This is a genomic window from Xanthomonas sontii (genome assembly GCF_040529055.1).
GTDB lineage: Bacteria > Pseudomonadota > Gammaproteobacteria > Xanthomonadales > Xanthomonadaceae > Xanthomonas_A > Xanthomonas_A sontii.
Genome location: NZ_CP132342.1, coordinates 3,706,842 through 3,764,512, shown reverse-complemented (window position 1 = coordinate 3,764,512; position 57,671 = coordinate 3,706,842). Strand labels below are relative to the sequence as shown.

General features: G+C 68.6%; 46 protein-coding genes (2 of these 46 cut by a window edge). 30 read left to right on the top strand and 16 right to left on the bottom strand.

Annotated elements, in window-relative coordinates; translation table 11 throughout:
* The 3 genes from ccmC to ccmA form a co-directional block, all read right to left on the bottom strand.
* On the bottom strand, positions 1-461 hold the 5' portion of the coding sequence (gene ccmC, locus RAB70_RS15835) for a heme ABC transporter permease CcmC (protein WP_010343777.1). 289 nt of this gene lie to the left of the window's left edge; only the first 461 of its 750 coding nucleotides appear in the window; the start codon lies at positions 459-461; its stop codon lies off the left edge, out of view.
* Between the two features lie 128 nt (positions 462-589).
* Positions 590-1,285, bottom strand: a complete 696-nt coding sequence (ccmB, locus tag RAB70_RS15830) for a heme exporter protein CcmB (protein WP_017907306.1) — start codon at positions 1,283-1,285, stop codon at positions 590-592.
* Positions 1,282-1,929 (bottom strand): heme ABC exporter ATP-binding protein CcmA, encoded by a 648-nt coding sequence (ccmA, locus tag RAB70_RS15825; protein ID WP_017907305.1) that lies wholly within the window; start codon positions 1,927-1,929, stop codon positions 1,282-1,284. The genes ccmB and ccmA overlap by 4 nt, the downstream gene beginning before the upstream one ends.
* Positions 1,930-2,137: 208 nt before the next feature.
* On the opposite strand from ccmA, the gene RAB70_RS15820 reads away from it, so the two are divergent.
* From RAB70_RS15820 to RAB70_RS15810, 3 genes are all read left to right on the top strand, one after another.
* Positions 2,138-3,286 carry a pyridoxal phosphate-dependent aminotransferase gene (locus tag RAB70_RS15820; RefSeq protein ID WP_043095607.1) on the top strand — a complete coding sequence of 383 codons (1,149 nt, stop codon included), beginning with the start codon at positions 2,138-2,140 and terminating at the stop codon, positions 3,284-3,286.
* A gap of 106 nt (positions 3,287-3,392) precedes the next feature.
* Entirely contained in the window at positions 3,393-4,208 is an 816-nt protein-coding gene (locus tag RAB70_RS15815; RefSeq protein ID WP_148828634.1) for an amidohydrolase, read from the top strand.
* A 472-nt stretch (positions 4,209-4,680) separates the two neighbouring features.
* Entirely contained in the window at positions 4,681-5,118 is a 438-nt protein-coding gene (locus tag RAB70_RS15810; RefSeq protein WP_017914143.1) for a hypothetical protein, read from the top strand.
* A gap of 284 nt (positions 5,119-5,402) precedes the next feature.
* Here the strand turns inward: RAB70_RS15810 and RAB70_RS15805 are convergent, their stop codons facing one another.
* Complete coding sequence (locus RAB70_RS15805; protein WP_225851609.1) at positions 5,403-6,689, bottom strand: EAL domain-containing protein; 1,287 nt, start codon at positions 6,687-6,689, stop codon at positions 5,403-5,405.
* 240 nt (positions 6,690-6,929) lie between these two features.
* Between RAB70_RS15805 and RAB70_RS15800 the strand changes: the two genes are divergently transcribed.
* Positions 6,930-10,211: an ATP-binding protein gene (locus tag RAB70_RS15800; RefSeq protein ID WP_148828633.1), complete on the top strand. Its 3,282-nt coding sequence runs from the start codon at positions 6,930-6,932 to the stop codon at positions 10,209-10,211.
* Between the two features lie 52 nt (positions 10,212-10,263).
* Here RAB70_RS15800 and RAB70_RS15795 read toward each other — a convergent pair whose 3' ends face one another.
* A complete protein-coding gene (locus RAB70_RS15795; protein WP_230979388.1) occupies positions 10,264-10,875 on the bottom strand; it encodes a response regulator transcription factor in 612 nt (203 codons plus the stop codon).
* Positions 10,876-11,148: 273 nt separating this feature from the next.
* On the opposite strand from RAB70_RS15795, the gene RAB70_RS15790 reads away from it, so the two are divergent.
* Both RAB70_RS15790 and RAB70_RS15785 read left to right on the top strand, forming a co-directional pair.
* Positions 11,149-16,701 carry an ESPR-type extended signal peptide-containing protein gene (locus RAB70_RS15790; RefSeq protein ID WP_170268121.1) on the top strand — a complete coding sequence of 1,851 codons (5,553 nt, stop codon included), beginning with the start codon at positions 11,149-11,151 and terminating at the stop codon, positions 16,699-16,701.
* 132 nt (positions 16,702-16,833) lie between these two features.
* Positions 16,834-17,649 (top strand): CDP-diacylglycerol diphosphatase, encoded by an 816-nt coding sequence (locus RAB70_RS15785; RefSeq protein ID WP_225851592.1) that lies wholly within the window; start codon positions 16,834-16,836, stop codon positions 17,647-17,649.
* Positions 17,650-17,761: 112 nt separating this feature from the next.
* Here RAB70_RS15785 and RAB70_RS15780 read toward each other — a convergent pair whose 3' ends face one another.
* A complete protein-coding gene (locus tag RAB70_RS15780; protein WP_148828454.1) occupies positions 17,762-18,457 on the bottom strand; it encodes a hypothetical protein in 696 nt (231 codons plus the stop codon).
* A 263-nt stretch (positions 18,458-18,720) separates the two neighbouring features.
* Between RAB70_RS15780 and RAB70_RS15775 the strand changes: the two genes are divergently transcribed.
* Positions 18,721-19,167 carry a pesticin immunity protein gene (locus RAB70_RS15775; RefSeq protein WP_148828443.1) on the top strand — a complete coding sequence of 149 codons (447 nt, stop codon included), beginning with the start codon at positions 18,721-18,723 and terminating at the stop codon, positions 19,165-19,167.
* Between the two features lie 180 nt (positions 19,168-19,347).
* Here RAB70_RS15775 and RAB70_RS15770 read toward each other — a convergent pair whose 3' ends face one another.
* The 3 genes from RAB70_RS15770 to RAB70_RS15760 are packed head-to-tail and all read right to left on the bottom strand — an operon-like array spanning position 19,348 to position 22,820.
* Positions 19,348-20,895 (bottom strand): pseudouridine synthase, encoded by a 1,548-nt coding sequence (locus RAB70_RS15770; RefSeq protein ID WP_148828442.1) that lies wholly within the window; start codon positions 20,893-20,895, stop codon positions 19,348-19,350.
* On the bottom strand, positions 20,888-21,856 hold the full coding sequence (gene scpB, locus RAB70_RS15765) for an SMC-Scp complex subunit ScpB (protein WP_148828441.1): 969 nt from the start codon (positions 21,854-21,856) through the stop codon (positions 20,888-20,890). The genes RAB70_RS15770 and scpB overlap by 8 nt, the downstream gene beginning before the upstream one ends.
* Before the next feature lie 22 nt (positions 21,857-21,878).
* Positions 21,879-22,820, bottom strand: a complete 942-nt coding sequence (locus RAB70_RS15760) for a ScpA family protein (protein ID WP_017909690.1) — start codon at positions 22,818-22,820, stop codon at positions 21,879-21,881.
* Positions 22,821-23,193: 373 nt separating this feature from the next.
* On the opposite strand from RAB70_RS15760, the gene RAB70_RS15755 reads away from it, so the two are divergent.
* The 9 genes from RAB70_RS15755 (at position 23,194) to RAB70_RS15715 (ending at position 36,423) form a co-directional block, all read left to right on the top strand.
* Positions 23,194-23,493: a YciI family protein gene (locus tag RAB70_RS15755; protein WP_017909689.1), complete on the top strand. Its 300-nt coding sequence runs from the start codon at positions 23,194-23,196 to the stop codon at positions 23,491-23,493.
* Positions 23,490-23,774, top strand: a complete 285-nt coding sequence (locus RAB70_RS15750) for a BolA family transcriptional regulator (protein WP_017909688.1) — start codon at positions 23,490-23,492, stop codon at positions 23,772-23,774. The genes RAB70_RS15755 and RAB70_RS15750 overlap by 4 nt, the downstream gene beginning before the upstream one ends.
* 234 nt (positions 23,775-24,008) lie before the next feature.
* The gene (locus tag RAB70_RS15745) at positions 24,009-25,022 is read left to right on the top strand and encodes a LacI family DNA-binding transcriptional regulator (RefSeq protein WP_148828440.1); all 1,014 of its coding nucleotides are present in this window, start codon (positions 24,009-24,011) and stop codon (positions 25,020-25,022) included.
* Between the two features lie 105 nt (positions 25,023-25,127).
* A complete protein-coding gene (locus RAB70_RS15740; RefSeq protein WP_148828439.1) occupies positions 25,128-28,100 on the top strand; it encodes a TonB-dependent receptor in 2,973 nt (990 codons plus the stop codon).
* Between the two features lie 130 nt (positions 28,101-28,230).
* On the top strand, positions 28,231-29,817 hold the full coding sequence (locus tag RAB70_RS15735; protein WP_407136839.1) for a glucoamylase family protein: 1,587 nt from the start codon (positions 28,231-28,233) through the stop codon (positions 29,815-29,817).
* An 11-nt stretch (positions 29,818-29,828) separates the two neighbouring features.
* Positions 29,829-31,124, top strand: a complete 1,296-nt coding sequence (locus tag RAB70_RS15730) for a sugar ABC transporter substrate-binding protein (protein ID WP_017909684.1) — start codon at positions 29,829-29,831, stop codon at positions 31,122-31,124.
* The gene (locus RAB70_RS15725; RefSeq protein WP_010342668.1) at positions 31,121-32,002 is read left to right on the top strand and encodes a carbohydrate ABC transporter permease; all 882 of its coding nucleotides are present in this window, start codon (positions 31,121-31,123) and stop codon (positions 32,000-32,002) included. The genes RAB70_RS15730 and RAB70_RS15725 overlap by 4 nt, the downstream gene beginning before the upstream one ends.
* Complete coding sequence (locus tag RAB70_RS15720) at positions 31,999-32,835, top strand: carbohydrate ABC transporter permease (RefSeq protein WP_017909683.1); 837 nt, start codon at positions 31,999-32,001, stop codon at positions 32,833-32,835. The genes RAB70_RS15725 and RAB70_RS15720 overlap by 4 nt, the downstream gene beginning before the upstream one ends.
* 471 nt (positions 32,836-33,306) lie before the next feature.
* A complete protein-coding gene (locus RAB70_RS15715; RefSeq protein WP_192578920.1) occupies positions 33,307-36,423 on the top strand; it encodes a discoidin domain-containing protein in 3,117 nt (1,038 codons plus the stop codon).
* Between the two features lie 156 nt (positions 36,424-36,579).
* Here RAB70_RS15715 and RAB70_RS15710 read toward each other — a convergent pair whose 3' ends face one another.
* From RAB70_RS15710 to zwf, 5 genes are all read right to left on the bottom strand, one after another.
* Positions 36,580-37,233, bottom strand: coding sequence for a bifunctional 4-hydroxy-2-oxoglutarate aldolase/2-dehydro-3-deoxy-phosphogluconate aldolase (locus RAB70_RS15710; RefSeq protein ID WP_148828438.1), 654 nt, complete (start codon positions 37,231-37,233; stop codon positions 36,580-36,582).
* A 76-nt stretch (positions 37,234-37,309) separates the two neighbouring features.
* Positions 37,310-39,226, bottom strand: coding sequence for a phosphogluconate dehydratase (gene edd, locus RAB70_RS15705; RefSeq protein ID WP_148828437.1), 1,917 nt, complete (start codon positions 39,224-39,226; stop codon positions 37,310-37,312).
* A gap of 160 nt (positions 39,227-39,386) precedes the next feature.
* Complete coding sequence (gene pgl / locus RAB70_RS15700) at positions 39,387-40,106, bottom strand: 6-phosphogluconolactonase (protein ID WP_017917731.1); 720 nt, start codon at positions 40,104-40,106, stop codon at positions 39,387-39,389.
* A complete protein-coding gene (gene glk, locus RAB70_RS15695; RefSeq protein WP_017917730.1) occupies positions 40,103-41,110 on the bottom strand; it encodes a glucokinase in 1,008 nt (335 codons plus the stop codon). Before glk ends, pgl begins: the two co-directional genes overlap by 4 nt.
* A complete protein-coding gene (zwf, locus tag RAB70_RS15690) occupies positions 41,107-42,543 on the bottom strand; it encodes a glucose-6-phosphate dehydrogenase (RefSeq protein WP_173003415.1) in 1,437 nt (478 codons plus the stop codon). The genes glk and zwf overlap by 4 nt, the downstream gene beginning before the upstream one ends.
* 441 nt (positions 42,544-42,984) lie before the next feature.
* Here zwf and RAB70_RS15685 point away from each other — a divergent pair, with 441 nt between their 5' ends.
* Complete coding sequence (locus RAB70_RS15685; RefSeq protein WP_148828435.1) at positions 42,985-44,103, top strand: ABC transporter ATP-binding protein; 1,119 nt, start codon at positions 42,985-42,987, stop codon at positions 44,101-44,103.
* 30 nt (positions 44,104-44,133) lie between these two features.
* Here RAB70_RS15685 and RAB70_RS15680 read toward each other — a convergent pair whose 3' ends face one another.
* Positions 44,134-45,006: a folate-binding protein YgfZ gene (locus RAB70_RS15680; RefSeq protein ID WP_170268120.1), complete on the bottom strand. Its 873-nt coding sequence runs from the start codon at positions 45,004-45,006 to the stop codon at positions 44,134-44,136.
* Between RAB70_RS15680 and RAB70_RS15675 the strand changes: the two genes are divergently transcribed.
* The 9 genes from RAB70_RS15675 to lolD all read left to right on the top strand — a co-directional run bounded on the left by RAB70_RS15675 (position 44,908) and on the right by lolD (position 51,562).
* Positions 44,908-45,216 (top strand): DUF1674 domain-containing protein, encoded by a 309-nt coding sequence (locus RAB70_RS15675; protein WP_309252725.1) that lies wholly within the window; start codon positions 44,908-44,910, stop codon positions 45,214-45,216. The two genes, RAB70_RS15680 and RAB70_RS15675, sit on opposite strands and share 99 nt — an antisense overlap.
* Positions 45,217-45,276: 60 nt before the next feature.
* Positions 45,277-45,669, top strand: coding sequence for a succinate dehydrogenase, cytochrome b556 subunit (gene sdhC / locus RAB70_RS15670; protein WP_017912577.1), 393 nt, complete (start codon positions 45,277-45,279; stop codon positions 45,667-45,669).
* Positions 45,666-46,052 (top strand): succinate dehydrogenase, hydrophobic membrane anchor protein, encoded by a 387-nt coding sequence (gene sdhD, locus RAB70_RS15665; RefSeq protein ID WP_010342655.1) that lies wholly within the window; start codon positions 45,666-45,668, stop codon positions 46,050-46,052. Before sdhC ends, sdhD begins: the two co-directional genes overlap by 4 nt.
* 33 nt (positions 46,053-46,085) lie before the next feature.
* Positions 46,086-47,876, top strand: a complete 1,791-nt coding sequence (gene sdhA, locus RAB70_RS15660) for a succinate dehydrogenase flavoprotein subunit (protein WP_010342654.1) — start codon at positions 46,086-46,088, stop codon at positions 47,874-47,876.
* A gap of 111 nt (positions 47,877-47,987) precedes the next feature.
* A complete protein-coding gene (locus RAB70_RS15655; protein WP_010342653.1) occupies positions 47,988-48,770 on the top strand; it encodes a succinate dehydrogenase iron-sulfur subunit in 783 nt (260 codons plus the stop codon).
* A 127-nt stretch (positions 48,771-48,897) separates the two neighbouring features.
* A complete protein-coding gene (locus RAB70_RS15650; protein WP_017912578.1) occupies positions 48,898-49,146 on the top strand; it encodes a succinate dehydrogenase assembly factor 2 in 249 nt (82 codons plus the stop codon).
* A complete protein-coding gene (locus tag RAB70_RS15645; protein ID WP_148828433.1) occupies positions 49,097-49,549 on the top strand; it encodes a hypothetical protein in 453 nt (150 codons plus the stop codon). The genes RAB70_RS15650 and RAB70_RS15645 overlap by 50 nt, the downstream gene beginning before the upstream one ends.
* A gap of 23 nt (positions 49,550-49,572) precedes the next feature.
* Positions 49,573-50,817, top strand: coding sequence for a lipoprotein-releasing ABC transporter permease subunit (locus RAB70_RS15640; RefSeq protein ID WP_010342649.1), 1,245 nt, complete (start codon positions 49,573-49,575; stop codon positions 50,815-50,817).
* Entirely contained in the window at positions 50,810-51,562 is a 753-nt protein-coding gene (lolD, locus tag RAB70_RS15635) for a lipoprotein-releasing ABC transporter ATP-binding protein LolD (protein ID WP_408068842.1), read from the top strand. Before RAB70_RS15640 ends, lolD begins: the two co-directional genes overlap by 8 nt.
* A 403-nt stretch (positions 51,563-51,965) precedes the next feature.
* On the opposite strand, the gene RAB70_RS15630 is transcribed toward lolD, so the two are convergent.
* Positions 51,966-53,030: an SDR family oxidoreductase gene (locus tag RAB70_RS15630; protein WP_148828431.1), complete on the bottom strand. Its 1,065-nt coding sequence runs from the start codon at positions 53,028-53,030 to the stop codon at positions 51,966-51,968.
* A 258-nt stretch (positions 53,031-53,288) separates the two neighbouring features.
* On the opposite strand from RAB70_RS15630, the gene RAB70_RS15625 reads away from it, so the two are divergent.
* The 4 genes in view from RAB70_RS15625 to msbA are tightly spaced (at most 4 nt apart) and all read left to right on the top strand, a layout consistent with a single transcriptional unit that may run on beyond the window.
* Positions 53,289-55,853 (top strand): DNA internalization-related competence protein ComEC/Rec2, encoded by a 2,565-nt coding sequence (locus tag RAB70_RS15625; RefSeq protein WP_148828430.1) that lies wholly within the window; start codon positions 53,289-53,291, stop codon positions 55,851-55,853.
* Complete coding sequence (locus RAB70_RS15620) at positions 55,747-56,409, top strand: MotA/TolQ/ExbB proton channel family protein (protein ID WP_148828452.1); 663 nt, start codon at positions 55,747-55,749, stop codon at positions 56,407-56,409. The genes RAB70_RS15625 and RAB70_RS15620 overlap by 107 nt, the downstream gene beginning before the upstream one ends.
* A 4-nt stretch (positions 56,410-56,413) precedes the next feature.
* Positions 56,414-56,851 carry a biopolymer transporter ExbD gene (locus tag RAB70_RS15615; RefSeq protein ID WP_010342642.1) on the top strand — a complete coding sequence of 146 codons (438 nt, stop codon included), beginning with the start codon at positions 56,414-56,416 and terminating at the stop codon, positions 56,849-56,851.
* Positions 56,848-57,671, top strand: partial view of a lipid A export permease/ATP-binding protein MsbA gene (msbA, locus tag RAB70_RS15610; RefSeq protein ID WP_148828429.1) — the 5' end (the start) only. Its footprint extends 949 nt past the window's final position; only the first 824 of its 1,773 coding nucleotides appear in the window; it begins with the start codon at positions 56,848-56,850; its stop codon lies off the right edge, out of view. Before RAB70_RS15615 ends, msbA begins: the two co-directional genes overlap by 4 nt.

Below are 57,671 nucleotides of genomic sequence, written 5' to 3'. Positions count from 1 at the left end.
TCCTCGATGGCCAGGTACAGGCCCATCACGCCGATGTACAGGAACAGCAGGATCAGCTCGGTGGTCAGGCGCGGGTCCCAGTCCCACCAGGCGCCCCACATCGGCTTGCCCCAGATGCTGCCGGTCAGCAGGGTGATCAGGGTGAAGGCGGCGCCGATCGGCGCGCAGGCCATCGCCAGGATCTCGCACAGCTTGATCCGCCAGACCTGGGCGATGGCCGCGTACACGGCCATCAGGCCGAACACGAACAGGCTCATCCAGGCGCTGGGCACATGGATGTAGAGGATGCGGAAGGCGTCGCTCTGCAGGCGGTCGGCCGGGACCACGAACAGGGCCTGCCAGATGCCCACGCCGGCCAGCAGCAGCGCCGCCAGGTAGCACCACGGCGTCCAGCGCGCAGCGAAGCGATCGAAGGTCGGCGGCGAACCGAGTTGGTGGAACCAGCGGACGAGAGAGGCCATGCGGACGATTCTAGCTGGCGGAAGGCGGGCTTCGATGCGACAACATTCGATGCGACAACGACGGAACGGCGAGGGAACACTGCGCTTGCATGGTACGGCCGCCGCCGCGCCGGCGCTGCGCCAACGGCTCAGCTCAGCGAGATGCGGATCGCCGCGGCCGCCGCCAACGGCGCCAGCACCAGCCCCGCGACCAGACCCGCGGCCAGCAACAGCAGGCCGCCGGCCGGATCCAGGCCCTGCGCCGCCGCCGCCACGCTGCCGGCGCCGAACACCAGCACCGGCACGTACAGCGGCAGGGCCAGCAGCGCGACCAGGATGCCGGCGCGCTTCATGCCCACCGTCAGCGCCGCGACCACCGCGCCGAGCAGGCTCAGCAGCGGGGTCCCCAGCGCCAACGATGCCAGCAGCACCGGCATGCGGTCATGTGGCAGGTGCAGCAATTCGCCGAGCAGCGGGGCGGCCACGATCAGCGGCAAGGCGGTGGTGACCCAGTGCAGCAGCACCCGCACCAGCACCAGCCAGGCCAGCGGCACCGGCGCCAGCAGCCATTGCTCCAGCGAGCCGTCCTCGGCATCGCTGCGGAACAGACTGTCCAGCGCCAGCAGGCCGGCCAGCAGCACCGCCAGCCATAGCGCGGCGCCGGCCACCTCGCCGAGCAGGCGCGGCTGGTTGCCCAGCGCCAGCGCGAACAGGGCCACGATCAGCAGGGCGAACAGCGCCGGCTGCAGTGCGTCGCCGCGGCGCCGCCACAGCAGGCGCAGGTCGCGCAGCAGCAGCGCGCGGGTGGCCTGCCACAGCGAAGGAACGGGCGTGGCCAGGCTCATGCGGCGACTCCGCTCAAGGTCAGCATGCGCGTGCGCACGGGGGGGGCGGCATAGGCGCCATGGGTGGTGACCAGGGCCGCGCCGCCGCTGCGCAGGTGCGCGGCGATCATGCGGTTGACCAGGGTGATGCCGTCCAGGTCGAGGTTGGCGTAGGGCTCGTCGAGCAGCCACAGCGGCGCCGGCGACAGCCACATCCGCGCCAGCGCCAGGCGCTTCTTCTGCCCGGCCGACAGCTGCCTTACCAGGGTGTCCTCGTAGCCGGCCAGGCCGACGATGGCCAGCGCGCTGCCGGGCATCTGCTTGGCCCGGCGCCCCTGCAGGCCGCACAGGTAGTGCAGGTTCTCCAGGGTGCTCAGGTCGGCCTTCAGCGCGCCCAGGTGGCCCAGGTAGGCCATGAAGCGGGCGCGGTCGCCGCGCCGCACCGGGTGGCCATCGATCTCGATGCGCCCGGCCTCGGCGCGCAGCAGGCCGACCAGCACCCGCAGCAGGGTGGTCTTGCCGGCGCCGTTGTCGCCCTGCACCAGCAGCGCCTCGCCGGCATCCAGGTGGAAGTCCAGCGGACCGAACACCGCGGCGTCGTCGCGGGCGAACGTGAGCCCGTGCGCGGCCAGTAGCGGTGGGGCGGTGTACAGCGGATCGGTCATCGGCGAAGGCCGCGGCGGATGGCGCGGCGGCGGGCGGCAAGGGAAGGCGCGCATTGTATCGGCATGCGGGCGTCCGGCGGATGCCGGCGGCGGCCACACGCGGCGATGCGCATGCGCTGCGTCAGTGGAGCGGCGGCGTGTAGGGCGCATCGCCGGCAAGCGGCTTTGCGTACACTCGGCGTTTTCCCGCTGCCCGCAGATCCCCCGCATGCATCCGCAGACCAAGCTGCCCAAGGTGGGCACCACCATCTTCACCGTGATGTCGCAACTGGCCGCCGAGCACGGCGCGGTCAACCTGGGCCAGGGCTTTCCCGATTTCCCGGTGCCGCCGCGGCTGATCGAGGCGCTGGACCGGGCGATGCGCGACGGCCACAACCAGTACCCGCCGATGACCGGCGTGCCGGCGCTGCGCCAGGCGATCGCCGAGAAGGCGCTGCGCTGCTACGGCGCCCAGGTCGATGCCGACACCGAGGTCACCGTCACCAGCGGCGCCACCGAGGCGCTGTTCAACGCCATCCACGCCGTGGTGCGCCCGGGCGAGGAGGTGATCGTGCTGGACCCGGCCTACGACAGCTACGAGCCGGCGATCGACCTGGCCGGCGCGCGTGCGGTGCACGTGCCGCTGGATCCGCAGACGTTCGCGGTGGACTGGGAGCGCGTACGTGCGGCGATCACCCCGCGCACCCGCCTGCTGATGCTCAACAGCCCGCACAACCCGTCCGGGGCCATGTTCGGCGCCGATGACCTGCAGGCGGTGGCCGAGCTGCTGCGCGGCAGCGACATCTTCCTGATCTCCGACGAGGTCTACGAGCACATCGTGTTCGACGGCCGCCGCCACGAGTCGGTGCTGCGCTGGCCGGAACTGCGCGAGCGCGCCTTCGTCGTCTCCAGCTTCGGCAAGACCTATCACTGCACCGGCTGGAAGATCGGCTACGCGATCGCGCCGCCGGCGCTCAGCGCAGAGTTCCGCAAGGTCCACCAGTACAACACCTTCGCCAGCTTCGGCCCGGCCCAGCACGCCTTCGCCGCGATGATCCGCGAGGAGCCCGAGCACGACGAACAGCTCGGCGCGTTCTACCAGGCCAAGCGCGACCGCTTCCGCGAACAATTGCTGGGCACCCGGCTGAAGCCGCTGCCGGTGCCGGGCGGCTACTTCCAGCTGGTGGACTATTCGGCGGTCAGCGACCTGCCCGACACCGAGTTCGTGAAGTGGCTGACCATCGAGAAGGGCGTGGCGGCGATCCCGCTGTCGCCGTTCTACCAGGACCCGCCGCCCGCCCAGCGCCTTGCGCGGCTGTGCTTTGCCAAGAACGAGGCGACGCTGGATGCGGCGATCGAGCGCTTGCGCGCGCTGTAGCGCGCGTAAGCGCCGGGATTGGGGATTCGGGAATGGGGAATGGTGAAAACTCGCCGATGCGCTTAGCCTTTACCCATTCCCTATTCCCCTTTCCCGATTCCCTGCTATGAACGATCTGAGGATCTCGCTGGTCCAGGGCGACACCCGCTGGCACGATCCGGCCGGCAACCGCGCGCATTACGCCGAGCTGCTGGCGCCGCTGACCGGCGTCACCGACTTGGTGATCCTGCCAGAGACCTTCACCAGCGGCTTCTCCAACGACGCGCTGGCGCAGGCCGAGGACATGGACGGGCCGACCGTGGCGTGGATCCGCGAGCAGGTCGCGCGGCTGGGCGCGGCGGTGACCGGCAGCGTGCAGTTGCGCGTGCCCGGCGCCGATGGCGAGGCCAAGGTGTTCAACCGCCTGCTGTGGGCCACGCCGGACGGCGCGTTGCAGCATTACGACAAGCGTCATCTGTTCCGCTACGGCAACGAACACCTGCGCTACGCCGCCGGGCACGAACGCCTGTGCGTGGAGTGGAAGGGCTGGCGGATCAATCCGCAGGTCTGCTACGACCTGCGCTTCCCGGTGTTCTGCCGCAACCGCTACGACGTCGAGCGCCCGGGACAGCTGGATTTCGACCTGCAGTTGTTCGTCGCCAACTGGCCGTCGGCGCGCGCCTACGCCTGGCGTACGCTGCTGCGCGCGCGCGCGATCGAGAACCTGTGCTTCGTGGCCGCGGTCAACCGCGTCGGCGTGGACGGCAACGACCTGCACTATGCCGGCGACAGCGCGGTGATCGATTTCCTCGGCCAGCCGCAACTGGAGATCCGCGAGCGCGAACAGGTCGCCACCACCACGATCTCCGCCGCCGCACTGGCCGCGCACCGCGCGCGCTTCCCGGCCATGCTCGATGCGGATGCCTTCAGTCTGGACGACTAGCCTGCGGCTCCAGTGACGCCGGAAAGCTCATCGTGCTATTTCCGAAGACGCCTGTCGTAGGAGCCGCTTCAGCCGCGACGGGCTTTCCCGGTAACCCCTGTCGCGGCGGATTCCGAAAGCGCGGCAATAGCCCCTCCCGCAGCATGTTGCGGCAAGCGTGGCGGGTGCATTGTGGGAGGGACTTCAGTCCCGACGCATTACGCCATCAGCAAGTGCTTCGCACGTCCCCGCTGCATGCGCGTTGACGCCTACAAAGCACCGAGGCAATCAGGTCGGGCCGCCGCAAACGAGTCTGGAGATGTTTGGCCGCCGGCCCCGGCCTGCCTTTGCTCCGGCCAGGCCGGGGCCGACCGCGCCTGCCGCGAGTGGAAATGCCTGCTGAACGCGCGCGCGATACCCCCCGCAACCTTGTCGCGGCCGCGACAAACCCATTGCTACCCTGTCGCCTTGTCCACCCACCCGGAATGCCCACATGATCAAGTCGCTCTCTCTGCTCGCACTGCTGGGTGCGGCCGCGCTCGCGCCGCAGGCCCAGGCCGCCGGCAACATCGATTGCAAGCTGTCCTTCAACCTGTCCGGCTGGTCGGTGTTCTACAAGACCGCCAAGGGCACCGGCACCATCACCTGCAACGACGGCGCGGTGATCCCGGTCAAGATCAGCAGCAAGGGCGGTGGCCTGACGGTCGGCAAGTCGAAGATCGTCGGTGGCCGCGGCACCTTCACCGGCGCCTATAGCCTCAACGATCTGTTCGGCACCTATGCCGCCGCCGAAGCGCATGCCGGCGTGGTCAAGTCCAGCACCGCGCAGGTCGTCACCAAGGGCGATATCTCGCTGGCCTTGGCCGGCACCGGCGAGGGCGTCGATCTGGGCGTCAATGTCGGCAATTTCGTGATCGAGCGCCGTAAGTGATAGATCGCGCTTCGCCGTGAAAAAGGGCCATCGGTCACGGCCGCACGCGCCGATGTGGCCAGCCGAATCCAGGCGCTGCGCTCCTGGGTTCGCGCCGGCTCCGGTCTGTTCGCAAACGACGGATAGGGTCTTCGGGCATTTACGCAAGCACGACGGCGAGCGAGGCCATGTTGGCCAGGGCGAGGGTGAGCAGCAGTAGGTTTTTTCGAGACATAATGATCCTGCGAAGGCGAGTGTAGTGTTGTGGGGAAGTCCGGCGCGCAGACCGACATCAGCCGGCCGTTCTATTGATGGCGCCTTCCGAATACATTTTGCGAAGACGCCAGGGCGATAAACTCCGCTACGGGCAGCGGTCGGCTGAAGTGATAGCCCTGACCGATATCGCATTTGATACTGCGCATGCGAAGTAGGTCCTCCTCGGTTTCGATACCATCGGCGATCACGCGCATGCCCATGCCGTGCGCCAGGCGCACGACGCTTTCCAAGGTTTCGAAGACATGGCTGGTCAATCGCGAGCGCCAGACCATCTGACGGTCGATTTTCAGAACGTTGAATGGCGCCATGCACAGGCGGTTGATCGAGGAGGCCCCGGTACCGAAAGCGTCGATTGCGCAATCGATCCCGTTGAGCCGCCAATGGGCCACGGCCCCGGCGATGCTGCCGTCGCGATTGTCGATGCCGTCCTCTGTCACCTCGATGGCAAAATGGCTGGTGTTGCCGCCGGAATGAATCAAGCGTTGCACGATGCGGTCGGCCCAGTTCGCCGAAACGAGTTGGTCTGCACACACGTTGATCGCCAGCTTCAGCGGGGTGGGCGTGGTCAGCGAGTTGCCGACGCTGGCAACGATATCCACCAACTGGTCGACCAGTTCCTGGCCCAGGTCGCATTCCTCGAGCAAGGAAAGGAAGCATTCCGGGCCGAGCACGCCCAAAGTCGGATGTTGCCATCGCACGAGCGCCTCTGCGCCCACCATTCCGCCAGTGGCGAGGCAATAGTTCGGTTGCAGGAATGGCGAAATTTCTCCCCCGCGATAAGCGGCGTAGACATCGGTGGCATTGATGTGCCTGGCCCGGTTCTGGATGAACTGGCCGTTGGTGTCGATGGTCGCCGGAGAGGTGGCCCGGTACAGCATGTCGGTGAAGTCGAACAGACGCAGCGGCTCTCCTGCGAAAATGATGTGCATGCCCCCGCAGTCGCGTCGCTGAGCGTATTCGTAGATGGAACTCTGAATGCGCATGTCGGTCACGCCGCCGACGATGACGTGACCGTTGTAATGGTGGTCGGCCAGGATGTCGATCAGCTGCAGGGCCGACGTGTTCTTCACTCGCGCCGACGTCACCACCAGGCCGATGTGCGTGGTCCGCATCCGCTCAAGAAACTGGGCGCTGTCGGCGGCCAGGTGAATATCGGCCACGCCCAAGCGCTGCAATAGCTTGCCGACGTAGGAGCTCTGCAGTTCGTCGTCGTAAGCGATCAGGGCGTTTTGGATGCTGACGAACGGGGTGTATGCGCTGTTGTTCATGATGACCTGGCCGGTGGGGCGCGAGAACGAGGTCGGCGCCATATGCATGCCGATGTCGCCCAGTGTGTCGGCCGTCGTTCGGTGGGGCGATGGCGCACCCCCTAAACACCGATAGGCGTTTGCCCAAAAGCATGAACCTCGGATGCCAGGTCGGCGAGGGATCTCTGCACCGTGCTGGAAACTGTGGCGACGCCATTACCGCTTTCGCTGGCGGGTGCATCGGTGCTGGGCTATCCTGCTGCCGGTCGCCAGCCCATGGCATCGCAGCGCGCTTGTCGAGACCGATGTATGCCGCAAAAGTTGCTTGCCAGAACGGGTCGCTACTACCGGCGCATCCTCTACGGATCCGCGGCGGCGCTCTCATTGGCGATCGTCAGCGCGGCCGCGCTGTTCTGCAGCGGTAGCATCGACCAGTACCGCGACAAGCAGGTCGCGCAGTTCGTCAAGAACAGCGAGGACGTGCAGACGCAGGTGGACGAGCTGTCGGCACGCCTGATCCAGTTCGCCGAAGTCTACGAAGGCGTATGGAATCTGCGGCAGAACGATGTCGTCCCCGTGCAGCGTTATGCGCGCAAGTTGGCCGACGGACAGGGCCTCACCGTCACCGAAGACGATCTGACCGCCACCCCCTTCACGCTGGCAAGCGTGTTGACCGGTGCAGGCGATACCGAGCGGCTGGCGACGGCGATGCGCGTGGTCCGCGACATCTCTGCTGCACCTTCCATCGACGCCAGAAAGACCGGCGTGACCTTGGAAGGCTTCCTGTACGCGCCCGACGGCAGTTTTCTCGCCGCTTGTCCCGTGCTGGGAACGGCCGTGTCGGACAGTGCGCGCCGCCAGGGCGTCGAAGCCTTCATTCGCCAGCGCATCGCCGCGGTGGAGCGCCTTGTCGCGGCCACGCCGACCCAGACGTTTCGCATCAATAGACTGTTGTGGCGCCCGGCGGATGCTAGCGACGGGCAAGCCTCCGTGTCGCAGCTCATCGTGCCGATGTTCCACGATGACAAGCGTGTCTTCACCATTGCGTTGTCGTTGCCGGATCGGCAGTTCATGCGGTTCTTCCTGCGCAAGCAAGCCAGGCATCCGGGGTTCTTCCTTCTGAGCAAGGATGGCCGCCAGAACCTCGGCGATTCGCCGCACGATCCGCAGGAAGCCGCTTTGTTGGCCAGGGTGCGCGCGCAGGCGTCGCGGTTCGACACGGTCGCCGGCGAACCGATCACGCTGTACCGTGACGGCACGTTCCTGGTAGCCCAGCGCATCGGTGGGCCGGACTGGATTGCGGTCTACGCATATACCTGGAGCGACGTGCTGGCAAATCTACAGCACGAATTCTTCACCGGCGCGCTGGTGTGCCTGCTGGCGCTCGTCCTGATGTGGGCAACCGCCATCTATTTCGACTTCAGGGTGACCAAGCCACTGCTCAGCAGCGCGGAGAAGCTGATAGAGGCGGAGCATTTCAGCAATGCGATCATCGACACCTTGCCGATCGGCATCGGCATCTATGCGCCGGCGAGCGAGGCGGTGGTACTGGAGAACGGCGTGGCCAAGCGGATGCTCGGCAGCCGCAGTGCGGACTTCTATCGTGACGTGATGCGCGAGCGCAGCGCGCAGTCCGGGCCCGGCACGCGTCACTCGTTCGTCGAGGTGCAATGGAACATCGCCGAAGGCCAGAGCAGCTATATCGGCGTGGCCTCTTCGCAGACCCGCTTCGGCGGCCGGTCGGTGGTGCTGCTGGGGCTGGTCGACATCAACGAGCGCAAGGCCAACGAGATGCTGCTGGTCCAGGCCAGGCAGACCGCCGACGAAGCCAATCGCGCAAAGTCGATGTTCCTGGCGATCGTCAGCCATGAGATCCGCACGCCGTTGCATGGCGCTATGGGCCACCTGGAACTGCTGGCGCGCAGCCCGCTGGGGGTCGAGCAGAGCGAATGGGTGGACATGATCCGGCGTTCGTTCGATGCACTGCTGACGCTGGTCAACGATCTGCTCGATTCGACGAAGCTGGAAGCCAACGCGCTGAAGATCAATCCGGTGCCGATGTCGCCCAACGATGTGTTGGAACGCTGCGCGCGCAGTTTCGGCGCGTCGATCCTGCAGGGAGGCATTGCCTTCTACTGCGTGACTGACCCGGAGCTGGATGCGGTGGTGCAGGGCGACGACCAGCGCTTGGCGCAGATCCTGCAAAATCTGCTGAGCAACGCGGCCAAATTCACCGAGCGTGGCTCGATCATGATTTCTTCAAGCTGCCTCAGGCAGGAGGACGAGACGCTCTGGGCGCGTTTCGAAGTCGCCGATACCGGCATCGGTATTCCCGCCTCGATGCAGTCGGCGATCTTCAACCCGCTGGCGCAGGCCGACGACAGCATCAGTCGCCGTTTCGGCGGGACCGGGCTGGGTCTGTTCCTGTGCCGGAATCTCTCGCGCCTGATGGGCGGACGCATCAGCGTCAGCAGCGAGCCAGGGGCTGGCAGCGTGTTTCGAGTGGATCTTCCATTCAAGCGCAACCAGCGCGCGCTGCCTGCCGATCTGTCGCCTTTGGAGGGCGTTTCCGTGGATCTGGTCTGCCCGCAGCCGGCCTGGCGCGCCGCACTGGCGCAGCGACTGCGGCGCTGGGGCGCAACGCTGCAGGCAGCGGGCGCACCAGCCGCGGCCCTGCACATTCGGGTACTGGCGGAGGCCGATGGCCGCGCCTGGCATACCGCCGATCTGAGTGCGGTGCCGTCGCTCGGGACGGTGTTCGTGACCGCCAAGGGGCCGTTGGCGCCGCATCGGCACCAGAAGCAAGTCGATGTCAGTTCGATGAGCCATGAAGCCTTGCTGGATGCGCTGACCGCCTTGACCGGCGCCGCACAGCGCTCTGCCGAACGGCCTGCGCTCGCAGCCGCCGACGAGGGCATCGAGCAGGACCTGGATATTCTCGTGGCCGAAGACGACGCGGTGAATCGGACATTGATCAAGCATCAACTCGCGGCGCTCGGGTGCCGACGCGTGCGCGTGGCCGTCGATGGCAAGGAGGCGCTAAAGCTCTGGTTGGAGCGTCGCGCGGATCTGGTCATCACCGACCTGGGCATGCCGCACCTGGATGGCGTCGGCCTGCTGCGCAAGCTGCGCGAGTTCGATCCGGCGGCGCGCGTGGTGGCGACCTCCGCCTCTGCCGCTGCGGAGATCAGCGCCGACGCCGAGCAGTTTTCCGATTTGCTGCAAAAACCTGTCCTGTTAAGCGATCTGCGCCGTGTCCTGAGGAATGCCATGCTTGCCCGTACATCCGCCGCCGGTTCCGGCGCGCTTCAGGAGCCGCGATCCGATGAGCTCGATGTCTTGCTGCGGCAGGCGTTCCGGTCCGAATGGGGAGCGGAGCGTGACCTGATCGAGCAGGCGCTGGTCGCGCAAGACCTCGAGTCGCTGCGTCGGCGCGTGCACCGGCTGCAGGGGGCGTTGATGGCGCTGGGCATGGACGATCTGGTGTCGGAGCTGCACGCCTTGCAGCAGCTGTACGCCAGCGCCGACTGGCCCTCGCTGGTGTCGCATTGCCGCCAACTGCTGCTGCACGTGGAGGCCACGCTGGGCTGACTCCGTCAGTGCGCCCCCGGCGTCGCGGTCGGAACGGCCGCTGCGGTGTCGCTCAGGTCTTGCGCTCGTCGAGTTCGCGCAGCAGGGCCGCCAGTTCGACGTCGTTCTTGGCGCCGAGCTTCTTCATGGCCGCGATCTTCTGGTTGCTGATGGTCTTGGGGCTGCGCTTGAGCCGGTCGGCGATTTCGCCCAACGACATGCCGTCGGCCGTCATCCGTGCCACTGCCGCTTCCTTGGCGGAGAGCGCATCCACGCCGACGGTGCCGTTCTTGCGATAGCGTGCGGCCAGCAGCGCCGCCGACAGCGAACCTGGGATATGGAGACGGCCGGCGGCGACGTCCTGCACGGCCGTGGCCAGGTTGCCGAAATCGGCGCGGCTCTTGCCGATGAAGCCCGAGGCGCCGAGTTGCAGGGCGGCCGAGACGATGGAGGGGGCCGTGTGTGCGCTGAGGACCAGCAGTCGCATGTCCGGCGCGAGCCGGCGCAGCCGTTGCAGCAGATGCAGTCCATCTGCCTGCGGATCGCTTTCGAATTCGTAGTCGCACAAGAGCACGTCCACCGGTTTCTCGGGGAGCAGGCGCAGCAACTGGTCGATCGCATCGCAACTGAACATCACTTCGATGTCTGGGTTGTCCTTCAGCACACTGTTGACGCCGAGCAGCACGATCGGGTGGTCGTCTGCGATGCCGACTCTGATCCTGTCCATCGTTGAGTCCTGTAGGGGCGTTCGCATGCTTTCGGAAAAGCATACGGCAGCGTCGCCGTTTATCGGCGCTGGGGGAGCGGAAGATGGCACATGGTGCATTTTCTAGACTGTAACTGTAACGCTTCTCGCAAATTTTTGGGCGCTCGCCCATGTCCGGATTGGGTGCGTTCCCATCGCCGTTATATAGGGGGAAATCTACATTTCCATGCAATCTTCAGTGGGAGCGTGGAAATGAACAAGGTATTCAAGATCGTGTGGAATCGCGCCGTGGGCGCGTGGGTGATCGTTTCCGAGCTGGCCAAGGCGAAGGGTGGTTTGACGAGCCGAAAAGTGGTGGAGCGGAGGCTGTCCGTTCCATGCGCAGGCGTCGCTTTTTTCGGTGTCGTGGCCACGCTATCCGGTAGCGCTTATGCGCAGTCCCAAGCGGACGTTGACCATCAGTTCAACACCGGCATTTTGGAGACCTTCGGGTTCAGGTCGCAAAGCAACAGCCCGGCATGCAGTGGAGCCTGGCAGAACAGTGGTCAACAAGGATGGGGTTTCGGAGGAAACAATCTTGGAATTACCGGCGGTGACTTCGATACCGTCAAAAGGAACGGCATCGCGAACATTTGTTCTTTCGCGGATGCCGCGACGCAGAAGAATCGTATTCTGACCTGGGCAAACAACAGCGATTCAAGTGTCGTGAACATGACGGTGGGAGGCAAGTTCTACGCCAATACCGCCGCCTATCTGAATAACGCCACGATCAACAACCTGACCCTGACCGGCGCCGTTAACCTGCCTTACTTCTCTGTCAACAGCACGCAGAGTACCGGGACGGCGAGCGGCTCCGACGGCATCGCGATCGGCATGGGCAGCACCAACGCCGGCGGCGCCAGTTCCATCGCGGTCGGCAACGGTGCCGTGGCGTCCGGTTCGGCAGCCATCGCGCAGGGCAAAGGGGCCACGGCGTCGGGGCAGGGCGCGCTTGCGCTCGGCAGCCAGAACGAAGCCTCTTCGACCAATGCCATCGCACTGGGAACCTCCAGCGCCGCCAGCGGCAGCAACAGCGTGGCGATCGGCGGTAGCGCGAAGGCGAACGGCGCCACCAGCACCGCCATCGGCGCCACTGCGACAGCGAGCCAGACCAGTGCGCTGGCGCTCGGAAACAAGTCGACCGCCTCTGGCGTGAATAGCCTCGCCGCCGGTAGCGGTGCGACGGCCTCCGGGCAGTCGTCAATGGCGGTGGGTGTCAACCTGACTGCCAATGCGAAAGGCGCCATCGCGGTCGGCGATTCCGTCACCGCGTCGGGCGTGGGAGCCATCGCGATCGGCAGCTACTCCGACTGGTCGGCACTCAATACCGCTGCGGGTCGGGATTCGATCGCCATCGGCAATGCTGCCAATTCGCAGACGCAGGGGGCGATCGCCATCGGCAACAGAGCGACGGCATCGGCCAACCAGGACGACGTGGCGCTGGGCTCCTCCAGCACAACCAGCGCGGTCGTTGCGACGAAGAGTAGCGCCATCAATGGCGTCACGTACGCATACGCCGGCACCACACCGTCGAGCACGGTGAGCGTGGGCAGCGCCGGCAAGGAGCGCACCGTGACCAACGTGGCGGCCGGTCGCGTGGCGGCGACCAGCACCGATGCGGTGAACGGCTCGCAGCTGTTTGCGACCAACACCGAGGTGACCTCGGTCGGCGGCAAGGTCAGCACGCTCGGCGATCAGGTGACCAAGCTCAACACGACCGTCACCAACCTGCAGGAAGGTAAGGGCATCAAGTATGTCCACACCAACTCCACGGGCGCCGACAGCGTGGCCAGCGGGACCGACAGCACCGCGGTGGGCGTGGCCGCCACCGCGTATGGCGACAGCGCGCTGGCGCTGGGCGACAGCGCGGTCGCCGGCCAGGCCAACACCGACGACAAGCCAAAGAACGCCGCGACCATCGTCAACGATGTGGCGTTGGGCAAGGCGGCCAAGGCCACCGGCGGCAACAGCCTGGCGCTGGGTGCGGGTGCGTCGGCCGGGCAGGCCGGTGCAGTGGCGCTGGGTGCCGGCAGCAGCACGGCGGCGGCGGTGGCGACCACCGGTGCGACCATCAACGGAACCGCGTACACCTATGCCGGCACCACACCGTCGAGCACGGTGAGCGTGGGCAGCGCCGGCAAGGAGCGCACCGTGACCAACGTGGCGGCCGGTCGCGTGGCGGCGACCAGCACCGATGCGGTGAACGGCTCGCAGCTGTTTGCGACCAACACGGAGGTGACCTCGGTCGGTGGCAAGGTCAGCACGCTCGGCGATCAGGTGACCAACCTCAATACGACCGTCACCAACCTGCAGGAAGGTAAGGGCATCAAGTATGTCCACACCAACTCCACGGGCGCCGACAGCGTGGCCAGCGGGACCGACAGCACCGCGGTGGGCGTGGCCGCCACTGCGTATGGCGACAGCGCGCTGGCGCTGGGCGACAGCGCGGTCGCCGGCCAGGCCAACACCGACGACAAGCCAAAGAACGCCGCGACCATCGTCAACGATGTGGCGTTGGGCAAGGCGGCCAAGGCTACCGGCGGCAACAGCCTGGCGCTGGGTGCGGGTGCGTCTGCCGGGCAGGCCGGTGCGGTGGCGCTGGGTGCCGGCAGCAGCACGGCGGCGGCGGTGGCGACCACCGGTGCGACCATCAACGGAACCGCGTACACCTATGCCGGCACCGCACCGGTGAGCACGGTGAGCGTGGGCAGCGCCGGCAAGGAGCGCACCGTGACCAACGTGGCGGCCGGTCGCGTGGCGGCGACCAGCACCGATGCGGTGAACGGCTCGCAGCTGTTTGCGACCAACACGGAGGTGACCTCGGTCGGTGGCAAGGTGACTGAGATCAACAAGGTCCTGGAGAAGCTGAAGGACGGCACCGGCGTGAAGTACGTCAACACCAACTCCACGGGCGCCGACAGCGTGGCCAGCGGGACCGACAGCACCGCGGTGGGCGTGGCCGCCACCGCGTATGGCGACAGCGCGCTGGCGCTGGGCGACAGCGCGGTCGCCGGCCAGGCCAACACCGACGACAAGCCGAAGAACGCCGCGACCATCGTCAACGATGTGGCGTTGGGCAAGGCGGCCAAGGCTACCGGCGGCAACAGCCTGGCGCTGGGTGCGGGTGCGTCTGCCGGGCAGGCCGGTGCGGTGGCGCTGGGTGCCGGCAGCAGCACGGCGGCGGCGGTGGCGACCACCGGTGCGACCATCAACGGAACCGCGTACACCTATGCCGGCACCGCACCGGTGAGCACGGTGAGCGTGGGCAGCGCCGGCAAGGAGCGCACCGTGACCAACGTGGCGGCCGGTCGCGTGGCGGCGACCAGCACCGATGCGGTGAACGGCTCGCAGCTGTTTGCAACCAACACGGAGGTGACCTCGGTCGGTGGCAAGGTGACTGAGATCAACAAGGTCCTGGAGAAGCTGAAGGACGGCACCGGCGTGAAGTACGTCAACACCAACTCCACGGGCGCCGACAGCGTGGCCAGCGGGACCGACAGCACCGCGGTGGGCGTGGCCGCCACCGCGTATGGCGACAGCGCGCTGGCGCTGGGCGACAGCGCGGTCGCTGGCCAGGCCAACACCGACGAGCAGCCCGATAACGCCGCGACCATCGTCAACGATGTGGCGTTGGGCAAGGCGGCCAAGGCTACCGGCGGCAACAGCCTGGCGCTGGGTGCGGGTGCGTCGGCCGGGCAGTCCGGTGCGGTGGCGTTGGGTGCCGGCAGCAGCACGGCGGCGGCGGTGGCGACCACCGGCGCAACCATCAACGGGATGGCGTACACCTATGCCGGTAGCACGCCGGTGGGTACGGTGAGCGTGGGCAGCGCCGGCAAGGAGCGCACCGTGACCAACGTGGCGGCCGGTCGCGTGGCGGCGACCAGCACCGATGCGGTGAACGGCTCGCAGCTCAATGCGACCAATACCGAGTTGGGTAACGTCGGCAGCAAGGTCACGGAGCTGGATAGCACCGTGAAGCAGTTCCAGAGCGGCAAGGGCGTCAAGTACATCAACACCAACTCCACCGGCGCCGACAGCGTGGCCAGCGGGACCGACAGCACCGCGATCGGCGTGGCCGCCAATGCGGCCGGCAGCGGCTCGATGGCCGTCGGCAACGGTGCCAGTGCGCTGGGTGGCGATTCGGTGGCGCAGGGCAGCAATGCCGACGCGTCCGGCCTGCAGGCAGTGGCGCAGGGCCGCGATGCCTCTGCTTCGGGCGGATACAGCGTCGCGCAGGGTGCGTCCGCGAACGCCAACGGTGCAGGCTCGATCGCGATCGGCCATGCCGCGAGCGCAGATGCCAAGAATGCGCTGGCGATCGGAAGCAACGCGATGGCCAACTATAGCGGCGATGTCGCGTTGGGCAGCGGCAGCAGCACCGGTGCGGCCGTCTCCACCGAGGGCGTGGTGCTGAATGGACACAGCTACTCCTTCGCTGGCGCCGCGCCGACCAGTACCGTCAGCGTGGGCAGCGAAGGCAACGAGCGCACGATCACCAACGTGGCCGCGGGCCGTCTGTCCGACACCAGTACGGATGCGGTCAACGGTTCGCAGTTGCATGCGACCAATACGGAGTTGACCAAGCTCGACGATGCGGTCAAGGGCATCCAGGGCGGCGATGGCGTGAAGTACATGCGCATCAACTCCAGCGGCGGCGATAGCGCCGCCACGGGAACCGACAGCCTCGCGATCGGTCCCGATGCGGTCGCCGGCAATGCAAGCGATGTGGCGATCGGCGCGGGTGCCCGCACCGCGGCGACCTCGGCGGTGGAGTCCACCACGCTGGGCGGTTCCAGCTACAGCTTCGCCGGCAGCACACCGGCCGGCGCCTTCAGCGTCGGCGCGGTGGGCGCGGAGCGGCAGATCCAGAACGTGGCCGCCGGCCGCCTCAGCGCCACCAGCACCGATGCGGTGAACGGTTCGCAGTTGTACGCCACCAATCAGAAGGTGCAGGAAAACTCCGGCTCGATTTCCGCGCTGCAGAGCTCGATGACCACCATGCAGCAAACCATCGCGCAAGGCGGCGCGACCGCCGGCGGCATCGTGGTCGGCGGTACCCCGAGTACCCAGGCCATCGACTTCCCCGGCAGCAGCGGCGAGGGCAGCCAGGTCGGTCAGATCGCGCAGGTCTCCCCCGTCGTGGTCGGCAACAATGGCACCTCGGTCGCGGTCGGCCATACCGCGACGGCCAGCAATACGAATGCCACCTCGGTCGGCAACAACAGCCAGGCCAGCGGCGTGAACGCGACTGCGATGGGGGCCGATGCGGTCGCCTCCGGCGTCGGGAGCGTGGCTGTCGGCAAGGGGGCCAAGGCCACGGAGGCCAACAGCGTGGCCCTGGGCCAGGGCTCTGTGGCCGACCGCGCCAACAGTGTGTCTGTGGGGTCGGCCAGCAACCAGCGCCAGATCACCAACGTGGCGGCGGGAACCGAGCGCACCGATGCGGTCAACCTGGGCCAGATGAACGACGGACTCAACGGCGTGGCGGACTGGTCGCGCAACTACACCGACTCCCGCGTGGATCAGGCGGATCGGCGCGCCAGCGCCGGCGTGGCCGCGGCGATGGCGATGGCCAGCCTGCCCCAGGCCTATCAACCGGACCAGAGCGCGGCGGGCGTCTCGTTGAGCTCGTTCCGTGGCGAACAGGCGATCGCGGTCGGCGTTTCCACGATCAGCGAAAGTGGCCGCTACCTGTTCAAGGTCAATGCCAGCGCCACCACGCGCGGCGATGCCGGCGTGGCCGTCGGGGCGGGCATGGTCTGGTGACAAGCGCCGCGGGCGCCGGCCGGCCGCTTCTGTGTCGGTCGGCGCTTCCTTTCATTTTCCCGTTCACAAGCGCGTCCGAGGGCGCGCTTCTTTTTGTCGGCTGCATACGCGGCCGTGGAAGAGACGCCGTAGATGAACAGATCCGGATATCGCGCCTTCGGCGTGGTGGCGCTCGCCTTGATGTGGCTGGGGACCGCCCTGGCGATGTACCGCCATCATGCCAATACCTTGTGGCATCTCGTCCACCGGCGTTGCGAGATCAATGCGTGGCACTCCGGGGGGGCGGTGCCGTGCCGGATCCTGGACCCTGCGCAGGGCTATGCCCTCCTGCAGGACACGCGCGGTCGAGCGCATGCCTGGCTGGTACCGACGCGCCGCATCACCGGAGCCGCAGATCCCACGCTGCAGCGGCAGGACACGCCGAACTACTTCTGGCTGGCATGGCGCGCCCGTGGCGTGCTGTCGGATCTGTTGGGTGCGCCCGTTCCCGATACTGCCGTGGCCATCGCAGGCGATGCGCAGACGGTGTATTCGCAGAACCAGTTGCACCTGCGCATCGCCTGTCTGCGCGCGGACATCCGTGAACAGTTGGCGGTGGCGGGCCCGCATTGGGATGCGCACTGGAACGGGTATTGGCTAAAGGGCCGTCGCTACTATCTGCGGACGCTGAGCGAGGCGGAACTGGCACAGCGCAGCCCGTTCCTGCGCGTGGCCGAGGAGTTGCCCGGTGCCAGCGGCAATCTGGGACGCTACGGGCTGGCCCTGACCATGCTGCAGGACGGCCGTTTCGTGTTGCTGGCGCTACCGCGCACCTTGCTGGGCCGGGGCGCGAACCTGGGAGCGGCGCGTGTGCTGCAGGACGAGAACTGCGCGACCGCCGCCACGCGCAGTTTCCGCGACTCCTGGTACTCGAATGTGATGCGGCCCGGTCACAACGCGCGCCTGTAACGGATGGGCAAGCGAGCAATAGCGCCACCGCAGCACGCGGTAGCGCGTCATCCCCGGCGCGCCGCGTAGGCAGCGGCAAGTCTGACTGCTTGCGCCGCGCGGGCAGGTGCGATCACTGCTGCGCGAACACCCAGGCCAACTGGCCGCGTACCGGCTCGGGCGTCGCCAGCGCCTGGCGGTACAGGGTCCGCGCCGTCCAGCAGGCGTCCTCGTCGCTGGCCTTGGCGATCTCCGGCAGCACCCGCATCAGGCGCTGCTGCTGGTCGGCGGGCAGCGACTTGACCAGGGTGCCCATCGCCGCCTGGATCTGCTCCTGGCTCACCGGCTGCGCCGGGGTCTTGTTCAACTCCGCGTCGGTGGCCTTCAGCGAGACCTCGAACCAGCGGTCGATCTGCGCCTGCGGCAGCGTTTCCAGGCCCGACAGCATCGCCGCGCTCAGCGCCTGCGCATCGTTGGGGTTACCGCCGCGCGCCAGCACGGCGCACTGCCGCACGTCGACCTTGTCGCTGACCTGCGACAGGATCTGCAGGCGCTGTTCCAGCGTGGCGTGGTCCAGTCGCGCGATGCCGTTCTGCGCCAGTTGGAAGCCGGCGTGCTGCGCCTGCGGGCCGCTCTGCTTGAGCAGCGCCACGTAGCGTGGGTCGTTGGCCAGCTTGCGCAGCATGCGATCGAACGGCGCGTGCAGCGGCGAACTGGCCGGGTAGGGGTTCTGCGCCGCGGCGATCTCTTCCTGGGCCTTCTGCTGCGCCTTCTGGCAAGCGCCGAGGCTCAGCACGCCGGCGATCAGCAGCGGCAGGGCGATCTTCATCTTCCGTGTCATCGGGAATTCCTGGTCGGTGAGGGCGGCCACCCGCGGCGGCCGCCAGATGCGCCAGGATATCGGCTTCGTCCGTGCAGGGCGAACGGCGCGATTGCGGGTGGGCTGGTGTCGCCACGCCTCTGTCGTTCGAGCCTGCGAGACGCGGTCGGGCGCCACCTGGTCGGCGGCCACCGCACACGGCAATCTCCATTGGGCGCCGGCGTTCCCGGCGCTTATCATCCGCGACTCCCTCCGCGCGCGAGATCGTCCGCATGACCTCCGGAATGCTTGTTGGCCTTCTCGCGCTTGGCGTCGGCGCGTCGTCTCCGGCCGTATCGCAGCAGGCGGGCGTCGTCGACGCGGTCGTCCAGCAGCTTGATCTGACCTCGTTCCCCAATTCGGTCGGCCCCCGCCGCCTGCCGGGGAAGACGACGTTCGCGGACTATGGTTTCGTGGATGTCACCAAAACCGCCCATGGCGCGCGCCTGCTCGAGGCCGACAAGGGCTGGATGATGCGCTTCGAGGTGCTGTCGGCCGACGCCACGTCCGTACGTCTGTGCTTCCATGACACGGGATTGGCCAGGCCCGGCGCGACACAGGCCCCCAGCTACGACGCAACCTCGGCGCTGCTCGTCTCCACAGCGTCTCAGGGCAAGTGGACCGCCAAGCAGATCCCGGCGGGATTTGCCGGCTGCAAGAACGCGCCTGCCGGCGCGTGAGTGCACGCGGGGCGGCTGCGATGCGGGCCGTCGCACCACCTGGGTGATGGGGCTGCCGCGGCCTGACGGCGCGCGCCGTCCCCGTGATCGATAGCGTCCCCATAAAAAAACAGGGCGCCGCTTGCGCAGGCGCCCTGTCGGGTGCGGAGCGGGCCGGCGCGCACGGCGCCGGCGTGGTCCTCAGCCGCCGCGCGGACCGCGGTTGCCGCCGCCGCCGGGACGGCCGCCGCCACCCGGAGGACGCCCGCCGGCCGGGCGGTTGCCGCCGCCGGGGCGTCCGCCCGGACCCGGGCCGCGCTTCTGGCCGCCGGCCGGGCGCGCGGCGCGCGGCGCGGCGCCGTAGGGGTTGAAGCCGGGGGTGGCGTGGTCGGACGGGAAGCTCGGCGCGTTGCCCGGATGCCCGTAGGGATGCGCCTTGCGCTGCTGGCCCTGGCCCTGACCGCGGCCCTGGCCGGCGCCGGCACCAGCGCCGGCACCGGCCGGACGCGGCTTGGCGTAGGGACGCCCCTGACCTTGACCCTGACCACGACCGCCGGGACCGGCGTTGCGGTGGCCGGTCGGGCCGGTGCTGACGCCATCGGGCACGTACCAGGTGCGGAACGCGGCGGGGTTGCCGTCCGGCAGCGGCTTGGGGCCCTTCGGGGCGCGCTGCTTGAACGGCTTCTGCGATTGCTTGGCGGCCATTTCGCCGCTCACGGTCAGGCCGCCGTGCGGCTTCTTGCCGCCGCGGCCGCGGCCGCGGTCCTCGCGGAACGTGTCGAAGCGGCGCAGCTCGCGGCCTTCGTCGGCGGTGTTATGGCCGTTGACGTAGGCATTGCCGCCGCGGCCGACCTGCACGGTGGCCTTGGCCGCCTTGCGCTGGCCGATCACCGGCTGCAGGGTCAGCGCCGACGGGGTGCCTTCCTCCAGCTTCAGCTCGGCGCGCAGCGCCTCGACCTTGTCCTGCGCCAGTTCCATCGAATGCCCGCGCAGCAGTTCGCGCGGCAGCGCGATCTTGCCGTAGCGGGTGCGCTTGAGCCGGCTGACCTGGCAGCCCTGCGATTCCCACAGGCGCCGCACTTCACGGTTGCGGCCTTCCTTGACCACCACCCGGAACCAGTCGTGCGAGTCGGTGCCGCCGATGCGTTCGATCTCGTCGAACTTGGCGCCGCCATCCTCCAGCAGCACGCCGCGCGAGAGCCGCTCGATCATGCTGTCGGGCACGGTCTCTTCGCCTTCCGGGGCGCGCACGCGCACCACGTACTCGCGCTCGATCTCGTAGGAGGGGTGCATCATCGCGTTGGCCAGCTCGCCGTCGGTGGTGAGCAGCAGCAGGCCGGTGGTGTTGATGTCCAGGCGGCCGATCGCGATCCAGCGCGCGCCCTTCAGCGCCGGCAGCGCCTCGAAGATGGTCGGGCGGCCTTCGGGATCTTCGCGCGTGGTCACTTCGCCTTCGGGCTTGTTGTAGATCAGCACGCGCGAGGGCTCGGTCAGCGCGCTGGCGACGAAGCTGCGGCCGTCCAGCTCGATCTTGTCGCCGCTGCGGATCGACATGCCGGTCTGCGCGACCTCGCCGTTGACCTTGACCAGGCCGTCGGCGATGCGCTGTTCCAGCGCCCGGCGCGAGCCCAGTCCGGCCTGGGCCAGGACCTTGTGCAGGCGTTCTTCCAGTTTCGGCTGCTCGGCGGCAGCGGCGTCGCGCTTGAGCGAGAGCTTGTTCAACGACAGCTTGCGGGAGGTGTCACTCATTTACTTGGCTCCGGCCGGCGCGTTGCGCGTCGGCCTGTGGTTCGGAATCGGCATCGTCAACAGCCACGGTCGTCGTCGCGACGGCGTTGTCTTCGGCTTCGTTCGCATCCGCCGCGCGCTCTCCCGGCGCGGCTTCGGGTTCGCCCGTCGGGGCGGTCGTGGAATCCGTGGCCGCCGGCGCGTGGGCGTCGTCGGTCGCGGGGGTGTGCGGTGTTGCGGTGTCGCGTGCTTCTGCGTCGGCGGCATCGGCCGCGTCTGCCTGCGCCGTCGCGGCAGGCTCGGCGGCATCGCCGGCGGCTGCGGCCTGCGCCGTGGTGTCGCCCTGGTCGCCCTGGTCGCCCTGATCGGCGGCGTCGCCCGGTGCGGCGTCGGCCTGGGCCATGTCGCCGACCGGCAGCGCGTCGCGGTCCAGCGGCAGCTGCGGCTCCAGTTCGCCGATGTCCTTGAGTTCGGACAGCGGCGGCAGTTCGTCCAGGCGCTTGAGCCCGAAATAGTCCAGGAAGGTCTTGGTGGTGCCGAACAGCGCCGGCTTGCCCGGCACGTCGCGGTGCCCGACCACGCGGATCCACTCGCGCTCTTCCAGCGCCTGGATGATGTTGCTGCTGACCGCCACGCCGCGCACCTGCTCGATCTCGCCGCGGGTGATCGGCTGCCGGTAGGCGATCAGCGCCAGGGTCTCCAGCGTGGCGCGGGTGTAGCGGGTCTTGCGCTCGGTCCACAGTCGCGCCACCCAGGCGTGCACGTCGCTGCGCACCTGGTAGCGGAACCCGGAGGCCACTTCGACCAGTTCCACACCGCGGCCCTCGCAGGCCTCGCGCAGCAGTTCCAGCGCGCGCTCGATGCTGCCTGGCGGCGCGGGTTCCTCCTCCGGGAACAGGCCGTGCAACTGCGCCAGCGGCAACGGCTGGTTGGCGGCGAGCAGGGCGGCCTCGACGATGCGGTTGATCAGCGCTTGATCCATGCGGGGGCGGGTTCTCGGTGGCTCAGGTGGTGGCGTCGGCGGCGTCGCTGTCGTCGAACTCGCTGTTGAACTGCAGCGGCGCGTTGGTGTTGCCCAGTGCCAGCGACTTGACGTAGATCGGCGGCATAGGCGGCCGCTCGGCGGCCTCGGCGGGGACGTGCGCCAGCGGTTCCTGGACGATGTCCAGCAACTGCTCCTTGGCCAGTTCCAGCAGCGCCAGGAAGGTGACCAGCACGCCCAGCTTGCCTTCCTCGGCACTGAACAGCGATTCGAAACGGTGGAACTTGCCGTCGTCCAGACGGCCCAGCACGTCGCCCATGCGCTGGCGCACGCTCAGCGCCTCGCGCTTGATGGCGTGGCCGCTGAACAGCTCGGCGCGCTTGAGCACGTCGTACAGCGCCAGCAGCATTTCCTTCAACTCCACCGGCGGCGGCAGCTTGACCGCGGCACGGTCCGGCACATGGGCGTGCACCGGGGTGGTGTCGCGGTCCTGCCGCGGCAGCGCGTCGATGTCCTCCGCCGCCTGCTTGAAGCGTTCGTACTCCTGCAAGCGGCGGACCAGTTCGGCGCGCGGGTCCGTTTCCTCGCCGTCCTCGGCCGGCGGCCGCGGCAGCAGCATCCGTGACTTGATCTCGGCCAGGATCGCGGCCATCACCAGGTATTCGGCCGCCAGTTCGAAGCGCAGCTCCTGCATCACGTTGATGTAGTCCACGTACTGCCGGGTGATCTCGGCGACGGGGATGTCCAGGATGTCCAGGTTCTGCCGGCGGATCAGGTACAGCAGCAGGTCCAGCGGGCCTTCGAACGCATCCAGGATCACTTCCAGCGCATCCGGCGGAATGTACAGATCCTGCGGGATCTGCAGTACCGGCTGCCCATGCACGACCGCCAGCGGCATTTCCTGCTGCTGTGGCGGGGTCGTCTGGGTTGGCGGGTTCGCGTCGAGCGCGAGTTCGGAAGTCATCGGTTGGACATCGGTGTTGCGGTAGCGAAGGGCCGGGCAGGCGCGACCCGGCGCGGCTCCTTGCCGGCAGTGCTGCGGTTCAATGGCGCGTCGTCCCCGCAACGCGCTCGGTACTTCAACAAGACACACGACGCACGCCACGCGTGTCGTGGCGGCGGGAACTGCAGAGGAGGACGTCTGCGCGGGCGGTGTCAGGCAGCGAATCGGTCGTCGGAAGGGGCTTGGGGTCGCCGATCACCGACGGGCCGCTGCATCCGGCCGCGTGCAATACGACCAAGGGTAATGCGCCGGCGGGGTCGGTGTCCAGCGCCGCAGTGCCGGGGCAGGTTCTACAATGACAGGTCTTTGGATAGGCAACGAGGGCAGAGACGCGATGTGGTACGTGATCGAGGGGTACGACGTGGCCGATGCGCTGCCGCGGCGGGCGGCGGCGCGGCCGGCGCATCTGCAGCGGCTGACCGCATTGCAGGAAGCCGGGCGGCTGTTGTTGGCCGGGCCGTGCCCGGCGATCGACGCCGAGGATCCGGGTCCGGCCGGCTTCAGCGGCAGCCTGGTGGTGGCCGCGTTCGACTCGCTGGCCGAGGCGCGGGCCTGGGCCGAGGCCGATCCGTATGTCGATGCCGGCGTCTACGCCCGGGTCGAGGTGCGGCCGTTCCGCAAGGTGCTGCCATGAGCCAGGTCGGCGCCGAGCGGGTGGCGCGGATCCGCGCCGCGCTGGAGGCGGCGTTCGCGCCGCAGGCGCTGGAGGTGGAGGACGACAGCCATCGCCATGCCGGCCATGCCGGCGCGCGCGACGGCCGCGGGCATTTCAATGTACGGGTGGTCAGTCCGGCTTTCGCCGGCATGGCGCCGCTGGCCCGCCACCGCGCCGTCTACGCGGCGCTGGGCGAGATGATGCAGACCGACATCCACGCGCTGTCGATCCGCGCCGAGGTGCCGGGCACGGGCGGCTGACACCCGCTGGCGACGGCTGCTACCGGTCCAAACAGGGGTGTGCACCCCGGGAAAAAGCGGAATCTGCACCTGGATTATGCTGCATTGCGGCACGATTCCGACCGGTTTCTCATTATTCAAGTGACTGAAAAATAAGGCGTTTATTGTAAAAATAACAAAGGGCTTCTGCCTCGCGCTGAAAACGATTACAGTCCGCGCCAGTTTCTCAAGGTCTCTGCCGCGGAGGGCGGCACGATGGCGAAGAGCGCGGTTACCATCAAAGACGTCGCACGCGAGGCCCGGGTTTCCGTGGCCACCGTGTCGCGTGCGCTCAACGGCCACGAGAACGTGGCCGCACCGGTGCGGACCCTGGTGCTGGAAGTGGCCGAGCGCCTGCGCTACAGCCCGCATGCGGCGGCGCGCAGCCTCAGCAGCCGCCGCACCCAGACCCTGGGCGTGGTGCTGCCCGACCTGTACGGCGAATTCTTCTCCGAACTGATCCGCGGCATCGACGGCGCTGCCCGCGCGCGTCGCCAGCACCTGCTGGTGTCCAGCTACCACGGCGACCCGGAAGAGCAGGGGCGGGCGCTGCGGGCGATGCGCGGCCGCGTCGACGGCCTGCTGGTGCTGTCGCCGTATGCCGAGCGCCCGGGCTTTCTCACCGACAACCTGCCGCAGGCGTTGCCGACGGTGTTGATCAACACCCACCTGCCGGGCACCGAGTACCCAGTGCTGAGCATCGACGACCATGCCGGCGCGGTGGCGATGACCGAACACCTGCTGGCGATGGGGCATCGCCGCATCGCCTTCATCGGCGGCCCGGAACTGAACTTCGACGCGCGCGAACGCCTGCGCGGCTTCCGCGACGCCATGACACGCCATTCCGGCGAAGCGCATGGCCAGGAGTTCCCGGGCGACTTCGACGAAGCCTCCGGCTATCGCGCCGGACAGGCGATGCTGCAGGCCGGCACGCTGCCCGATGCGGTGTTCGCCGCCAACGACATGACCGCGCTCGGCTGCCTCTACGCCTTCACCCAGAGCGGCGTGCGCGTGCCCAACGACATCGCGTTGGCCGGTTTCGACGACATTCCGCTGGCGCGTTTCGTTCACCCATCCCTCACCACCATGCGCGTCAGCATCGCCGGGCTTGGTGAGCAGGCGATGCACCGCCTCCTGCAATTGATCGATCGGCCCGACGCGGACGACCGGCAGCGGCAGACCCTGGTTCCTACGTTGGTCGTGCGCGATTCCAGCACGGCCCGTTCCTGATGCGACGCACTCTTCTGCGCCGCATCGCTTGTTCCACTTCGTTCCATCGAAGCACCACGCACCACCCATAACGAGCATCACGTCTTCCTGGAGGGAAAACCCCACATGCAACACACCCCGCACTCCGCCCGGCCCACGCGCAAGCTGTTGAGCTGCGCCCTCGCCAGTTGTCTGCTGCTGGGCGCCGCGCCGGCATTCGCGCAAAGCACCGGCGCCACCATCCGCGGCCAGGTCAAGGTCGATTCGGCGCCGGCCGCGTCCGCGCAGGTCACCGCCACCAACCTGGCCACCGGTCTGAGCCGCAGCGTGCAGGCCAATAACGGCGTGTATTCGGTCGGCGGCCTGCCGCCGGGCTCCTACCGCATCGACGTCACCGCCGACGGCAAGACCACCTCGCAGAACGTCACCGTGCAGGTCGGCCAGACCGCCACCCTGGATCTGGGCGTGGGCGGCGAAGCGGCCACCGCCAACGGGCAGGGCGCGACCACGCTCGACGCGGTGCAGGTACAGGCGCCGCCGGTGCTGGTGGAAACCCGTACCTCGGAGAACGCCACCTACATTTCCAACGTGCAGATCGAGAAGCTGCCGCAGGCCACGCGCAACTTCCTGGAGCTTGCCGACAGCGTGCCGAGCGTGCAGTTCCAGCGCGACGCCAAGGGCAACACCACGGTGCGCTCCGGCGCGACCTCGGCCAACGGCACCAACGTCTACATCGACGGCATCAGCCAGAAGAACTACGTGCTGACCGGCGGCGTCAGCGGCCAGGATTCCAGCCGCGGCAACCCGTTCCCGCAGTCGGCGATCGGCGAGTACAAGGTCATCACCTCCAACTACAAGGCCGAGTTCGACCAGGTCAGCAGCGCGGCGATCGTCGCTTCGACCAAGTCCGGCACCAACGATTTCCACGGCAGCTTCTTCTGGGATACGACCAACGACGACTGGCGTGCCGAAAGCCCGCTGGAGCGCAAGGCCGGCCAGCGCGACGACTTCTCCGAGACCCAGTACGGCGCCACCTTCAGCGGCCCGATCCTCAAGGACCGCGCGCACTTCTTCGTGGCCTACGAGGCCAAGGAATACACCACGCCGAACACGGTGATCCCGGGCGGCATCTACGCCGACCGCGTCGACCAGTTGCCGGCGCAGCTGCAGCCGCTGGTCGCCACCTACAGCACCCCGTTCAAGGAAGACCTGTACTTCGGCAAGATCGACTGGACCCTGGGCGACAACAACCTGTTCGAGCTGACCGGCAAGTACCGCAAGGAAGACGAGCTGTCGGACATCGGCAACACCATCACCTACCAGCACGGCAGCAGCAACGGGCAGAAGGAAAAGCGCGCCAACCTGCGCTGGCAGTACAGCGGCGAGGCCTTCCTCAACGATCTGAACCTGAGCTACGAGAGCGCGTTCTGGACCCAGACCCCGCTCACCGACGGTAGCGGCTACGTGCTGTCCTATGTGCCGCAGGCCGGCAACGAGACCACCATCCTCAGCGCCGGCGCCGGCAGCAGCTTCCAGAACAAGGGCCAGAAGGGCTGGACCCTGCAGGACGACCTGACCCTCAACAGCCTCGACTGGCACGGCAGCCACACCATCAAGATGGGCCTGAAGTACAAGGACATCCAGCTCGATTCGACCCAGATCAATCCGGCCAATCCGCAGTACTACTACAACATCCTCAGCGATGTCGGCACCCCGTACCGGGTGCGCTTCGGCGACACCGGCGACGGCGGTTCGGTGCAGTCGCAGAACAAGCAGTACGGCATCTACCTGCAGGACGACTGGGAGGTCAACGAGCACCTGACCCTGAACCTGGGCGTGCGCTACGACTACGAGAAGACCCCGTCGTTCCTCGACTTCGTCACCCCGGCCGACGTCGCCAGCGCGCTGCTGAACTGGCGCAACCTGGACAACGCCAACTACGACATCGCCAACTACATCAGCACCGGCAACAACCGCAAGGCGTTCAAGGATGCCTGGCAGCCGCGCCTGGGCTTCTCCTACGACCTGTTCGGCGACCAGGCGCACGTGATCTACGGCGGTGCCGGTCGTGCGTACGATCGCAACCTGTTCGACTACCTGGCGCTGGAGCAGCTCAACAACAACTTCCGCTCCTACAGCTACTACTTCAGCAGCGCCAACACGCCGTGCCTCGGCCAGCCGTGCGTGGCATGGGACCCGAGCTATGCGACCCAGGCAGGCCTGAACGGGTTGGCGGCCTCCACCACCGCCGGCACCGGCGGCGGCCGCGAGGTGTACCTGATCGACAACAACATCAAGGTGCCGTACTCCGACCAGTTCAGCCTGGGCATGCGCAACATGCTGCATTTCTGGGGCAACGACTGGTACACGGACGTGACCCTGAGCCGCATCGTCAGCGAGGACGGCTTCGTGTTCCTGCGTGGCAACCGCCGTGCCGACGGCTCGTTCTTCCTGCCCGGCACCAGCTCCGGCGTGCCCACCGATTCGCCCAACGGCTACAGCGCGATCGTGCTCGGCACCAACGGCCTGAAGACGCGCAACAACCAGCTGGCGCTGAAGCTGGACAAGCCCTACGACAAGGAATCGGGCTGGGGCCTGACCGTGGCCTACACCTTCTCCGACGCGAAGGAAAACCGCCAGTACGGCGAGCACTATGCGCTGGACCAGCCGTCGATGGCCGGCTACGGCTGGCGTGAGGCCGGCGGCATCCCGAAGAACCGCCTGGTGGTCACCGGCATCTACGATCTGCCGTACGACGTCACCCTGTCGGCCAAGCTGTCGCTGGCCAGCCAGACCCCGCGCTACGGCACCAACTGCCTGGCGGGCAACGACCAGTGCTATATCATTCAGTACAAGCCGGACGCCACGCTGGGCTACAAGGAATTCAGCCTGGCGGCGAACAAGGAATGGGATACCGGGTCGGGCATCAAGTTCAACGTGCGCGCCGATGTCATCAATCTGTTCAACTGGACCAACTACGCGGACTACAACACCGCAACCGGAACGTACGCCGATCTGAATACGGCGTTCGGTACGCCGAACGGCGTGCTCGCCTCGCCGATGCGGACGTTCAAGCTGTCGTTCGGCTTGAACTGGTAAGCAAGGTCGCCGCGGCTCCCGTGCACCGGGGGCCGCGGCGATGCGGAAGTGGGGTATTTTTTGCGTGCATGTAAACGATTTCACGGGGGGCACGATGAAGAAGCAGCGCAGGTTCATCAGGTTTTCGTTGATGGTGATGGCAGCAGGGGTGCTGCTGACGGCGTGTAAGAAGGTCGAGGAGCCGAAGGCGGTGGAGAAGAAGCCGGTGCAGGTGATCCTGGTCGAGGCGGAACTGCCGCCCAAACCGCTGAAGCCCGAGCTGCCGCAACTGTTCAGCGACATCGAGCGGCGCACTTTCCAGTTCTTCTGGGACACCACCAACGACACCAATGGCCTGACTCCCGACCGCTTCCCGTCGCGTCCGTTCGCCAGCATCGCGTCGGTGGGGTTCTCGCTGACGGCGTATCCCATCGGCATCGAGAACGGCTGGATCAGCCGGACCCAGGCGGTGGATCGCACCCTGACCACGTTGAAGTTCTTCCGCGATGCGCCGGTCGGCCCGCAGCGCACCGGCAAGGCCGGCTACAAGGGCTTCTATTACCACTTTCTGGACATGCAGAACGGCCACCGTTACGACAGCTGGGTGGAGCTGTCGAGCGTGGATACCGCGCTGCTGATGATGGGCGTGCTGTTCGCGCAGTCGTACTACGACGGCGACGACCCGCGCGAGAAGGAGATCCGCGAGATCGCCGACACGCTGTACCGGCGCGTGGACTGGACCTGGCTGCAGCAGCGCGATCCGCTGATCTCGATGGGCTGGTTCCCCGAAAGCGGCTTCATCAGCCACGACTGGATGGGCTACAACGAAGCGATGATGCTGTACGTGCTGGCCTTGGGATCGCCCACCCATGCGGTGAGCCCGGATGCGTGGACGGTGTGGACCCGCACCTACAACAACGACTGGGGCGTGTACTACGGCCAGGAATACCTGTCGTTCGGGCCGATGTTCGCGCACCAGTACAGCCATGTCTGGATCGACTTCCGCGACATCCAGGACCAGTACATGCGCGAGCGCGGCATCGACTACTTCCTCAACAGCCGCCGCGCGGTGCTCGCGCAGCGCGAGTACGCCATCGCCAATCCGATGAAGTGGAAGGACTACGGCGAGAACGTGTGGGGCCTGACCGCCAGCGACGGGCCGCAGAACACCGAGCAGGAGTATCGCGGCGAACAACGCCAGTTCCGCCACTATTCTTCGCGCGGCGCCGGCCTGCGCGAGAACTTCGACGACGGCACCATCGCGCCGACCGCGGCGGTGGCCTCGCTGGTGTTCGCGCCGGAAGTGGTGATTCCTGCCACCGAGGAGATGCACAAGCGCTACGGCGATTTCATCTACTCCAGCTACGGCTTCCTGGATTCGTTCAACCCCAGCTTCAACTACGATATCCCGCTCAAGACCGGGCGCGTCGTGCCCGGACGCGGCTGGGTCTCCAGCGACTACATCGGCATCGACCAGGGCCCGATCCTGACCATGATCGCCAACTACCGCAACGAGTTCGTCTGGAACGTGATGAAGAAGAACAAGTACATCCGCACCGGACTGGAGCGCGCCGGCTTCAGCGGCGGCTGGCTGACTCCGGAGGGCGAGGCGCAGCCGGTGCCGAAGAAGGACGAGCAGGCCGCCGCGGCGCGGGCGATCGGCATCGCCGAATCGCGCGCCGCCGCTGCGCAGGCGCAACAGAACCCCGACCAGCGCCAGCCGCAGAAGCCCGAATGAGCGCAGCACGCATGATCGGTCGTTGGGTGTCGCTGGGCTTGCTGATGGTGGCCGTGTGCGGGTGCGCGCGCGCGCCGCAGGGCGAGGTGGTGCGGTTCTGGGCGATGGGCCGCGAGGCCGAGGTGGTGGCCGAGCTGATCCCGGAGTTCGAGAAGGAGAATCCCGGCATCCACGTGGACATCCAGAACATCCCGTGGACCGCCGCGCACGAGAAGCTGCTGACCGCCTTCGCTGCCGACGGCCTGCCGGACGTGTGCCAGCTGGGCAACACCTGGATCCCGGAATTCGCCGAACTGGGCACGCTGCAGCCTCTGCAGCCCTATGTCGAGCGCTCCAAGGTGGTCGACCCGAAGGACTACTTCCCCGGCATCTGGGACACCAGCGTCATCGATGGCCAGCTCTACGGCATCCCCTGGTACGTGGACACGCGCCTGCTGTTCTATCGCAAGGACATGCTGCGCGACGCCGGGGTGACCAAGCTGCCGCAGACCTGGGCCGAGTGGGAGCAGGCGATGGCGGCGGTGAAGAAGCATGTCGGGCCGAAGCGCTACGCCATCCTGATGCCGCTCAACGAGTTCGAGCAGCAACTGTCGCTGGGCCTGCAGCTGCCCGATCCGCTGCTGCGCGACCACAACAACTACGGCAACTTCGAAAGCCCCGGCTTCCGCAAGGCGCTGGCGTTCTACGCCAACATGTTCGACCAAGGCTGGGCGCCGAAGATGTCGGAGACGCAGATCTCCAACGTCTGGGACGAATTCTTCAACGGTTTCTACGCGTTCTACATCTCCGGCCCGTGGAACATCCGCGAGTTCCGCAAGGTGCAGCCGGCTGCGCTCAAGGACCAGTGGGGCACCATGCCGCTGCCGGGCCCGGACGGCCCCGGCGCCGGCATCGCCGGCGGCACCAGCCTGGTGATCTTCCGCAAGTCCGAGCACAAGGACGCGGCGTGGAAGCTGATCGAGTTCCTGTCGCGGCCGCAGATCCAGGCGCGCTTCCACGCGCTGATCGGCGACATGCCGCCGCGGCGCAGCACCTGGGCGTATCCGTCGCTGGCCGACGATCCGCTGGCGCATGCCTTCCGCGATCAGCTGGAGCGGGTCAAGCCGGCACCGAAGGTGCTGGAGTGGGAGCGTATCGTGCAGGAGATGCGGCTGGCCACCGAGCGCGTGGTGCGCGGCGGCGAGCCGCAGGAGAAGGCGATGCGGGAACTGGACAAGCGGGTCGACGAGATCCTGGAGAAACGCCGCTGGATCCACCAGCAGCACCGCGAAGGCACGGCGGCGCCGGCCACGGGAGCGGCGCCATGAAGCGCGGTTCCCTGATCGGCTGGCTGTTCGCCGGCCCGGCGCTGATCGTGATCGGCGTGTTCTTCGGCCTGCCGGTGCTGTCGGCGCTGGCGCTGAGCGTCACCGACTTCGACCTGTACTCGCTGGCCGACCGCCACAACCTGCGCTTCGTCGGCTTCGGCAACTACATCGAGTTGCTGCAGACGCCGATGTTCTGGAAGTCGCTGTGGAACACCACGTACTTCGTGATCGTCGGCGTGCCGCTGTCCATCGGCGCCTCGCTGGGCGCGGCGCTGCTGCTGAACGCGCCGGTGGCGCGCTTCAAGGCGCTGTTCCGCACCGCGCTGTTCGCGCCGGTGGTAACCACGCTGGTGGCGGTGGCTGTGATCTGGCGCTACCTGTTCCACACCAGCTACGGCCTGGTCAACTACGGCCTGGCGCATCTGGGCATCGGCCCGATCGACTGGCTCGGCGACCCGCACTGGGCGATGCCGACCATCATGCTGTTCGCGGTGTGGAAGAACTTCGGCTACAACATGGTGATCTTCCTCGCCGGCCTGCAGGCGATCCCGCAGGACCTGTACGAGGCCGCGCGCATCGACGGCGCCTCCAAGTGGCGGCAGTTCCTGCACATCACCCTGCCGATGCTGGGGCCGGTGCTGCTGGTGGTCGGGGTGATCACCGTGTCCGGCTACTTCCAGCTGTTCGCCGAACCCTACGTGATGACCCGCGGCGATCCCCTGCAGAGCACGGTCAGCGTGCTGTATTACATGTTCGAGGAAGGCTTCAAGTGGTGGAACCTCGGCCGCGCGTCGGCGGTGGCGTTCCTGCTGTTCCTGATCATCCTGGGAGTGACGACGGTGATGCTGCGCTTCGGCCGCAAGAGGGACCTGGTATGAGCCGGGAGATCGGCGCCTCGCGCTGGAACACGCTGCTGGTCAACGGCGGGCTGCTGCTGCTCGCCGTGATCAGCCTGGCGCCGCTGTTGTGGATGGTGTCGGTGTCGTTCATGCCGGCCGGGCAAGCGAGTCGCTTCCCGCCGCCGATGCTGCCCACCGGCGCCACCCTGGCCAACTACGGCGAGCTGTTCTCGCGCACCGGCATGGCCCGCAACTTCGCCAACAGCCTGCTGGTGTCGTGCGCGATCACCTTCGGTTCGCTGCTGATCAACACCATGGCCGGCTATGCCTTCGCCAAGCTGCGCTTCGTCGGCAAGGAACGGATCTTCCAGATCCTGCTGGCGGCGCTGGTGATCCCGGCGCAGGTGGCGATGCTGCCGCTGTTCCTGCTGATGAAGCAGCTGCACCTGGTCAACAACTTCGGCGGCGTGGTCGTGCCGGCGCTGGCGACGGTGTTCGGCATCTTCCTGGTGCGCCAGTACGCGCGTTCGATCCCGGACGAGCTGCTGGAGGCCGCGCGCATCGACGGTGCCGGCGAGTTGCGGATCTTCTTCCAGATCGTGCTGCCGATGCTCAAGCCGGTGCTGGTGACGCTGACCATCTTCACCTTCATGGCCGCGTGGAACGACTTCATGTGGCCGCTGATCGTGCTGACCGACCAGGAGCACTACACCTTGCCGGTGGCGCTGGCGGCGCTGTCGCGCGAGCACATCATGGACGTGGAGATGATGATGGCCGGCGCGGTGGTCACGGTGGTCCCGGTGCTGGCGCTGTTCCTGGCGCTGCAGCGCTACTACATCCAGGGCCTGCTGCTCGGCAGCGTGAAGGGGTGAGGCGCAACGCTTGCGCGCCACTGGCGCGCGTTGCGCCGAACGCCCGGCCATGGATGGCCGGGCCGGGTCGTCCGGAGCCGATCGGTTGCGCCAGGGATGGCATGGGAAACAGGCGAGTGCGGCGACGCGCCTGCGAGCCATTGGCTCGCGCGTTCGCGAACGCCTGGCCATGGATGGCCAGGCCGGACGATCTGGTGTGGGATTGTCACGCCATGGATGGCAGCGGTGAAGCGGAACATCGAGCGCCACTGGCGCGCGTTGCGCCGAACGCCCGGCCATGGATGGCCAGACCTGAAGTGTAGGAGCGGCTTCAGCCGCGACAGCATGCAACGCGATGCCGTGGGGCGCCGACGGGTGCGATGCCCGCGGGCATGCACAGACACACACAAGCAGACACGCAACGAAACGACAGCGACGGGGAAGGCGATGAGGGACGGGATGGCGATGACGTGCGCACGCGCGATGCTGGCGATGCTGGGACTGGCGGCCGCCCATGCCGTCGCCGCGCCGCCGACCTCCACGGTGACGCTGGACAGCTTCAACGATCTGGACAAGTGGCAGATCGTCGTCTCCAACCAGGTCACCGCCTCGACCCGGCTGGTGCAGGCGCCCAGCGGCGGCCGCGCCAAGGCGCTGTGCCTGGACTACGACTTCAACGGCGTGTCCGGCTATGCCGGGATCCGCCGCAGCGTGCCGATCGACTACCCGGACAACTACCAGTTCGCGTTCCAGCTGCGCGGCGAGTCGCCGAGCAACGACCTGCAGTTCAAGCTGGTCGACGCCAGCGGCGACAACGTGTGGTGGGTCAACCGGCCGCGCTACGACTTCCCCACGCAGTGGAGCACGGTCACCTACAAGAAGCGGCAGATCGACAAGGCCTGGGGGCCGAGCCCAGAGAAGGAGCTGACCCGCAGCGCACAGATCGAGTTCACCATCTACAACCAGGTCGGCGGCGCCGGCACGGTGTGCTTCGATCAGCTGACCCTGACCCCGTTGCCGCCGCAGGACACCTCGCCGCTGACGGTCAAGGTCAACACCGATACCGCGCCGGCGCTGGAGCAGCGCATCGCCGACGGCAAGCCGGACACCGTCTGGTACAGCGGCAACGCCAAGACCCAGACGGTGATGCTGGACCTGGGCAAGGTGCGCGAGTTCGGCGGCGCCAAGGTGCAGTGGGCGCCGGGCGTCTATGCCTCGCGCTACACCGTGCAGGGCTCGGCCGACGGGCGCAGCTGGCGCGAGTTGCGCAGCGTGACCGCCGGCAACGGCGGCACCGACTGGCTGGCGCTGCCGGAAACCGAGGCGCGCTACGTGCGCTTCGACCTGCAGGACGGCCCCAGCTTCCGTTACGGCATCGCCGACATCACGCTGCAGCCGCTGGCCTTCGCCGCGACCCAGAACGACTTCATCAAGTCGGTGGCGGCGCAATCGACCCGCGGCTGGTTCCCGCGCGGCTTCAGCGGCGAGCAGCCGTACTGGACCATCGTCGGCCTGGATGGCGGCCGCGAGCAGGGCCTGGTCGGCGAGGATGGCGCGATCGAGGTGGGCAAGGGCGGCTTCAGCATCGAGCCGTTCCTGCTGCTGGACGGCAAGCGCCTGAGTTGGGCCGACGTCAAGACCGCGCAGAGCCTGCAGGACGACTACCTGCCGATTCCCAGCGTGGACTGGACCCACGACAACGCCGCGCTGCGCGTGACCGCCTTCGTGCAGGGCGAGCCGGAGCAGGCGCAACTGGTGGCGCGCTACCGGCTCAGCAACCCGGGCAAGCAGCCGCACGATTACACCCTGGCGCTGGCGGTGCGTCCGTTCCAGGTCAATCCGCCCAGCCAGTTCCTCAACACCGTCGGCGGGGTCAGCCCGATCCGCTCGCTGGCCTTCGCCGGGACGCAGGTGCAGGTCAACGGCCAGCCGCGGGTGTTCGCGGTGCAGAAGCCCGATGCCGCCTACGCCAGCGCGTTCGACGCCGGCATGGACGTCGAACGGCTGAGTACCGACGCCAGCGGCCTGCCGCAGCAGGCGCAGGATCCCGATGGGCTGGCCTCCGGCGCGCTGCTGTATCGCGGGCGCCTGGCCCCGGGCGAGGTGCGCGAGGTCGCGCTGGTGATCCCGCAGACCGGTAGCGCCGGCGTGCCGGCGGGCTTCGACGCGGCGCGCGCGCAGCAGCAGGTCGCCGCGCAGTGGCACGAGAAGCTGGACCGCGTGCAGTTGCACGTGCCGGCGCAGGGCAAGGCGGTGACCGACACGTTGCGCACCGCGCTGGCGCACATGCTGATCTCGCGGATCGGCCCGCGCCTGCAGCCGGGCACGCGCTCGTACTCGCGCAGCTGGATCCGCGACGGCGCGATGATCTCCGAAGGCCTGTTGCGCCTGGGCCGCGCCGACGTGGTGCGCGAGTACGTGGAGTGGTATGCGCCGTACCAGTTCGCCAACGGCATGGTGCCGTGCTGCGTGGACGACCGCGGCAGCGACCCGGTGCCGGAGAACGACAGCCACGGCGAACTGATCTACAGCGTCGCCGACTACTACCGCTACAGCGGCGACCGCGCCTTCCTGGAGCAGATGTGGCCGCACGTGCTCGGCGCCTATACCTACATGGAGCAGCTGCGGCTGAGCGAGCGCACCGACGAGAACCGCGCGCGCAACGCGGCCTTCTACGGGATGATGCCGGTGTCGATCAGCCACGAGGGCTATTCGGCCAAGCCGATGCACTCGTACTGGGACAACTTCTGGGCGCTGCGCGGCTACAAGGACGCGGTGAGCATCGCCGCCGAACTGGGCCGCATCGACGATGCCGCGCACTTCGCTGCCTCGCGCGATCAGTTCCGCCAGGACCTGTACGCCTCGCTGGACGCGGCCACCCAGCAGCACCACATCGACTTCCTGCCGGGCTCGGCGGAGCTGGGCGATTTCGATCCGACCTCGACCACCATCGCGCTGGCGCCGGGCGGCGAGCAGGGCCGGCTGCCGCAGGCGCTGCTCGACAACACCTTCGAGCGCTACTGGAGCGAATTCGTCGGCCGCCGCGACGGCACCCGCCAGTGGAAGGACTACACCCCCTACGAGTGGCGCAACGTGTCCGCGTTCGTGCGCCTGGGCTGGCGCGAGCGCGCCTGGGAGGCGACGCAGTTCTTCTTCAAGGACCGCACGCCGCAGCCATGGAACCAGTGGGCCGAAGTGGTCTCGCGCACGCCGCGCAAGCCGTTCTTCCTCGGCGACCTGCCGCATGCCTGGGTCGCCTCGGACTTCGTGCGCTCGGTGCTGGACATGTTCGCCTACGCCCGCGACGTCGACGACAGCCTGGTGCTGGCCGCCGGCATCCCCGCCGACTGGCTCGACGGCAAGGGCGTGGCGATCGAGCAGTTGCGCACCCCGCAGGGCCCGCTGAGCTACCAGTTGCGCCGGCAGAAGAACCGGCTGCTGCTGAACATCCCCGAGGGCCTGCGCATGCCCAGCGGCGGTCTGGTGCTGCCGTGGCCGTACCCGGGCGAACCGGGCCGCACCCTGGTCAACGGCGAAGCGGCGCAGTGGGAGCACGGCGAACTGCGCATCCACGCGTTGCCGGCGGATGTGCAGATCGAGGTCCGTTGAGGCCGGGAATCGGGAGTGGGGAATCGGGAATCGCAACAGCAAAAGAAAAGCGCCGGCATGCCGGCGCTTTTTTTCTTTCTGGAGTATCGAGTTGTGAGAGCCGAGGTTCTGGCTTTAACGATTCCCGACTCCCCACTCCCGATTCCCGGCTAGGCGCTACCGCGCCGCCGCCACGATCGCCGCCGCCTTCGCCGAGCTCTCGCGCACCTTGTCCCAGGCGCCGTCGGCCAGCCAGTCCTTGGGCACCATCCACGAGCCGCCGATGCAGACCACGTTGGGCTGGGCCAGGTATTCGGCGGCGGTGCTCTCGCCGATACCGCCGGTGGGGCACAGCTTGAGGTCGGCCAGCGGGCCGGCCAGGCCCTTGAGCATCGCCAGGCCGCCGACGGCGGAGGCGGGGAACAGCTTGCAGACGCGGAAGCCGCGCTCCATCAGCGCCAGCAGTTCGCTCGGGGTGGCCGCGCCCGGCACCACCGGCAGCGGCGCCTGCGCCAGGGCGTCGGCCAGGGTCGGGGTGGTGCCCGGGGTGACGATGAAGTCGGCGCCAGCGTCGATCGACTGCTGCAGCTGGGTGGCGTTGAGCACGGTGCCGGCGCCGATCACGATGTCCGGCAGTTCGCGCTTGAGCATCGCCAGCGCGTCCATCGCCACTGGCGTGCGCAGGGTCAGTTCGATCGCCGGCAGGCCGCCTTCGAGCAGCGCAGCCGACACGCGGCGCGCTTCTTCCAGGGTGTGGACGGTGACGACGGGCAGGATGCCGGCCGCGCGCAGCAGCTGTTCGGCCTTGGTCTGGTGTTCGGCGATGGTCATGGGCGTCTCGGTTGCGAAGGGGGCGAGGCCCCGGCCGCGCACGGCCAGGGCGGGGTAGGGCGAACGGCGGCGCCGGTCAGGCGTCCTTGGCTTCGTGCGGCGCGGCGGCGGCCTCGGCATCGCGGCCCAGGTCGTACTCGGCGTCGTAGTTCCACAGGTCACCGTCGGCGGCCGGCGGGCCGCAGGAGATCGACAGCGCACCCTGGTCGGCCGGGCCGACCATGCGGCGGTTGAGCCCGAACAGGTTGCGGCCCAGGTCGTGCGCGGCCGGCGCGGTGTTCGGCGCCAGCGGCCGCGCCGCCCACTCGGCGGCGTCCACCAGCACTTCCAGGGTGCCGGCCTCGCCGTCCAGGCGCACGATGTCGCCTTCGCGCACGCGTGCCAGGGGGCCGCCGCGCGCCGCTTCCGGGGTCACGTGGATGGCCGCGGGGAACTTGCCAGAGGCGCCGGACAGGCGTCCGTCGGTGACCAGCGCCACGCGCCGGCCCTGGTTCTGCAGCAGGCCCAGCAGCGGCGCCAGCGAATGCAGTTCCGGCATGCCGTTGGCCTGCGGGCCCTGGTAGCGCAGCACCACCACGAAGTCGTGCGGCAGCGCGCCGGCGGCGTGCAGCTTGTTCAGCGCCTGCGGCGCGTCGATCACCACGGCCGGCGCTTCGATGGTGCGGAACTGCGGCTTCACTGCCGACAGCTTGATCAGCGAGCGGCCGAGGTTGCCGCGCAGCAGGCGCAGGCCGCCCTGCGCCTCGAACGGGTTGGACGCCGGGCGTACCACGGCCTCGTCGGCGCTCTTGGCCGGGCTCGGCACATAGGCCAGCTTGCCGTCCTGCACGCAGGGCTCGTCGCCGTAGGCGCGCATGCCGCCCGGCACGATGGTGGCCAGGTCGTCGTGCATCAGCCCGGCGTCCATCAGCTCGCGGAACACGAAGCCGATGCCGCCGGCAGCGGCGAAGTGGTTCACGTCGGCCTCGCCGTTCGGATACACCCGCGCCAGCAGCGGCACCAGCTGCGACAGCGCGTCCAGGTCGTCCCAGGTCAGTACGATGCCGGCCGCGCGCGCCACCGCCAGCCAGTGGATGGTGTGGTTGGTGGAGCCGCCGGTGGCCATCAGCGCGACCACGGCGTTGACGATGGCGCGCTCGTCGATCAAGCGGCCCAGCGGGCGGAAGTCGCTGCCCAGGGCGGTGATGCGCAGCGCGCGCTCGGTCGCCTGCTGGGTCAGCGCCTCGCGCAGCGGGGTGCCGGGGTTGACGAAGGATGCGCCGGGCAACTGCACGCCCATCGCTTCCAGCAGCACCTGATTGGAGTTGGCGGTGCCATAGAAGGTGCAGGTGCCGGGGGCGTGGTAAGACGCCGATTCGGCGGCCAGCAGCTCCTCGCGGGTGGCCTGGCCGGCGGCGTAGCGCTCGCGCACCTCGGCCTTCTGCTTGTTGGGGATGCCTGGAGTCATCGGCCCGGCCGGCACGAACACCGCCGGCAGATGGCCGAAGGCCAGCGCGCCGATCAGCAGGCCCGGCACGATCTTGTCGCACACGCCCAGGTACAGGCTGGTGTCGAACATGTCGTGGCTGAGGCCGATCGCGGTGGCCTGGGCGATCACGTCGCGCGAGAACAGCGACAGTTCCATGCCCGGCCGGCCCTGGGTCACGCCGTCGCACATCGCCGGCACGCCGCCGGCCACCTGCGCGGTGGCGCCGAGGGCGCGCGCGGTGCTGCGGATGATCTCCGGGTAGTGCTCGAACGGCTGGTGCGCCGAGAGCATGTCGTTGTAGGCGGTGATGATGCCGAGGTTGGGAGTGATCCCGCCTTCCAGCCGGCTCTTGTCGGTGGGGCCGCAGGCGGCGAAGCCGTGGGCGAGGTTGCCGCAGCTCAGGCGGCTGCGGAACGGACCGTCGCGCAGCGCGGCGTCGATGCCGGCCAGGTAGGCGCGCCGCGACGGCGCACTGCGCTGGCGGATGCGTTCGGTGATCGCGTGGAGGGTCGGATGCAGGCTCATTGGCGGACGTGGCTATGAAGGGGGGAATCGGGAAACGGGAATCGGGAATCGAAAGAGCGGGAAGCGGAAGAGCGGGAAGCGGTAAGGGGAATCGGAAGAGCGGAAAAGCGTCAGCGCGCAGCCGTTGCGAATCCTTAATCCCCAATCCCCAATCCCGGCCTCACTCGCACCAATGCACGCGCAGGCGCGCACCCGGCGTATCGAAGGCGACGCGGATCGGGTACTCGTGCGGGTCGGTGCCGGCCAGCGCGCGCTCCAGCACCTCCAGCTTCTGTTTGCCGCGCAACAGCAGCATGCGCTGGCCGATCGGCGCCAGGCCGGCCGGGGTCAGGGTGATGCGCAGCGGCCAGGTGTTGGCGCCGGGGCAGCCGGTGGCGTCGAGCGTGGCGTAGGGCAGCGGGTTGGCCAGGGCCTTGTTCAGGTCGGTAGCGCCCGGGAACAGCGAGGCGGTGTGGCCGTCGCCGCCCATGCCCAGCACCGCCATGCACGGGGCCGGGGCGTGCTGCGCGTGCAGATTGGCCGCGTGCACGCAGTCCTGCAGCGGCTTGCCGACCCGCACCAGCGGCTCGAAGCGCGCCTCTTCGGCGCGGTCGAGCAGGCTGTGCCGGACTAGGTAGGCGTTGCTGTCGCTGTCCTGCGGCGACAGCCAGCGCTCGTCGACCAGGCCGACCTCCAGCTTCGACCAGTCCAGCGGCAGCTCGGCCAGCGCCTGGTACACCGGCGCCGGGGTGGTGCCACCGGACAGCAGCAGGCGCGCGCCGCCGCGGCGCTGGATCTCCTCGCGCAGCGCGGTGCCGATCTCGGCCGCCGCCGCGTCGATCCATTCGTCCGGATCGTCGTAGCGGATCAGCGTGATGCGGTCGGACAGCGTGGGGCTCATGCGATGGCTCCTGGGGATTGCCGCGCGGCGTCCACCGCGTAGGCGGCGGCGCCGAGCAGGCCGGGACGGGGGTGGATCACCGCCAGCGACGGCACCCGCGCCATGATCGACGAAAACCGGCCCTTGTGCTCGAAGCGCTGGCGGAATCCGGAATGCTGGATCGCGTCGAGCATCTTCGGCACCAGCCCGCCGGTCAGGAACACGCCGTCCCAGGCGCCCTGCATCAGCACCAGGTCGCCGGCGATGGCGCCGAACACGGCGCAGAACACGTCCACCGTGCGCATCGCCCGGTAGTCGCCCTGCGCGGCGCGCGCGGTGATGTCCTCCGGCTGCAGCGGGCCCGGATCGTCGCCGGCGATCTCGCTGAGCGCGCGGTGGATGTTGACCAGGCCGGGGCCGCAGATCAGGCGCTCGTTGGAGACGCGGCCGAACTGCTGCGAGAGCAGTTCCAGGATGCGGATCTCCTCCGGCGTACCCGGCGGGAAGCTGACGTGGCCGCCCTCGGTCTCCAGCGGGAAGCAGCGCCCGCCGCGCATCAGCAGGCCGCCCACGCCCAGGCCGGTGCCGGGGCCGATCACCCCGTAGTTGCGCGGCACCTCGACCGGCGACGGCGTCCAGCTGGCGCCGCCGACCTGGACCACGTCCTGCGGCCGCAGCAGGCTGATCGCCATTGCCTGCGCGGCGAAGTCGTTGATCAGGTGCAGTTCGTCGAAGCCGAGCATGGCGCGGGTGCGCGCCCGCGAGATCACCCACGGATGATTGGTGATGCGCGCCTCGTCGCCATCGACGCGGCCGGCGACCGCGAAGGTGCCGCTGCGCGCGTCCACCCCGGTCTGCTCCAGGTAGTGGCGGGCGGCGTCGCCCAGCGACGGGAATTCCACCACCGCGTAGGTCTGGGTACTGTCGTCGAGCAGCGGCACCGAGGCGTCGAGATCGGCGAGGGCGAAACGGGCATTGGTGCCGCCGATGTCGGCGACCAGCACCGGGCGCTGCGGCGCGCTCATTGCGCGACCTTCGGCGCGGCGCCGGACTGGTCGCAGGAGACGTAGGCCTGCGCTTCCTCCGGCCCCCAGCTGCCGGCCGGGTAGGGCAGCAGCGGCAGGTGCGCCTGCGCCCAGGCGGCGCTGACGCTGTCGATCCAGGCCCAGGCGGCGCGGACTTCGTCGTCGCGCACGAACAGCGCATGGTTGCCGTTGAGCGCGTCGAGCATCAGCCGCTCGTAGGCGATGCGGCGGTGCAGGCCGGTGGGCACCGACAGTTCCAGTTCCAGCGGCTGCAGTTCCAGCGCGCCCCATTCCGGGCCGGCCAGGCTGCTCATCAGCCCCAGTTCGATGTTCTCCTGCGGCTGCAGCTGGAAGGTCAGCCGGTTCGGCGCCACCTGCTGCGCGGCCGGGCGCTCGAACAGCCAGTGGGTGACCGGCTTGAGCGTGACCACCACGCGGGTGGAGCGCTCGGCCAGGCGCTTGCCGGTGCACAGCCGGAACGGCACCCCGGCCCAGCGCCAGTTGTCGATGTAGGCGGTGACCGCGGCGAAGGTCTCCACGTCGCTGCCTTCCGGCGGCTGGTAGGCCTGCGCCGGCTGGCCGTTGATGGTGCCGGCGATGTAGCGCCCGCGCACGCTGTCGCGGGCGGCATGCTCGGCGCTGAGCGGACGCAGCGCGCGCAGCACCTTGACCTTCTCGTCGCGGATGCGGTCGGCTTCCAGCGACGCCGGCGGCTCCATCGCCACCAGGCACAGCAGCTGCAGGATATGGCTCTGCACCATGTCGCGCAGCGCGCCGGAGCGCGCGTAGTAGGCGTCGCGGCCGTCCACGCCCTCGCTCTCGGCGACCAGGATGTCCACCGACTCGATGTAGTTGCGGTTCCACACCGCTTCCAGCAGCGTGTTGCCGAAGCGCAGCGCGATCAGGTTCTGCACCGCGGCCTTGCCCAGGTAGTGGTCCAGGCGGAACACGCGGTCCTCGTCGATCAGCGCGCCGATCGCCTGCACGATCTCGCGGGCGCTGTCCGAATCGTGGCCGATCGGCTTCTCCAGCATCAGACGGTGCGGTGCGGCCAGGGCGCCGCCCAGGGCCAGGCCCTGGCAGGTGCTGATGTACAGCCCCGGCGGGATCGCCAGGTAGCTCACGCAGCGGCGCGCGGTCAGGTCGCGCACCGCGGCGGCCACCGATTCGGCATCGCGCAGGTCCACCGAGCGGTAGTCGATGCGTGCCAGCAGCGCCTGCACGATCGATTCGCCGATCTGCGGCATCGCCGCCTGCAGGCGTGGCTTGAGGATCTCGTGGAACTTGGCGGTGTCGTGCGGCGACAGCGCCAGCGCGCGGATGCGGAAGTCCTCCGGCAGGAAGCCGTCGTCGAGCATGCGCAGCAGCGAGGGGAACAGGTAGCGCTGGGCCAGATCGCCGGTGGCGCCGAACAACAGGAAGGTATCGTGCATCGACCGGGTTTCGGTTTCGGGTGACATGGTGTCGATCACCTGGGGGCTAGGAGTGACGTGGCGTGGGAAAGCGAACGGCGGCGACGGCCTGTATCCGGCCGGTTCGGGCGAGGGCGTGACGCGGGAGGGCCGCCAGGCGGGAACGCACGATCCAGGAGATGAATACGACTGCCAGACCTCTGAGCATACCTCTCCAATGCCTCATGCTGCAGGTCGGCTGTCATCCCGCAGGATGACGGGCGCGCGCCGGAGCGGCGGCTGGCGGATCGCATTGCATGCCCTCCCAGGCTCGATGTTGCCCCGTGAAAACGGTTACATGGCAGAATACCGCATCGCGATCCATTGTTGCCTGCGCGCGGGCATGATGCGACCCGAATTCGTATGCACTGCCCTCGGGAGGGACCGGCGGCAGCCCGTTCCTCACTGCCGGAAACCGGATACATGGCGAAAGTACAACTGGACAACATCCGCAAGGTCTACGACAACGGCCAGGTCGCCGTGCACGGGGCCAGCTTCGAAGTGGCCGACGGCGAACTGATGGTGCTGGTCGGGCCCTCGGGCTGCGGCAAGTCCACGCTGCTGCGCATGATCGCCGGCCTGGAAGAGATCAGCGGCGGCGAGCTGCGCATCGGCGAGCGCGTGGTCAACGAGGTGGCGCCGAAGGACCGCGACATCGCCATGGTGTTCCAGAGCTATGCGCTGTATCCGCACATGACCGTGGCCGAGAACCTGGCGTTCGGGCTCAAGCTGCGCGGCGAGAGCAAGGAGGTCATCCGCCAGCGCGTGGCCGCCGCCGCCGACACCCTGGGCCTGACCCCGATGCTGGACAAGCTGCCGCGCGCCATGTCCGGCGGCCAGCGCCAGCGCGTGGCGCTGGGCCGCGCCCTGGTGCGCGAGCCGGCGGTGTTCCTGCTCGACGAGCCGCTGTCCAACCTGGACGCCAAGCTGCGCCACTCGGTGCGCACCGAGATCGCGCAACTGCACCGCAAGCTCGGCACCACCATGATCTACGTCACCCACGACCAGGTCGAGGCGATGACCCTGGGCCAGCGCATCGTCGTGCTCAAGGACGGGGTGATCCAGCAGATCGACACGCCGATGGCGCTGTACGACCGCCCGGCCAACCTGTTCGTGGCCGGTTTCCTCGGCAGCCCGGCGATGAACGTGCTGCGCGGGCGGCTGGTGGAAGAGGGCGGCCTGCAGCTGCAGTTGCAGGACGGCGGGCGGGTGCCGCTGCCGGGTGCGCAGATCGCGCCGCAATGGCTGGGCCGGGAACTGGCGATCGGCGTGCGGCCGGAGCACCTGCAGCCCAGCGACGACGCGCAGGGCGGCTTCGAGGCCACCATCGAGGTGATCGAGCCGGTCGGCAACGAGATCTTCGTCAATCTCAGCCACGGCGCGCAGCCGCTGGTGATGCGGGTGGCGCCGCGCGCGCTGCCGGGCCTGGGCGAACGCCTGCGGGTGGCGGTGCGCGGCGACGCGCTGCACTTCTTCGATGCCGAGAGTGGGGGGCGTCTGGAGGCGCGGGAGTCGGGAATCGGGAATCGGGAATCGCAATAGCAAAGGCAACAGCGCGAAGCGCCGGCGCGTTCAGCGCGCCAGGCCGTCGATCAGGGGCTGCCAACGTGCGGGGTGGCCGTCGACGTCCAGTCCCGCCGGCGGCGCCTCCTCGAGCGGCAGCACCGCCAAGGCCAGGGTGCCGGCGACGCTGACCACGCTGCCGAATGGCTGGCCGTCGCGCTGCACCGGTGCATCGATGGCGACCGGCGCATCCACTTCCAGCAACTGCACCGCGCGCTTGGCCTTGCCCAGGAAGTGGGTGCGGGCGACGATTTCCTGGCCGGGGTAGCAGCCTTTCTTGACGCTGAAGGCGTGCAGCCGGTCCAGGCCCAACTGCTGCGGCGTCCATTGTTCGCGCTGGCTCGGCGCAAGCCGGGCCAGGCCCAGGCGCAGGTCGGCCGCGCGCCAGGCCTCCGCCAGTGCCGGGTCGGCGGCCGGCGCATCCGCGACCGGCGTCGGCACCAGGCGCAGGGTGCGCGGCAGGCCGTCGCCGCCCATGTCCAGTTCGATCACGCCGGCCTCATCGTGCGTCGACGTCGCGCCGCGGGCCTGCTCGGGTAGGCTCAAACGACCGAAAGCATGCAGCGTGTCCTCGACCGTGACGCGCAGCTTGCGCCGGAACACGAAGCGGCCCAGTGCCGTTGCCAGTTCCTCGGCGCCGCCGTCGGCCAGCAGCATCAGCAAGGCGTCGTCGGCCTGGCGCAGCAGCGCAAACACCGCGATCACCCGGCCCTTGGCGGTGAGCCAGGCGTTCCACTGCCATTGGCCCACGGCCAGCGCCTGCACGTCGTTGGCGAATTGCGCATGGGCGAAGGCCGCTGCATCCGGACCGCGCAATGCGACGTATTGCAGGTGTGGCAAGGCGGAAAAACCGCCGGATTCCAGATTCAGGTTGTCAGGCACGAGAGGGGAGGACTAAAATTGACGAGTTGTGAGACCCGCATGATAGGCCAACCAACCCCCACACCCGAGTCCGATCCCGAAACGCAGCGGCCCGCCGAGGACACCCCTCCGCAGACCGAGCCTGCGCCGCGGGAGATCGGCGGGCGCGGCGGCCTCGAGCCGACGCGCTACGGCGACTGGGAGAAAAACGGACGCTGCATCGATTTTTGAGCAGCTTTGAGCCAACGCGGCCTTAAGCACGCCGCCCAGCCGAGACAACGAGCCCAGCGAATGGCTACGCGCGAACGTCCTCTTTCCCCGCATCTGCAGGTCTATCGCTGGCAGATCCAGATGGTGACCTCGATCCTGAATCGAGCCACCGGCATCGTGCTGTCGATCGGTGCCCTGATCATCGCCGCCGGCCTGTTGGCGCTGATGCTCGGCCCCGCCTCCTGGAACTGCTTCCGCGACATCGCCGGCGCCTGGTACGGCCAGGTGTTCCTGTTCGGCTGGACCTGGTGCTTCGCCTTCCACCTGTTCGGCGGCCTGCGCCACATCCTGCAGGATTTCGGCCAGGGCTACGCCGTCCGCGCCTTCGTCACCATCGGCTGGCTGTCGGTCGTGCTCAGCTTCGTGCTGACCGCCGCGGTGTGGGCCTACGTGCTGCTGGGAGCCACCGCATGAGCCGCTATCGCACCCCGTTGAAGAACGTCCGCGGCCTGGGCGCGGCCAAGACCGGCACCGAGCACTTCGTGCTGCAGCGCCTGACCGCCACCGCGCTGGTGCCGCTGTCGATCTGGTTCCTGATCTTCGTGCTGAGCCTGCTCGGTTCGGACTACGTCGCCGCCACCGAGGCCGTGGCCAAGCCGTGGAACGCGATCCTGCTGGTCGGCTTCCTGATCGCCGCGTTCTGGCACGCCCAGCTCGGCATGCAGGTGGTGCTGGAAGACTACGTGCACACCTCGCTGCTGGCCCTGGCCGCGCAGACCATCGTGCGCTTCGTCGCCGTGCTCGGCGCCATCGTCAGCATCTTCGCCGTGGCGCGCATCGCGCTGGGCATCGCCTGATCCATCGGCGCCCCCTCTAGGAACCACATTTCGATGTCCGCTTACAAGATCACCGAACACAAGTACGACATGGTCGTGGTCGGCGCCGGCGGCGCCGGCCTGCGCGCCACCTTCGGCCTGGCCCAGAAGGGCCTGCAGACCGTCTGCCTGACCAAGGTCTTCCCGACCCGTTCGCACACCGTGGCCGCGCAGGGCGGCATCTCCGCCGCGCTCGGCAACATGGGCGAGGACGACTGGCGCTACCACTTCTACGACACCATCAAGGGCTCGGACTGGCTGGGCGACCAGGACGCCATCGAGTACATGTGCCGCGAGGCGATCCCCGCGATCATCGAGCTGGAGCACTACGGCGTGCCGTTCAGCCGCACCGAGGACGGCAAGATCTACCAGCGTCCGTTCGGCGGCATGACCACTAAGTACGGCGAAGGCCCGTCCGCGCAGCGCACCTGCGCCGCCGCCGACCGTACCGGCCACGCCATGCTGCACACGCTGTACCAGCAGTCGCTGGCGCACAACGCGCGCTTCATGATCGAGTACTTCGCGCTCGACCTGATCTTCGACGAGGAAGGCGCCTGCCGCGGCGTGCTCGCCCTGGACATGGCCGAAGGCTCGCTGCACCTGTTCCGCGCCCACGGCGTGGTGCTGGCCACCGGCGGCTACGGCCGCGCCTACTTCAGCGCCACCTCCGCGCACACCTGCACCGGCGATGGCGGCGGCCTGGTGATGCGCGCCGGCCTGCCGATGCAGGACATGGAGTTCGTGCAGTTCCACCCGACCGGCATCTACGGCGCCGGCTGCCTGATCACCGAAGGCGTGCGCGGCGAAGGCGGCATCCTGCGCAACAGCAGCGGCGAGCGCTTCATGGAGCGCTACGCACCGCACTACAAGGATCTGGCCTCGCGCGACGTGGTGTCGCGTTCGATGACCATCGAGATCCGCGAAGGCCGCGGCGTCGGCGAGCACAAGGACCACATCCTGCTCGACCTGACCCACCTCGGCCCGGGCGTGATCGACGACAAGCTGCCGGGCATCGCCGAGAGCGCGCGCATCTTCGCCGGTGTCGACGTGCACAAGCAGCCGATCCCGGTGATCCCGACCGTGCACTACAACATGGGCGGCATCCCGACCAACTACCACGGCGAAGTGGTGCGCAAGGACGGCGACAACCCTGATGCGGTGGTGCCGGGCCTGTACGCCATCGGCGAGGCCGCCTGCGTGTCGGTGCACGGCGCCAACCGCCTGGGCTCCAACTCGCTGCTCGACCTGGTGGTGTTCGGCCGCGCGGTGGCCAACCGCTGCGCCGAGACGATCAAGACCGGCGCCCCGCACAAGGGCCTGCCGGGCGACGCCTGCGACAAGGCGCTGGGCCTGCTGGACAAGCTGCGCAACGCCAACGGCAGCACCCCGACCTCGGTGATCCGCGACAAGATGCAGCGCACCATGCAGTCCGACGCGGCGGTGTTCCGCACCAGCAAGACGCTGAAGGAAGGCGTGGACAAGATGGCCGACATCTTCGCCAGCTTCGAGGACGTCAAGGTGTCCGACCGCTCGCTGGTGTGGAATTCCGACCTGATCGAGACCTACGAGCTGAACAACCTGCTGCTCAACGCGGTGGCGACGATCAACTCGGCCGAACAGCGCAAGGAAAGCCGCGGCGCGCACGCCCACGAGGATTTTCCCGACCGCGACGACGTCAACTGGCAGAAGCACACGCTGGTCACCGTCGACGACAAGGGCCAGTGCAGCTTCGACTACCGCCCGGTGCACATGTACACGCTCAGCAAGGACGTGGACGTGGTGCCGCCGAAGCCGCGCGTTTACTGACCACAGCCGGGAAACGGGAGTAGGGAATCGGGAATCGAGAACAGCGCATGCGCTCTTCGCTCCCGCTTCCCATTCCCCATTCCCCAATCCCCATTCCCGGATTTTAAAGCCATGGCAGAGTTCACCCTCCCCAAGAATTCCAAGATCGGCAAGGGCAAGCACTTTCCCGCCAAGGGCGCGAAGAACGTGCGGACCTTCAAGGTCTACCGGTGGAATCCGGACGACGACAGCAACCCGCGGACCGACACCTACGAGGTGGACCTGGACGCGTGCGGCCCGATGGTTCTGGACGCGCTGATCAAGATCAAGAACGAGATCGACCCGACCCTGACCTTCCGCCGCTCGTGCCGCGAGGGCATCTGCGGCTCGTGCGCGATGAACATCGACGGCACCAACACGCTGGCCTGCACCAAGGCGATCGCCGACTGCGGCAAGAAGGAAGTGCCGATCTACCCGCTGCCGCACATGAGCGTGGTCAAGGATCTGGTGCCCGACCTGACCCACTTCTACGCGCAGTACGCCTCGATCAAGCCGTGGATCCGCACCCAGACCCCGCCGCCGCCGGACCGCGAGCGGCTGCAGTCGCCGGAGGACCGCAAGAAGCTCGACGGCCTGTACGAGTGCATCCTGTGCGCGTGCTGCTCGACCAGCTGCCCGAGCTACTGGTGGAACGGCGAGCGTTACCTGGGCCCGGCGATCCTGCTGCAGGCCTACCGCTGGATCATCGACTCGCGCGACGAGGACACCGGTGCGCGCCTGGACGATCTGGAAGATCCGTTCAAGCTGTACCGCTGCCACACCATCATGAACTGCGCGCGGACCTGCCCGAAGGGGCTGAACCCGGCGCTGGCGATCGCCGAGATCAAGAAGCTGATGATGGCGCGCCGCGCCTGATCGCAACGGCGCACGTTCCAAGCGGCGGGCCTGCCCGCCGACCGCGCGGCACCGGCTTTCGGGTTCGGTGCCGCGTTCGTTTTCGGCGGCTGCCGTGCGGCGCCGCCCCCAGGCAAGGGCGCATGCGATGGACGAGAGCACCGAACTGAAGAAGCTGCGCTGGCGCTGCCGGCGCGGCATGCGCGAACTGGACCAGTTGTTCGGCCGCTACCTGGACCGGCGCTGGGGGGAAGCTTCCGAGGACGAGCGCGGGGTTTTCCTATACCTGCTCGATTGCGAGGACGATAAGTTGTGGCGATGGTTCATGGGCTACGAGGCCTGTCCCGATGCGCGCGCCGCCGATCTCATCGCTTCCATCCGCGCCATGCCGGCTTGACTGGCGCCCGTCGCGCTGGCTGCTGGCCGCGCTGACCCTGCTCGGCGCGCTGGCGCCGCTGTCGCTGCTCGGCTCCGACCTGCCGCCGCACCTGGCCTGGCCGGCGGCCGCGCTGGCGCTGCTGTACGCGGCGTGGCTGCTGCGCCGTGAGGCCGGGCGGGCGCCGCGCATGCTGTTGGTTCCCGCCGGTGCCGGTACGCCCAGCATCGATGGCGTGGCGGTGAGCGCGCTGCAGGTCGACTGGCGCGGACCGCTGGCGTTCGTGCGCTGGCGCGATGCGCAGGGGCGCACCCAGCGCCTGGCGTGGTGGCCGGACACGCTGCCACCGGCGGCACGACGTGAACTGCGTCTGGCCGCTGCCGCCCATGCCGCTTCGTCTGCGCCGCCGCAAATGGCACCATAGCGCTCCCTGGATGGTGGCTGCGCATGTTCAAACCCTTACCCGTGGCCATCGGCCTGCGCTATCTGCGCGCCAAGCGCCGCAACAATTTCATCTCCTTCATCTCCATGGCCTCGATCCTCGGCATCGCCCTGGGCGTGACCGTGCTGATCACCACCTTGGCGGTGATGAGCGGGTTCCAGAAGGAGATTCGCGACCGCCTGCTGCAGATGGCCGCGCACGCCACGGTCAGCGCGCAGGGCGCGCCGATGGAGGACTGGCAGCACGCGGTGGACGTGGCCATGCGCGACAAGCGCGTCGCCGGCGCCGCGCCCTACGTCGAGGAAGAGGCCCTGCTCACCGGCCAGCGCAACCAGCCGGCGATCGTCCGCGGCATCCTGCCCAAGGAAGAGGCCAAGGTCTCGGTGCTGGCGCAGAAGATGAAGCAGGGCTCGGTCGACAGCCTGACCCCGGGGTCGTACAACATCCTGCTCGGCCAGGAACTGGCGCTGTGGCTGGGCGTGGGCGTCGGCGACAAGGTGGTGGTGATGCTCGGCGAGCCGCAGGCCAGCCCGATGGGCATGGTGCCGCGCTACAAGCGCTTCACCGTCAGCGGCATCTTCGAGGCCGGCTACAACGAGATCGACCGCGGCCTGGCGGTGACCAGCATGCCCGACCTGCAGCGGGTGCTGCGCATGGGCGACGGCGTCACCGGCGTGCGCCTGAAGCTGTACGACATGGACCAGGCCTGGAACGTGGCGCGCGACCTGGCGCTGAACCTGCACGGCCCGTACATGGTCAGCGACTGGACCCGTGAGAACGCCAACCTCTACCAGTCGCTGAAGATGGAAAAGACGGTGATGGGCATCCTGCTGTCGCTGATCATCGCGATGGGTGCGTTCAACCTGGTGTCCTCGCAGGTGATGCTGGTGACCGACAAGCAGGCCGACATCGCGATCCTGCGCACGCTGGGACTGAGCCCGGGCGGGGTGATGCAGGTGTTCATGGTGCAGGGCACGCTGATCGGCGTGATCGGCACCGTCGCCGGCGTGATCGGCGGCATCGTGCTGACGCTCAACCTGGAGCGGATCCTGGCCGGCATCGAGGCGGTGTTCAACATCAAGCTGCTGCCGGAGGACGTCTACTACATCACCGGCCTGCCCACCGACATGCAGCCGCACGACGTCATGGTGATCACCATCGTCGCCTTGCTGATGAGCTTCCTGGCCACGCTGTACCCGGCCTGGCGCGCGGCGCGCACGCAGCCGGCGGAGGCGCTGCGCTATGAATGAGAACCGGGAATCGGGAATGGGGAATCGGGAATCGGGAATGCAGAAGCGACAAGCGGACGCGGCGATCCGCGCCGAAGGCCTGGCCAAGACCTACGCCGAAGGCAAGATGCGCACGCCGGTGTTCGACGGCCTGGAGCTGAGCGTGGCGGCGGGCGAGACCGTGGCCATCGTCGGCGCCTCCGGTGCCGGCAAGAGCACCCTGCTGCACCTGCTCGGCGGCCTCGACGTGCCGACCTCCGGCGAGGTCTACGTGGCCGGCCAGCGCATGTCGGCGCTGACCGACGCGGCGCGCGGGCAGTTGCGCAACCGTTCGCTGGGCTTCGTCTACCAGTTCCATCACCTGCTGCCCGAGTTCACCGCGCTGGAGAACGTGATGATGCCGGTGCTGCTGGGCGGCGCGCCGATCCAGGACGCCGATGCCCGCGCCCGCGCGCTGCTGGAATCGGTGGGCCTGGGCCATCGCCTAGAGCACAAGCCGGGCGAATTGTCCGGCGGCGAGCGCCAGCGTGCCGCGGTGGCGCGTGCGCTGGTCAACCGTCCGGCCTGCGTACTCGGCGACGAGCCGACCGGCAACCTCGACGACAAGACCGCGGCCAACGTGTTCGCGCTGATGCTCGAACTCAACCGCGCGCAGCGCACCAGCCTGGTCCTGGTCACCCACGACCGCAGCCTCGCGCGCAAGCTGGACCGGGTGCTGGAACTGCACCAGGGAAAGCTGCGCGAATTGGCGCCTGCGGACGTTTGAATGGGGAGGCTGCCGCACGGCGGCCCCGAACCGCGGGTGGTCGAGCATGATCGCGGCCTGACGATCGCGAGGGGCTCAAGCCTCTTTCAGGGGGGGGCTGGCGTGGCAGCCATGCTTCCCGTGGCCGTCCTTCGATCCCGACGACAGCGCTGTCCTGCGGCTGACGCAGGCCGCGTCGGGACTGAAGTCCCTCCCACAGGGAGATCCTTCTCACAGGTACGCCGGCGCATCGTCGTGCGGTAGGAGCGGCGTCAGCCGCGACACGAACGTTACCGATAGCCCCTGTCGCGGCTTAGCCGCTCCTGCAAGTGCAACCGCATGCGGGAGCGACTTCATTGCGACGAACGCAGCCGACCATGTCGTCGGCCCCGGTTGCCGACAGCGCCTGACCAAGCCTCGTCCCTCAGGGAATCACCCGCTGCGCGCGCAGCCGCGTGAACAGCTCCAGGAACGAGGCGCGGCTGTCGTAGTAGCCGAGGAAGCCGAGATCGCGGCTCTTGGTCATGTCGTTGACGCACTCGATCTCGCGGCCCAGATCGGCATCGGTATGCCACCACGACGCCAGTTGGTTCACATCCGCCTGCACCAGCCCATGCTGCTCGGCGATCTCGCGCCACAGCGCAGGCGCAGTGTCCTGCAGGCGCGGCTGCAGCGGCATCGGCGCCTCCGGATAAGGGGCAGGGTCCAGGCCGAAGAACGCGGCGATCTCGCCCCACATCCAGCGCCAGCGGAACACGTCGCCGTTGACCGTGTTGAAGGCCTGGTTGCGTGCGGCCGGATTGGTCGCGGCCCAGGCCAGTTGGCGGCCGAGCAGGCCGGCGTCGGTGAGGTCGGTGAGGCTGTCCCACTGCGCGCGCGAACCGGGGAACACGAACGGCTGCCCGGTGTGCTTGCACAGCGTCGCGTACACCGCCAGGGTCACGCCCATGTTCATCGCATTGCTGCCGTTGGCCTGGCCGATCATGGTGTGCGAGCGGTGCACGCTCCAGCCGAAGCCATGGCGCGCGGCGGCGTCGAACAGCAGGTCTTCCAGCGTGTAGTAGAAATTCTCGCCCGGCTGCCGCGGTTCGCTCTCGCGGAACGGCGTCTCCGCCTTGCCGCTGCCGTAGTGCTCGAACGAGCCCAGGTAATGCTTGGTGCCGGTGACCAGCGCCATGTGCTGCAGCGTCGCGCCGTCCAGGCCCTCGCACAGGTGCCGCAACATCGCGCCGTTGGCGGCGACGTTCTCCTTCTCGGTGTCGCGCCGCGTCCAGGTGCAGAAGAACACGTGGGTGATCGGCAGCCCGCGCAGCGCCGCGATGGTGGCGTCGCGGTCGAGCAGATCGACCGCCACCGGAATCACGCCTTCCTGCGGCACCGGACGGCGTGCCAGCCCATAGACGGTCCAGCCCTCGGCGACCAGCACGTTGGCGAGGTTGTAGCCGGAGATGCCAGTGACTCCGACGATCAATGCGATGCCCTTGCGCATGCGCGAACTCCTTACGACGTGGGGTATCGCACCTTAGGCGCGGGGCGATGAAGCTGCGGAGAACTGCGTCGGGACTGTGACGCGGCGCGCGCTCGCGCGTTAGGCGAATTCTGACGCGGTGCCGCGGCATGGACCGATGGCTCGCGTCCAGGCTGGATGCGACGCTGGCATCGCGATAAAGACGGTGTCGCGCGATGCGCATGTCGCGCCGCTTCGTCTCGCTGCTTCCGATCCATCGATGCCAAGGAGGGCAAGCACATGCAACCGTCGGCAGACGCGGTGCCTCGCCAGGGCCCCGCCGCGGCTCGCGCTGCCCGCTGGCCGGCACCGGCGCCGTTCGGCGCTGCGGTCGCGGCCAGCCTCGCCGCCGGCGTGCTGGCCGCGCTGTGGCTGCCGCGCCTGCTGCCCTGGCCGCTGGCCGTGGCGATCCTGCTCGCCGGGGCGTCGCTGTACGTGGCGGCGCCGCGCTGGCGCTGGCTGGGCGCCTTCGCGATCGGCGCCGGCTGGCTGGCGCTGATCGCCGGCATGGTGCTGGCGCGGCAGTTGCCGGCCGACTGGGAAAAACGCGTGGTCGACGTCCGCGGCCAGGTGGTGGAACTGCCGCAGGCGGAGACCCGCCGCACCCGCTTCCTGTTCCGGGTGGACAGCGACGCGGCGCAGCCGGCGCCGTTGCGCGGGCGCCTGCTGCAATTGGCGTGGTACGACGACTTCGGCACGCACCAGGCCGGGCCGCGTAGCGCCCTGAGCGCCGGCGCGCGCTGGCAGTTGCAGGTGCGCCTGCGCGCGCCGCGCGGCTTGAGCAATCCGGGCGGCTTCGATGCCGAGGCCTATGCGCTGGCGCAGCGGATCAGCGCCAGCGGCTATGTGGTGGCGCCGCAGGCGGCAGCGCAATTGACGCCGGGGCAGGGCATCGACGCCTGGCGCGCCGACATGTCCGCACGCATCGCCGCGGCCGTGCCGCAGGCCTCGGCGCGCTACGTGCAGGCACTGGCGCTGGGCGACACGCGGCGCCTGGACGATCGCGACTGGCGCATCCTGCGTGCCGCCGGCCTGACCCATCTCATCGCCATTTCCGGCTTCCATGTCGGCCTGGTCGCAGGCGCCTTCGCCTTGCTCGGTGGCGGACTGTGGCGGCTGTGGCCGCAACTGGGCCGCTACTGGCCGCGGCGCCAGGCGGCTGCCGCGCTGGCGCTGCTCGGCGCCGGCGGCTACACCCTGGTGTCGGGCATGGCCCTGCCGACCGTGCGCACCGCCCTGATGATCGCGGTGGTGGTGGCGGCACGGCTGTGGCGGCGGCCGGTGCGGGTGGTCGACGCATTGGCGCTGGCGGCGATCGCCATGCTGCTCTGCGACCCGCTGGCGGTGCTCTCGGCCGGCTTCTGGCTGAGCTTCCTCGGCGTCGCCTGGCTGGCCTGGTGCATGCCCGACGCCGGGCGCGGCTGGCGCGAGACGCTACGCAGTTTCCTGACCGCGCAGGGCGTGGCCACGGTCGGCCTGCTGCCGGTGAGCACGATGCTCTTCGGGCAGGCCTCCGTGGTCGGGCCGCTGGCCAACCTGCTGGCGATCCCGTGGTGGAGCCTGGTGGTGGTCCCGCTGGCCTTGCTCGGCACCGCGTTGGAGGCGTTGCATGCCGGTGCCGGTGCCGGTGCCGGCGCCTGGCTGTGGCGCCTGGCCGCGGCCTGCTTCGACCTGACCTGGCCGTTGTTCGTCGCCCTGGGCGAGAGCCGCTTCGCCCTGCGCTGGTTGCCGGAGGCGCGCGACTGGGCGCTACCGCTGGCCCTGCTCGGCGCGTTCTGGCTGCTGTTGCCGCGCGCGGTGCCGGGCAAGCCGCTGGCGGCGCTGCTGTGGTTGCCGTTGCTGCACCCGCCGCTGGAGCGACCGCGACCAGGCGAGGTCGATCTGGTGATGTTCGACGTGGGGCAGGGCCTGTCGTTGCTGGTCCGCACCGCCCACCATCAACTGCTGTACGACACCGGGCCGGCGGTCGAGGACGGCTACGACGCTGGCGAACGGGTGGTGGTCCCGGCGCTGCATGCGCTTGGCGTGGCGCGGCTGGATCGCGCGGTGATCAGTCATGGCGACAACGACCACGCCGGCGGCCTGGCCGCGGTGCGCGCGGCGCTGCCGATCGGCCTGGTCCAGGCCCCGGCTGGTGCGCCGTTGCCGGTGGACCGGGCCTGCGTGGCCGGCGATGCCTGGGAATGGGATGGCGTGCGGTTCCGGTTCCTGCATCCGGCGCCGCACTTTCCGTATCTGCGCAACGAATCCAGCTGCGTGCTGCGCGTGGAAACCGTGCATGGCGCGCTGTTGCTGGCCGGCGATATCGGCGACGTGGTCGAGCGCACGCTGCTGCGCGAGGCGCCGCAGGCGCTGCGCGCCGACGTCGTGGTGGCGCCGCACCATGGCAGCGCGCATTCCTCGCAGCCGGCCTTCGTCGCCGCCACCGGTGCGCGGCTGGTGCTGGTGTCGGCGGCCTACGGCAACCGCTTCGGTCATCCGCATCCGGGCGTGGTGGCGCGCTGGCAGGCCGCCGGCGCCGAGGTCGCCGGCACGCCGCAGGGCGGTGCGCTGCGCGTGTGGCTGGGGCGCGCCGGCCTGCAACTGCGCGAGCGGCGGCCCTGGCGGGCGCGGCTGTGGGACGCGGCGGAGCGGGCGCGGGCGGCTGCTATCCTATCGGCCAGTGAACAAACGGCCGAGCGTGCCGGAGGGTTGCGACGTGTGGGAACTGGTCAAGGCCGGTGGCTGGCCGATGGTGCCATTGCTGCTGTTGGGCGTGGTCGCGCTGGCGATCGTCCTGGAGCGGTTCTGGAGCCTGCGCCGTAGCGAGGTGTTGCCGCCGGGACTGGGCCAGGAAGTGCGCAACTGGGCCACGCGCGGCAAGCTCGACCCCACCCACATCGAATCGCTGCGGCGCAATTCGCCGCTGGGCGCGCTGCTCGCGGCCGGCCTGGATGTGCGCAACCGTCCGCGCGAGATCGTGCGCGAGCGCATCGAGGACACCGGCCGGCACGTCGTGCACCGCATGGAGCGTTACCTGAACGCGTTGGGCACCATCGCCTCGGCCGGGCCGCTGCTCGGCCTGCTCGGCACCGTGGTCGGCATGATCCAGATGTTCCTCGGCATCCTCGACCATGGCCTGGGCGACGTGAACCAGCTCGCCGGCGGCATCGGCAAGGCGCTGGTGTGCACCGCCACAGGCATGATCATCGCGGTGCCGGCGCTGATCTTCCATCGCCATTTCAAGGGCCGCATCGCCGGCTACGTGATCGAGATGGAGCAGGAAGCCACCGCGCTGACCGATGCGCTGGATGGCCACGGCCGTGCCGTGGCGCCGGCGGCACGCGGCGCCGCGTCGAACGCCGCGTCGGCCAAGGGCTGAGCCGGTGCGGATCCGCGACGACCGTGGCCAGGACGAGCCGCACATCGACCTGGTGCCGTTGATCGACGTCATCCTGGTGCTGATCATCTTCTTCGTCGTGACCACCACCTTCGATGCGCGTTCGACGCTGCAACTGCAGTTGCCCAACGCCAGCGACCGCAACGCGCCGCCGCCAGCGCGCGCGCTGAGCGTGCTGATCAACGCCGACGGGCATTACTTCATCAACGACCAGGAAGTGCTGCGCACCGACGTGGAGTCGGTCAAGCGCAGCATCGCCCAGGTCGCCGGCGACGACCGCGAGCAGCCGGTGCTGCTGCGCGCCGACGCGCGCACGCCGTACCAGGCGGTGGTCACCGCGCAGGACGCGCTGGGCCAGCTCGGGTTCCGCCGCATCGCCATCGCCACTGCCCCCGAAGTCAACAGGGACGGAAGCTCCAAGTGAATGTACCCACCGACGTGCCCGTCCAGGATTCCCCCTGGCGGACCTATCGCCGCCTGTTGTCCTATGCCGGCGGCTACCGCGGCCTGTTGCTGATCGCTGCCGTCGGCGCGCTGCTGGAAGCGCTGGCCGGCTCCGGCTTCCTGGCGCTGATGAAGCCGATCACCGACGAGACCTTCATCGCCCGCAACCGCGAGGTGGCGATGTGGCTGCCGTTGCAGATCGTCGGCCTGTTCGTGCTGCGCGGTATCGCCGGCTACGTCACCGACATGTCGATGGGGCGCGCGGCGCGGAGCATTTCCCGCGATTTCCGGGTCAACGTGCTGGACAAGTACCTGCGCCTGCCGGGCAGCCGCTTCGATGCCGAGCCGGTGGCGTCGATGCTGGTGCGGCTGGGGTCGGACAGCGAGCAGGTGGCGCAGGCCGCGGTCGACGCGATGAAGGTGATGGTGCAGCAGACCCTGCAGATCGTCGGCGCGCTGGCGGTGATGCTGTGGTACAGCTGGACGGTGACCGTGACCATCCTGCTGGTGGCGCCGCCGCTGGCGTGGGTGATGGACCGCGTGGCCAAGCGCTACCGGCGGGTCAGCCACCGCATCCAGGAGAGCAACGCCGAGCTGATGCAGTCCGCCGAGCAGGCCCTGTCCGGCAACCAGGAGGTCAAGGTCTACGGCGCGCGCGCCAGCGAGATGGAGCGCTACCAGCACCTGGCCGACACCAACCTGCACCTGGCGATGAAGGTCGAGTCCACCCGCGGCATCTCCTCGGCCGCGGTGCAGTTGCTGGGCGCGATCGGCCTGGCCGCGCTGCTGCTGATCGCCGG

Excerpts from the sequence above, each read along its gene's own strand:
- RAB70_RS15810 (WP_017914143.1), top strand. The coding sequence starts at position 4,681 with ATGATCAAGTCGCTCTCTCTGCTCGCACTGCTGGGTGCGGCCGCGCTC.
- RAB70_RS15640 (WP_010342649.1), top strand. The coding sequence starts at position 49,573 with ATGTTCAAACCCTTACCCGTGGCCATCGGCCTGCGCTATCTGCGCGCC.
- RAB70_RS15720 (WP_017909683.1), top strand. The coding sequence starts at position 31,999 with ATGAGCCGGGAGATCGGCGCCTCGCGCTGGAACACGCTGCTGGTCAAC.
- RAB70_RS15735 (WP_407136839.1), top strand. The coding sequence starts at position 28,231 with ATGGTGATGGCAGCAGGGGTGCTGCTGACGGCGTGTAAGAAGGTCGAG.
- RAB70_RS15800 (WP_148828633.1), top strand. The coding sequence starts at position 6,930 with ATGCCGCAAAAGTTGCTTGCCAGAACGGGTCGCTACTACCGGCGCATC.
- RAB70_RS15740 (WP_148828439.1), top strand. The coding sequence starts at position 25,128 with ATGCAACACACCCCGCACTCCGCCCGGCCCACGCGCAAGCTGTTGAGC.
- RAB70_RS15775 (WP_148828443.1), top strand. The coding sequence starts at position 18,721 with ATGACCTCCGGAATGCTTGTTGGCCTTCTCGCGCTTGGCGTCGGCGCG.
- RAB70_RS15755 (WP_017909689.1), top strand. The coding sequence starts at position 23,194 with ATGTGGTACGTGATCGAGGGGTACGACGTGGCCGATGCGCTGCCGCGG.
- zwf (WP_173003415.1), bottom strand. The coding sequence starts at position 42,543 with ATGCACGATACCTTCCTGTTGTTCGGCGCCACCGGCGATCTGGCCCAG.
- ccmA (WP_017907305.1), bottom strand. The coding sequence starts at position 1,929 with ATGACCGATCCGCTGTACACCGCCCCACCGCTACTGGCCGCGCACGGG.
- RAB70_RS15785 (WP_225851592.1), top strand. The coding sequence starts at position 16,834 with ATGAACAGATCCGGATATCGCGCCTTCGGCGTGGTGGCGCTCGCCTTG.
- RAB70_RS15655 (WP_010342653.1), top strand. The coding sequence starts at position 47,988 with ATGGCAGAGTTCACCCTCCCCAAGAATTCCAAGATCGGCAAGGGCAAG.
- RAB70_RS15805 (WP_225851609.1), bottom strand. The coding sequence starts at position 6,689 with ATGCATATGGCGCCGACCTCGTTCTCGCGCCCCACCGGCCAGGTCATC.
- sdhD (WP_010342655.1), top strand. The coding sequence starts at position 45,666 with ATGAGCCGCTATCGCACCCCGTTGAAGAACGTCCGCGGCCTGGGCGCG.
- RAB70_RS15675 (WP_309252725.1), top strand. The coding sequence starts at position 44,908 with ATGGGCGAAGGCCGCTGCATCCGGACCGCGCAATGCGACGTATTGCAG.
- RAB70_RS15625 (WP_148828430.1), top strand. The coding sequence starts at position 53,289 with ATGCAACCGTCGGCAGACGCGGTGCCTCGCCAGGGCCCCGCCGCGGCT.
- RAB70_RS15780 (WP_148828454.1), bottom strand. The coding sequence starts at position 18,457 with ATGAAGATCGCCCTGCCGCTGCTGATCGCCGGCGTGCTGAGCCTCGGC.
- RAB70_RS15760 (WP_017909690.1), bottom strand. The coding sequence starts at position 22,820 with ATGACTTCCGAACTCGCGCTCGACGCGAACCCGCCAACCCAGACGACC.
- sdhA (WP_010342654.1), top strand. The coding sequence starts at position 46,086 with ATGTCCGCTTACAAGATCACCGAACACAAGTACGACATGGTCGTGGTC.
- RAB70_RS15710 (WP_148828438.1), bottom strand. The coding sequence starts at position 37,233 with ATGACCATCGCCGAACACCAGACCAAGGCCGAACAGCTGCTGCGCGCG.
- RAB70_RS15815 (WP_148828634.1), top strand. The coding sequence starts at position 3,393 with ATGAACGATCTGAGGATCTCGCTGGTCCAGGGCGACACCCGCTGGCAC.
- RAB70_RS15715 (WP_192578920.1), top strand. The coding sequence starts at position 33,307 with ATGCTGGGACTGGCGGCCGCCCATGCCGTCGCCGCGCCGCCGACCTCC.
- RAB70_RS15650 (WP_017912578.1), top strand. The coding sequence starts at position 48,898 with ATGGACGAGAGCACCGAACTGAAGAAGCTGCGCTGGCGCTGCCGGCGC.
- RAB70_RS15790 (WP_170268121.1), top strand. The coding sequence starts at position 11,149 with ATGAACAAGGTATTCAAGATCGTGTGGAATCGCGCCGTGGGCGCGTGG.
- RAB70_RS15630 (WP_148828431.1), bottom strand. The coding sequence starts at position 53,030 with ATGCGCAAGGGCATCGCATTGATCGTCGGAGTCACTGGCATCTCCGGC.
- RAB70_RS15750 (WP_017909688.1), top strand. The coding sequence starts at position 23,490 with ATGAGCCAGGTCGGCGCCGAGCGGGTGGCGCGGATCCGCGCCGCGCTG.
- ccmB (WP_017907306.1), bottom strand. The coding sequence starts at position 1,285 with ATGAGCCTGGCCACGCCCGTTCCTTCGCTGTGGCAGGCCACCCGCGCG.
- lolD (WP_408068842.1), top strand. The coding sequence starts at position 50,810 with ATGAATGAGAACCGGGAATCGGGAATGGGGAATCGGGAATCGGGAATG.
- scpB (WP_148828441.1), bottom strand. The coding sequence starts at position 21,856 with ATGGATCAAGCGCTGATCAACCGCATCGTCGAGGCCGCCCTGCTCGCC.
- glk (WP_017917730.1), bottom strand. The coding sequence starts at position 41,110 with ATGAGCGCGCCGCAGCGCCCGGTGCTGGTCGCCGACATCGGCGGCACC.
- RAB70_RS15645 (WP_148828433.1), top strand. The coding sequence starts at position 49,097 with ATGCGCGCGCCGCCGATCTCATCGCTTCCATCCGCGCCATGCCGGCTT.
- RAB70_RS15745 (WP_148828440.1), top strand. The coding sequence starts at position 24,009 with ATGGCGAAGAGCGCGGTTACCATCAAAGACGTCGCACGCGAGGCCCGG.
- RAB70_RS15770 (WP_148828442.1), bottom strand. The coding sequence starts at position 20,895 with ATGAGTGACACCTCCCGCAAGCTGTCGTTGAACAAGCTCTCGCTCAAG.
- RAB70_RS15730 (WP_017909684.1), top strand. The coding sequence starts at position 29,829 with ATGATCGGTCGTTGGGTGTCGCTGGGCTTGCTGATGGTGGCCGTGTGC.
- RAB70_RS15725 (WP_010342668.1), top strand. The coding sequence starts at position 31,121 with ATGAAGCGCGGTTCCCTGATCGGCTGGCTGTTCGCCGGCCCGGCGCTG.
- RAB70_RS15685 (WP_148828435.1), top strand. The coding sequence starts at position 42,985 with ATGGCGAAAGTACAACTGGACAACATCCGCAAGGTCTACGACAACGGC.
- pgl (WP_017917731.1), bottom strand. The coding sequence starts at position 40,106 with ATGAGCCCCACGCTGTCCGACCGCATCACGCTGATCCGCTACGACGAT.
- RAB70_RS15820 (WP_043095607.1), top strand. The coding sequence starts at position 2,138 with ATGCATCCGCAGACCAAGCTGCCCAAGGTGGGCACCACCATCTTCACC.
- sdhC (WP_017912577.1), top strand. The coding sequence starts at position 45,277 with ATGGCTACGCGCGAACGTCCTCTTTCCCCGCATCTGCAGGTCTATCGC.
- edd (WP_148828437.1), bottom strand. The coding sequence starts at position 39,226 with ATGAGCCTGCATCCGACCCTCCACGCGATCACCGAACGCATCCGCCAG.